The sequence below is a fragment of the Streptosporangium sp. NPDC051022 genome, from assembly GCF_040683035.1.
Taxonomy (GTDB): domain Bacteria; phylum Actinomycetota; class Actinomycetes; order Streptosporangiales; family Streptosporangiaceae; genus Streptosporangium.
The window spans coordinates 45,922-102,266 of the sequence record NZ_JBFBCF010000030.1 but is presented as its reverse complement, the minus strand read 5'-3'; the positions used below and the strand labels follow the sequence as shown (position 1 = coordinate 102,266).

Sequence of the window (56,345 nt, the reverse complement as noted above, 5' to 3'; positions counted from 1 at the left end):
AAGGAGTACCCGGGGCTCCCACCAGCGACGTTCCGCTTCACCAGGTTGCCTCGTGGTCTACGCAGTCGCATCGTGCCGTGCCGGACAATAGTTCCCCGCCGCGGAGTGGAGATCAGCAGGCCCTCGGTCTCGAGTTGCCGTATGGCGGCCGCTATAGATCCTCGGGCTGCTTGGTAGTGCGCAGCCAAGTCAGCCATGCGAGGGATGGTCTCGCCGGGCTTCCACTCACCGCTTTGGAGACGGCGCCGTAGGTCATCGGCGATCTTCCCATATCGGGCTGCTCCGACCATGATCCCTCCCTTCTTCAAATGATTTGTTTGAACATATTGACAGCTGGGGATCTCGTGGGCAACATTCGATTTGTTCAAACAAACCTAACGCGACACGGGTTCTGTAAGTACTCCGTGTCCGGTTTGGGTTAGAGGCGGCGATGGCCTGTCCACCCATCGCCGCAGAGAAAGGTCCACGTCAAACGTGCGGCCCCGGTGTGTCCAGCACCGGGGCCACGGTGAGTCGCCCGTGAGAGGAAACCGACTCATGTCCATCATCGCTGATCTCCCCATGTCTCAGGAACGGCTGCTGACCTCGAAGGAGGTCGCAGGCCTGTTCCGGGTCGACCCCAAGACGGTCGTCCGCTGGGCGAACCAGGGTGCGCTGGCCGCCATCCGCACCCCCGGCGGCAGGCTGTACCGCTACCCCGAGTCCGTCGTGCTCGCCGCGCTGCGCGACGGCCTGACCTTCACCATCGGCCAGGACCAGGACGTCGAGGCGGTGGCCTGATGGCGTCCACCTACTACGACCCCCGCGCCCAGCGCGCCGTCGCCCAGGCCGAGGCCGAGCAGGCCCGCGCGGCCGCCGAGGCCACCCGCGCCGAGACCATGCTCCGGTTGGAAGCCGCTCGCGCTGAGCAGGCCAACCGGCAGGCCGAACAGGCTCGCCTCGACCAGCAGGCCCGCGAATACAGCCGTACCGCCCGCCGGCAGGAGCGGCACCAGCAGCGCGCTGAGTCCCGTACCGCCCGCCGTGCCGCAGTGCGTCGCGGCGCTGGAGCTCTGGCCGCCGCCGTCGTCACCCGGGCCCCGGTCATCGTGGGCGCCGTGGCGATGGGGGCGCCGATCGCGATCGCCTGGCGCGGTCAGTTCGAGTTCGCGCAGACCGTGATGCACCTGGGTGTCATGGCCCCGGCCCTGCCGATCGCCCTGGAGGGCGGGGTTTGGTACGTGGCGTTCCTGGTGCACCGGGCCATCGCCGAGAAGCTGCCGATCGGCCGCTACCGGGCGGCGACCTGGGGCCTGGCGGGAATCGCCGCCGGGATGAATCTCTGGCACGGCCTGCAGGCCAACGAGGACGGCCTGCAGGTCGGCGTGATCCTGGCGCTGGCCTCCCTGCTGGGGATCGCGCTGTGGGAGCTGACCGCGTCGCTGACCCAGCAGACCACCAGCAAGCGGTCGGCGGCGGAGATCCGCCGGGCGGCCTGGCGGCGTTTGCGTTACCCGCGCCTGTCGTGGGCGGCCGCCTCGATCCGCGCCTCGCGCGGCGAGGGGTGCTCGATCGAGCAGGCGTGGACGGCCGCGTGGATCGACCGCTACGGCGTCGGCCCGGCCGCCTCCCGCCGGGACCGCAAGCTCGCCCGCTCGATCGTGAAGTACGAGAAGAAGGCCGACCGGGCCGCCGCCAAGGACGGCCGCCTGGTCATCGTCGACGGGTCGATCGTCCGCCCCGGCACCGCCCCGGCCGAGTCGATCGAGGCAGGCGAGGAGGCCATGGCAAGGCTGCGCGCGTTCGCCGAGCGTCGCAGCGACGTCGCCAAGTCGATCGCGTTCCCGGCGCAGCGCCCGCAGATCGAGGCCCGTACGGAGCCCGTGCGCCCGTCCCGTACGGAGACCGTACGGCCTGCCCGTACGGAGACCGAGAACCCCCGTACGTCCGGCTGTACGGAGTCCGTACGGCCGCCCCGTACGGAGCCGGTCGAGCGGGAGGCCGCCGTGGCGGAGATCCGCCAGGAGATCCAGGCCGCCGCCGAGCGTGGCGAGGTTTGGGCCCCTGACTACCAGGTCCTCGAGGAGCGCTACGACCGTCGCCGGTCGTGGTGCGAGAAGGCCGTACGGGAGGCCCGTACGGGCGTGCGTACGGGCGGCGACGAGGGCGGCCGTACGGACGCGGAGGAGTCCCGTACGCAGCCCTCGCCCGCCCGTACGGACGACCTCACCAGCGACGCCAACGGCAGCGACACGACCCGTACGGAGGAGGAAGCGGCATGAGCGCCACCATCAACCAGGGCCTGACCCTGTGGCTTGCGGACCGTCCTGAGACCCCGCTGGCGGCCGTCCTGTCGTACTCCGCGGCCGACCCCTACGCCGTCCGGCTGGCCTTCATCCAGGGCAGCCGGGAGACGACCGTGTACGGCTTCGCCCGCTCGCTGCTGGCCGACGGCCTGTACGACCCGGCCGGTGAGGGCGACGTGCTGGTGGGCCCGCACACCGACTACGAGCCCTACCTGGTGCTGACCCTGCGCCCCGCCGAGGGCTACCCGTTCGCCTGCTACGTCGTCCGCGAGGCCATCGAGGCCTTCGTGGAGAAGTCCTACCGGCTGGTGCCGATGGGCCGCGAGCACCTCGACATCGACGCCGCGATCGCCCGGATCCTGGGAGAGGTGACCTCGTGACCAGCATCGACACCACCGAGGCGACCTACGCCCCCACCGGCCGCGACGAGCTGGTGCTGCTGCAGTCCGCGCACACCGCGCTGCTGGCCGCCGCCCGCGCGACCGTGGCCGCCGAGCGACGCGGCGAGGCCGACCCGGTCGCCCACCTGCGGTACCTGCTGGCCGAGACCGGGCAGCTTCCCTCCGCCGGGGCGCTCCCGGCGCGGCTGCTGGCCGGCACCCCCAGCCCCACCGCCCCGGAGCCGCAGACGCCGGTGTATGAGCGGACCTTCCCGGGGCGCCCGGAGACGATCGCCCAGGTCCGCCGGTTCGTGGCCGAGGTCCTGACCGGGTGCCCGCGCGCTGAGGACGCGGTGCTGTGCGCCTCGGAGCTGGCCATCAACGCCCTGATGCACACAGCCTCCGGATACGAGGGCGGGCAGTTCACGGTGCGGCTGCGGGTGTGCGGGCAGGTGCGCGTGCACCTGGAGGTCACCGACCAGGGCGCACATCAACCCAGCGTGACCGCACACGGGCCGCACACCCCCGCACATCCACACAGCGTGACCGCACACGGGTCCGCACACGCCCCGCACGTCCCCGCCCAGCGCGACGCCGCCCTGTCCCGCCCGGCCGACGAAGGCGGCCTGGGGCTGGGCATCGTGCGCGCCCTGGTCGGCGGCCAGCCCGGCGACGCGGGCCTGTCGTGGGACCGCACCCCCGACGGCGGCGTCACCGCCGCCACCCTGACCTGGCAGGCGCCCTCCCTCGAGGCGGCCGGCTGATGAACGCTCTGGTGACCTGGCTGGCAATGGCGTTCGCGCCGGGCTGGCCCGAGAGGTTCGCCCACGCCGTGGCGGTGGCGCTACTGGTCGCCGCCGCGGTGGTGATCGCCTTCGTCCTGGCCGAAGAGAGCAGCCTGCGCGGCCGGGCCCGCGCGGTGCTGCGCAGCTGGACGCGGGCGGCCGCGGCGACCACCACCGTCGAGACCCTGCCCGGCGGGACCGTCGTGGCCCGTAGCAGCACCGAGCAGACCGCCCGCTACCTGCTGGACGCCGTGATCAACGAGGAGGAACTGTGAGCCGCACCGACAGTCTGGACACCCAGATGGTCGCCTTCGAAAACGCCGAGATCATCGCCGGCCACGAGGCGTTCGAGAACTACCTGCTCAACACCCAGACCATGGCCCGCACGCTGGCGCTGATGCTGGCCCAGGACGGCGAGCTGGTGGCGACCTGGCTGCGCCACCGCAAGCCCCGCAAGGGCCCGCGGATCCCGCTGCTGGAGCGGGTGGGCATGTCCCGCCGCACCCGCGCCCACTCCCGCAACGCCGCCGACGCGCTGCTGGAGGCCGTCAGCGCGCTGCAGAAGATGGCCGCCGTCCACGCCGAGTACGTCCGGATGGAAAAGACCTCCGCCCCCGAAGACCGCAAGAAGTAACCCGCACCCACCAGGAGGTGGCCGATGACCAAGCAGATCGACCTGGTGGAGGCCGCGACGGCCTTCATCGACAGCGACGTCACCAAGTCACACCAGACCTACCGCGACTACCAGGAAAACGCCCGCGCGATGCTGTGCGCCCTGTCGCTGACCATGAGCGAGGACGCCCGCCACGCCGCGGCCTGGCTGCGTCACCGCACCGCGCCCGACGGGCGGCGGGTGGGCTGGCTGAACCGGGTCTGGCTGGCGGCCCGGCTGCGTGGTCACGGCAACACCGCGGCTGAGGCCCTGCTGGAGGGCGCCAAGGCCGTGGTGCGGATGGCCGCGGTCCACCAGGAGTACATGCTCGCCGAGTCCCAGACCAGCAAAAACAGTGCGAACGGCAAGCGGCAGGGCCGCTACGAGACCAAGGACGGTGCGTGATGGCACGCCGCAAGAGCAAGAACACGACTCCCACGAACCCGTCGGCGGAGCTCGTGCCGGTGGAGAGCCGCACCAGCGGCGGCTGGCTGCTGGTGCACGGCCTGCCGCTGGTCACCCCGGGCATCGGCGCCGTGGTGTTCGCTGTCCTGATCGTCTTGGCCCATGCCAAGTGGGGTGGTGATCCGGTGTGGACGCCGCTGCTGGCCATCCTGTTTTTGGCCATCGGCGGCCTGGTCACCGTCTTCGGGTGGGTCTCGGCCGGCCCCCGGGTGCTGCTGCGCACCCTGATGGTTGTCACCGGTTCCCTGGCCACCGGCGCCCTGGTGCTCGGCCTGATCGTCGGGATGGGCGCGATCTGGCCCGCCTACACCCTGTGCAGCCTGGTGGTGTGGGTGCTGTGGATCATCTGGCGAGGCACCAAGTACGCCGGAGCCACCCCCACGCCCGAGGGGGCGGGCAGCCCGTTGATGGAGGCCATCAAGCAGGCCAAGGTCCAGTTCGCCAACACCACCGTCGACGAGCGCGGCGTGGTGCGCACCCAGGTCGAGACCCTGCCCGGCGGCACCTTGGAAGGCGCCCGCGCGCTGACCCCGCTGATCTCTGCGGCCGGGCGGGCCGTGCCGGGCGGCACTCACCTGGCCGCAGACCTGGACGAGGACGGCCGCGGCGTGCTGGAGATCGCCACCCGCGACAACCTCAAGCACGGCGTGGCCTGGCCCGGAGTGGCCGGGCTGGGGTCGCTGCCCACCGAGCCGTTCGCGATCGGCGAGTACCAGACCGGGCCCTGCCTGGTGCAGATCGTCGGCGACGTCAGCAAGGACCGCCGCGCCCCCGACATCAAGCACCTGAAGATCGGCGGAGTGACCGGGTCCGGTAAGTCCACCGGCGCCCGCATCTTCCTGGCCTCCCAGATGGCCAAGCGCCGCCTGAACATCATCGGCATCGACCTGTCGAAGGGGTTGCAGACTTTCGGCCCGTTCGTGCACGGCATGACCTGGGTCATCACCGACGAGAGCGAGGCCCGCCGGTTCCTGCAGCGCCTCAAGCACGTCATCAAGGGCCGCACCAACCACCTGACCGCCGAGCGCCTGATGCGCTGGTCACCGAAGTCCAGCCTGAACCTGCTGGAGATCTGGGTGGAGGAGTCCAAGGAGTTTCGCCAGTTCGCCAGCGTGTACGCCGACGTGGTCGCCGACGCCCGCTCGGCCGGGATCTTCTTCGTCTCCTCCACCCAGCGGTGGAACTACCGCACCGCCTCCACCGACGTGCGCGCCAACCACGGCGCGGCGATCATGTTCGGCGTCGAGGAGTACGAGGACGCCGAGCAGATCCTGCCCAACGACGCCCTGGCCGCGCTCGGCAAGAACCTGCAGTACTGGGGCAGCAACCGGCCCGGCTACTGCTACGTGACCGGCCTGGGCATCCCGGTCAACCGGTGGAGCGCGATGGCGCGCATCTACGACCCCACCGACGAGCAGCTGCTGGCCGCCGTCGAGGTCGGCACCCCCTACCGCGACGGGATGGACGAGGTCACCGCCCGCCTGTTCGGCGAGCTGTTCGCCAACCGCACCCGCTACCCGCAGGCCATCTGGGGGTCCGGCAACGCCCACAACGGCCACAGCACCGCCGCAGCGGCCGCTCCCACCATCCCGACCCAGCCCACCCCCAGCGACGCCCACAGCGCCCCGCACGGGCAGGTGGCGCCGCCTGCCGCCCCCCGACGCCCCAGCACCCCCGCCATCACCGATGACGAACAGGAGATGACCGACATGGCCGACAACGAGATCGCCGCCGAGCGCGCCGAGATGCACCAGACGCTCGCCGAGGGCCGCCGCCGCTACCTGGGCGAGGACGCCCGCCCGACCGACCTGGCCGACGTCGACCCCGAAGACGCCATCAGCGGCGTCATCGTCGACCCCAACGCCGACACCGGCGAGGAGGGCGACGACGCGGTCGAGGAGGCCCAGGCGTCGCGCCCGACGCCGGAGGAGGCCCAGCGCATGTGGGATGAGGCGCTGGACGGCTGGTACCGGGAGGGCCGCGCCATGGTCAGCACCGCCGACCTGTCGGAGCTGCTCGAGACCGTTAAGCGTGATCGCCGCTTCCTGTACCGCCAGCGTGACCGGTGGCTGGAGGCGGGCTGCATCGCCGAGCGCCCCGACGCCGGCGGCTGGGACCTGGTCGCCTCCCCCATGGAAGGCGCCACCCGCTGACCGGCGGGCCCCGGCCACCGGGGCCCGCCCCGCCCGGCGCGCCCGCAGCAGGCGCGTGAGGGCGCCCGGCCCGCTTCGGCAACGTCACCGAACGCAACCGGCCCGGGTGCGGTGTGCGGGCGCCGCTTTCTCTATAGGGAAAACGAGGGTGTGCGTAAGGCCTGCACATGGTCTGCACACCTTACGCACACCCGATCGCACAGGCCCCGCACACCCCCGCACATCAACGGAAAGTAACCGCGCACGCCGCGCGCATCCCTCCGCACACCCCCACACAACCGCGAAACGTAAACGCACAGTCACCGCCAGCTAGCGCACATCGGGCGCACCGCCCCCGCACCACCCCGACTCGTCCCGTTCGCTCGACTTCTCCGAGGTGAAGACATGGCTCGAAAGACCGCCCGGCGGCGCCAAGCAGCCCTGCGTCGCACCGTTCGCCGGACCTCCCGCCCCTCGCGCACCGGCCCGGTGCTGCTGCTGGCCGGCGGCGTCGCGGCAACGGCGTGGATGTGGCTGGCCCGCCACACCGGCCGCGCCGTGCGGGCGCTGGGCACCGGCCCGGCCGACCTGGACGCGGCCCACCAGCGCGACGGCCTGGGCCTGCTGGCCGCCACGGCGGCGGTGGTCACCGCGCTGGCCGGATGGCACGTGGTCGACGGCGTCGCCATGCATCTGGTCGACCTGGCCGCCCGCGCGCTGGTCGGCTCGCTCGTCACCGTGGCGCCGGTCGCGCTGGCTCTGCTGTCCTGGCGGCTGCTGCGTGCCTGCGACAGCGAGATTGCCCTGGTGCGGCTGATGCTGGGTGCGCTGGCCGTCACCGCCGCGGCGGCGGGCGTCATCCACGTTCTGCACGGCCCCGGCCCCGGTGCCGACGCCCTGGCGGCCGGAGGCGTGCTCGGCTACGCCGTGGCTTCCCCGCTGGCGCTGCTGCTGCCCGCCCCGCTGGTGATCGCGCTGCTGGCCGTCCTAGCCGCTTACGGGCTGCTGGTGGCCACCCAGACCCCGGTCCGGCAGATCGGCTCCCGTGCCAGGAGTCTGCGCCACGGTGTTGCTCGCCGCGACCGCGCGCCGCACAGCGACAACCCCCGCTACGCCACCCGTTCGGCCGACGAAGACGACGATGTGGCCGACGTCGAGGCGGCGGCCGTCGACCACGCCGAGATCGACCAGGATGACGCGCAGCAGGTCCCCCGCCACCGCGGCGCCGTGCCGCCTCGCCCGCAGCCGATCGACCCCGACCTGATCGGCGAGCGCGGCCCCTACGACACCCCCATCCTCGACGCCCAGCAGGGCGCGCCCACCGGTTCCCCCGACACCACCGGCCCCGTCGAGGTCGCTGTCGAGGCCGCCGCGTCCGGGGCGCTGCCCGGCCTGGACCTGCTGCGCGCCGGTACCGCGGCCCGGCCCTTCACCAAGGCCAACGAGGCCGTGGTGGCCGCGCTGACCGAGGTACTGGCCGACTTCAAGGTCAACGCCGAGGTCGCCGGATTCACCCGCGGCCCCACGGTCACCCGCTATGAGATCAAGGTCGCCCCCGGGGTGAAGGTCGAGAAAGTCACCGGCCTGACCAAGAACATCGCCTACGCCGTCAAGTCCGCCGACGTCCGCATCCTGTCGCCGATCCCCGGCAAGTCCGCGATCGGCGTGGAGATCCCCAACACCGACAAGGACCTCGTCTCCCTCGGCGACATCCTGCGCAGCCAGGCCGCCCAGGCCGAGCACCACCCCCTGGTCGTCGGCCTGGGCAAGGACGTCGAAGGCCGGGTGATCCTGGCCAACCTCGCCAAGATGCCGCACCTGCTGATTGCCGGAGCCACCGGGTCCGGCAAGTCGGTGTGCGTCAACGGCCTGATCTCCTCCATCCTGATGCGCGCCACCCCCGAGCAGGTCCGCCTGGTGCTCATCGACCCCAAGCGGGTCGAGCTGGCCATCTACGAGGGCATCCCGCACCTGATCACGCCGATCATCACCAACGCCAAGAAGGCCGCCGACGCGCTGGCCTGGGTGGTCGGCGAGATGGACCGCCGCTACGACACCCTGGCCGCCAGCGGGTTCCGCCACGTCGACGACTACAACCGCGCCGTGCGGGCGGGCAAGGTGAGCGCCCCGCGGGGCGCGGAGCCGCTGCAGCCCTACCCCTACCTGCTGGTCATCGTCGACGAGCTCGCCGACCTGATGATGGTCGCCGCCCGCGACGTCGAAGAGTCCATCGTGCGCATCACCCAGCTCGCCCGCGCCGCCGGCATCCACCTGGTCCTGGCCACCCAGCGCCCCAGCGTGGACGTGGTCACCGGCCTGATCAAGGCCAACGTGCCCTCCCGCCTGGCGTTCGCCACCTCCTCCCTGGCCGACTCCCGGGTCATCCTCGACGCCCCCGGCGCCGAAAAACTCGTCGGCCAGGGCGACGCGCTGTTCGCTCCGATGGGCTCCAGCAGGCCGACCCGACTGCAGAACGCGTTCGTCTCCGAAAAGGAGATCGCCGCGATCGTCCGGCACTGCCGCCAGCACGCCACCGACGAGCAAGCCACCCCCACTGTCACGGCCCCGGCCGGCGCCGTTCCCACCGGCGACGACCTCGAGCTGCTGGTGGCCGCGGCCGAACTCGTCGTGACCACCAAGTTCGGCTCGACCTCGATGCTGCAGCGCAAACTGCGCGTCGGCTTCGCCAAGGCGGGCCAGCTCATGGACCAACTGCACGAGCGCGGCGTGGTCGGCCCGGCCGACGGCTCCAAGGCCCGCGAGGTCCACATCAGCCCCGCCGAACTGGACGAGCTGCTGGACGAACTGCGCCAGGGCGCAGTCACCAGCGGCTAGTCAGCCCGTTTCTCTCTGAGCCCACCTACACCAACCAAGGAGTCCCTGATGGCCACCAAGCCCACCCCCACCACGAAGGTCGGCCCGCTCGCCGCGGGCGACCTGCAGATCAGCGCCATGACCGGCCACGGCAAGAGCGCGGCCGCGGCCATCGTCCTGGCCGAGGCGCGGCATCGACCCCACCGCCTCCTGCAGCCGGTGACCCACCCCGTTCACGGCTTTCGCATCATCCACGACCTGAAAGGCACCGACATGACCATCAAGCGCTTGTCCCGCCCCTTCCTGATCACGCTGCTCGCGGCCGCCGTGCTGTCCATGGCGTCGGCCTGCCCGGCCAACACCACGGCGGCCTGCGCTGCGGTCACGGTCGTCTCGCAGGACACCCCGCCCGAGCCGATCACCGACGGCAGTTACCGCGACGGTGCCGAGGAGGCGCCGCCCGAGCCCATCGAGGACGGCTCTTACCGCGACGGCGCCGGTCACAAGCACGGCCAGAAGGACCGCGACAACAACGAGCGGGTCAAGGACAGGACCAAGAGCCGCTGCTGACCTACCGGGACGGGCGCGCACCAGCGTGGTCACTCCGCCAAGACCGGCCACGTCGGGCGCGCCCGCTCACCCCGCTCATCCATCCAGATCAGGAGGCACCCCCATCATGACCCACCCCAAGCACACTCCCAAGACCCCGGGCGCGCTGACCGTCTTCGACCCGGCCGCCGTGCGCATCTCCTACGCCCCGCCCGCCGACGACAGCACCCCCGACAGCGCCGACGACGTCGCCGAGACGGAAGCCACCGCCGCGGCCGCCAAGAGCACGGACCTGCCGGGCCTGGCCGCGCTGGCCGAGGCGCTGCGCACCGCCGCGCACCTGCCCGGCGTGGTCGTTGTCGTCGATTCTGCGATCGGCGACAACGCCGCAGCCGGTGGCCATGACCGCTGCAGCAGGACCCCTGTGCTGGAGCTCGGCGCCGACCTGCTGGGTGAGCCCCGCCGCCAGGTGCTGGAGGGCACGCTCGCCCACGAGGTCGCCCACCTGGCGCTCGGGCACCCCACCCGCTCCTGGGCGACCATCTGGCGCAACGCCGCCCGCGCCGCGGTCGCCGGCGCGTTGCTGACCGCGGCCGCCGGATGGCTGCAGACCGCCGTGGTCCTGGCCGCGCTGACGGTCGCCCTGTGCCTGATCACGGTCCGGGTGCGGCGGCTGGAGGAGTACGACGCCGACCACTACGCGGTCACCCTGCTGGACCGGCTCGGTCAGCCCGGCCTGCAGATCCTTACCACGATGCTCGTCGACGCCGCCCGTGATGAGCCCGCCTGGTACTCGTGGGGCGGGTGGGTCGCCGGTGAGCACCCCACCGCCGCCGCCCGGCTGCGCGCCGTCGGCCGCGGCATGCCCGCTGCTCGCCACATCCTCAATCCCCTGCGCGTCCTGTTCGGCCTCGCGCGCTGAGGCTGCGGGTGCCCGCCCGGCCCCGGTGGCCGGGCGGATGCCCGGAGCAGAGCGCTCCCCGACCCGAAGGAGACACCCATGGTCGAGACCCTGGAACAGGCGGTCGCTGACATCGGATCCGCCCTCGCCGGTGGCGACTTGTCGGCCGCCCGTCGCCACTTCGACCGGGCCGCCCACGGCAGCCCGGAAGCCGTAGGGAGCTTGGTTCTCCGGCTCGCGGCAACCGTTGAGATCCCGACAGGGACCGTCCTGTGCGGCGCCGGGATCGACGTGTGGGGCAACCCGTACCGCAGCGGCCACGCCTGGCGGTGCGGGGCCTGCCCGTGGACCGGCAGCAACTACGCCACCGCCTGCGCCGCCCGCAGCGCCGCCGACAAACACGCCCAAGAGCACCCGGGGATCACGGTGCTCACCGCCTGCACCGTCCCCACCGGCGCTCACCGGAGCGGCTGAAACCTCAGACGGGCGCGCACCAGCACGGCTCTCCGACCAAGAAGCCCCGCGCCGGGCGCGCCCGCTCACCCCACCCAACCCAGCACCACCGGATCAGAGAGGCACCACCCATCATGCACAACACCACCAACGGCACCAGCCCGGCCCCGGCCGCCGCGACCAAGATCTGCGACGGCTACAGCGTCGGCGTCCTGGTGCGCGATGACAAAGACCGCTACCTGCTCATCCAGCGCGGCACCGCCCCCGCCGGATGGGCGCCGGTGGCCGGTCACGTCGACAACCACGGCACCTCCGAGGACACCGCCCGCCAGGAGGTCTACGAGGAGGTTGGCCTGACCGTGCACGGCCCGCTGGAGCAGGTCACCGGCGGCTGGCGGCCCAACCGGTGCCGTCGCGTTCTGCCCGCCGACCGCCAGGCCGGGCACTACTGGTTCGTCTACCAGGTCGAGGCCGACGCCGTGAGCGGCACGCTCACCCCCAGCGCCCGGGAGACCCGGGGCGCGGCCTGGCTGGGTGTCGGCGAGCTGCAGCACCTCGCCGACCGCGCGGTGGCCTACGCCCACGGCGCGGTGAGCGACGCCGAGTGGGCCGCCGACCCCGGCCTGGAGCCGGTCTGGGCCGAGTGGCTGGTCGAGGCCGGGATCGTCACCGTCTCCGGCGACGACCTGGCCCGCCTCGACGAGCTGGCGGCCCGCTCTCCCGTCGCCCCCGCCGCACCGCAGACCTTCCCCGCCCACGCCCTCCCGGTCCCCGTCGGCGAGCAGGTCCGGGCTCACCTGACCCGGCTGGACGAGCGCGGCGCCGCCGACTTGATCGCCGCGACTGAGGCCGCCCGCGCCGAGATCGCCCGCACCGACACCAAGTCCGGGATCCTGCTGGCCTTCACCGGGACCGCCTTCTCCGTCCTGGCGGCCCTGGTCGCCCTCGCGTCCGGGCTGGCCGTCCCGGCCCGCGTCGGCCTGGCGCTCGCCGTGGTGCTGCTGGCGGTCTCCTCCGCCGTCGTCTTGACCGTGGTCCGCCCGGCCCTGTCCCGCCGCGGGCAGGGGACCGGCGTCCTGGCGCACGCCGAGGCCGACAGCCCCGAGGAACTGCTGGAGACCCTCGCCGACGACCCGGAAACGCGGCAGGCGGCCGACGTGATCTGTCTGGCGCAGATCGCCCGCAGCAAGCACGGCCGCCTGCGGTGCGCGGTCGACCTGATACTCGCCGCCCTGGCCGTCGTGGTCGTCAGCCTGCCCCTGGGCCTGTAGTCCGGCCGAGCGGCACCAAGGAGCCGAAATGACCACCGAGACGAACGCCGCGGCATTTCGCCGCCGGGCCCTGCTCGCGCTGGACCTGACCGTCGCCGGCGACACCGACGGCGCCCGGGAGGCCGTGCGGGACCTGCGCACCCACCACGGCCCCGGCCATCTGACTGAGGCCCTACTGGTGTGGGTCGACGCCCTGCTCGGCCGCACCCCGCCCGCCTACCACGAGGCGCTGCAGGCCACCCCCAGCCACGACCACAACGGCGACAGCGACCCGGTCACCCGGTGGGCTCAGGCGCTGATCACCGCCGTCGCCACCGGAGACAAGGAGGCCTTCGTCGCGCTGCGGCTGGCCATCCCCCGTCACGCAGCCCGAATCGAAGCCCACCAGATGGGCCTGCTCACCGCGATCGCCACCCACCTGCGCAAGGCCGAGACGAGGAGCTCGTGATGGCCACCCGATCCAGCACCGCCCGCCGAAGCACCCGTACCACGCCCCGCCGCAACACGGCGGGCAACGAGTCAGGACTCACCCTGACCCTCAGCGACCGCGGGATCCTCACGGCCCCCATCACCCCGCCCACCTTCGACCAGGTCCTCATCGCGACGCAGCTATGCGAACGCTACGGCCGCGACGAGGCCGAGATCGACACGTTCCTGACCATGCTCGGGCTGGCCTGAGTCATGCCCGCCAGCACCCTGCCGCCGTCCTCGCCCGCGTTCGTGGGCGGGGACGGCGTCCTGCCGCCGGTCGACGGGACCCCACAGGCCCGCCTGGGCGGTCCCGCCCCTCGATGGATCCCTGCTGACCAGCGCAAACCGAAAGTAATCATGGCGGCGCGACGTAAGCTCAGCGACCTGCTACACACCGGCCTCATGCCCGCAGCCCCCCGCCCGGCGCCCGGTGTGGTGTCTCAGTACTCACTTTTTCCCCAACCGTGGCACGCTTTGTCAGATATGGTCCTGACAAGACAGGGCTTTAGTCAGTCAAGAAGCATGTCGAGGAACGGGGGCGCGGCTGGGACAGGTTGGCGGGGGCCTGTCGGGGTGTGGGCCCTGAGGGGTGGTCTGGGTGTCTGGGTGTGCAGATGCGCCCACGTAGCGCGACACGCCCAGGCACAGCAGGGCGTGAGCGTCCCCACGAACCCCGTGATCGTGGAAGGATGCGGGACTGACTCAGTCTTAAACATCGCAGGGAGACAGCCCAGGCAAAAAGAAAACGCCCCGCAGAGCGAGGCGCTTCTAGATCCCAAAACTTCACATGACACACCTGGACGTTCAGCTCCTGTGCTTTGGCCGGCGAGTGAGCTGAGCGGCTTCGGCGTGTCTGCCTTTATTCACGTCTGGAGACGACCATAGCAGGCCAGGCGTTGAGCTCACTACGCCCTGAGCGCGACACGCCGGGCTTTGAGGTCAACCACACCGATCAATGCGCCGCCCACGGGGTGGCGCGCGTCCTCGGGTGTGCCGAGTGTGTCGCGTTCAAGCGCGCCGCGGTCGACGCCGCGGTGACGGCCGCCTTCTGGCTGGCCGGAGGCGCGGCCCCGGCCGAGGGCCAGCGCTCCTGGCTGCGCGCCGTCGAGGCCCACCCGGACGCCGCCGTCCTGCGCGGGGACGGCTGGCGCAACCTGCACGCCGTGGCGCGGGTGGTGATGTGGCGGGCCTCTCGCTGCGAGATCACCCGGGCCTGGACGTCGATCCCGACCCGCACCCTGATCATGCGCCGTACCGGCCTGCGCGAGACTGCCGCCAAGGGGTGGGTGCGCTGGCTGCGCGAGCGCGGGTTCCTGGGCACGGTGACCGCCGGGTCGACTCCGCAGTACCGGCCGGGCATCCACGACGACGGCGCCGGCAACCTCGGCGCCGAGTACATCCTGATGATCCCCGGCACGCTGCGCCGCTCAGCGCGCCGCAGCGGCCCGCAGAACCCCGCCCCGGCGATCACTACCGGGCCGGCCGCACCGGCCGCCACAGCCGCACCACCGGCCCCCGCAGCCCCCTCCGACGACCATCCCGTCTCCCCCGTCTCGCCGGCCTCGATCCCTGGCCCCGCCCCGGCCCTGCACGCCGTCCCCGGCCCCGTTTCCGGGGACGAAAAACGACCCCCCTCTGTGGTTCTCCAGGAGAGAACCACAGAAGATCTTGATCCCCGTAACACGAGCGCACGACGCGCGCGCGAAGAGGCTGACAAGGCCAACGATTCCAAGATCAACATGGCTGGGAGCGACACGGTCTGGACGTGGTCGCTGTCCGTAACGCCGGGAACCAGAGTCGAGATGCTGAAAGCAGCCCAGGCCTTGCGTTCCCGCAGCGCGACCCTGCGGCGGATCTCCGCCCGGCACCTGCGCTCGGTGCTGCGCGAGTGGTGGGTGGCGGGCTGGACACCCGATGACGTGCTGCACGGCCTGGACCACCGGCCCGACGGCCAGCCCTGGACGCTGACCAGCGACCCGGCCTACGTGCCCGGCTGGATCCGCCACCGCCTGACCTGCTGGCGCACCCCCGACGGCACCCCCGCGACCTCATACTCCCAAGGCCGCGCCCAGCGCCGCGCCGCCGCGGCCGCCGCCCTCACCGAGACCCGCGAGCGCCGCGCCGCCGCCCTGACCCAGCGGGCCGACGCCACCACCGCGGCGGCCGCCGCCCGCGCTCAGCTCACCGCCGCCAGCCCGAAGGCCGACGAGGCGATGCGCCGCCAGCGCGCCCAACAGGCCGACCAGGCCCGCCGCGCCGCGAAGACCGCGACCACCACGACCGCCCCGGTCGAGGAGGCCCCGCTGACGCCGATGACCGAACCCGAAGAGGCCTTCGCCCGCGAGGTTCTGGCCCGCCACGACCTGCCCGCCACCACCTGGGCCACCGAACCCGAGCCCGAGCTCAACCAGGGGTCCGACGACACGGCCACGCTCGCCGCCGAGCGGGCCTGGCTGGTACAGATGATGGCCGGCCGCACCCAGGAGAACCGCCGATGAACCCCACCATCGAGAACCCTGGTTTCGTCGCCCGAGCTCACGCGGCGGCTGCCGCAGGCACCCGCACCAGCCAGGCTCCCCGGTCTCCTCGACGATCGTCCCGGCCATCGAGGAGACCCAGGCCGGGCACGGGGGAACGACACGGCCCTCCGCTCCCGAGGCTGCCCCCAGCCCCAATGTGTGGGTGATCACGGCCGATCCCACGCGACGCACCGGTGACAACTACCCCACGTCCACTCATGAACCGATCTTCTCGTATGCGCTGACCGCGGGTAACGCCCGCGGTCGCCGAGCAGATGACCAAGGAAGGCGAGCATGACCGGAAGGGATTCTGTGTCCGACGACGACCTGCGTGACGCCCTTGTCCAGATCGAAGAGGCCACGGGGATCGGTCGCCCCATCGGGGGCGCCAAGCTCCCTGACGCGATCCGCTTCTTCCGCGTGCTGACGTTGCTGCGCGACGCCGTGTGCCCGCGGCTCACCGACCTGGCCGCTGCCGCGGACGGCAGGAGCGGTGACCTCGTCGTCGTCCTGGCCGACCTCATCGTGGCGACCGTCGGCAAGGTGCCCGTGCCCGCCGCGACCGTGGCCAGGGCCATCGTCGGGATCGGCGCCGACCGGTTCTGCGCGAACCCGGCGGCCCTCGTGGAGACTCCACCGGAATGACCGGCCCGGATGACTGGGCTCCGTTCGTCGCCGCGATCACGGAGCACCAGCAGCGCTCCGAGCGCGGCGGCGCGTTCCTGCGCACCGCCGCGGAGGTCGAGCAGGGGTTCGCCGATCGCGCGGCCTTCCACCGGGCGCTGCACGCCAACGACGTCACCGCGGAGGAACTGGCCGCGCTCTGCGGGGCGACGGCGGAGGAGACGGCGCGGCTGCGCGCGGATCTGGAGCCCGGCACGATCCGCTTCACCCCGGCGGAGCCCGCGTCCTGCGTCATCCACTTGTCCAGGTCGTTCACGCGAGTGAGCAAGCTCATGGGACTCGATGGGACGCACAAGTTCCTGTTCGCCACGGACTACCGTTACCGGCCGCACGCCTCGGTGCAGCAGTGGGCAGACAGCCGCTACCTGGTCCTGATGGGCCGCTATGTGGTGCAGGACATGTGGGCGCTGTCACTCGTCCTGGCGCAGCTCGTCGTGGTGGCGGGCCGCGCGTTTCCGGGCCTGGAGGAGCCGTGGACGCACCCGGACTTCCCGCGGGTCCTGCTCGACACGGCCCACACGAACCCCTACCTGCACCAGCAGATCGCGTACGGCATGTGCGCCATGGTCGAGGGCGAGCGGTTCAGGATGGCCATCGGGGTCCACGATGACGAGACGCTGGCCCCGGTGATGTTCGAGATCGCCCGGGGCGCCATGGACTTCCTGGTCGGCCACGAGCTGTCGCACGTCTACCGTGGTCACCTGCACGCGGCTGGCCGTCCCGCCGACGAGTCCCCGTGGTTCGCGGGCGAGGCCTTCGACCGGGTGCGGGAGTCTCCGGGCGGCGCCGCCGTGGTCGAGACCTACCTGCGTGACTACTGGCCGGCGCACAGCCTGGAGCTGGAAGCGGACAGGTTCGCGATGATGTCCGCCGCCGACGCCGGCGCGTCCGTCGCGCGGGACCTGCGGCTGGTGGGCATCGAGTTCGCGGTGAGCCTGCTGTCCTTCCTGGACCGGGCCAGCTACCTGACCGAGTACGGCGACGACCCCGCGGAGGCGGTCGGCCTGCGGGAGTACAGCCGGGTGCCAGGGCTCGTGGACGTGCTGCTGCCGATGGAGACGCATCCCTGGGGCAAGACCCGGGCCACCGCGGTGACATCAGAGGTGCAGCTCGTCTACCGGAGCCTCGTCGACCCCGCGGAACTACGACGCAAGGCGCTGCTGATGCAGGCGGTGGGCAATGTCCTCGGCTCGATGAGCGGGCGGGCGCTCAACGCGATCCAGTGGATCAACAGCCGGCCCGGTGAGAGCCTGGCCGTCATCCTGCCTGACGACAAGCTGCTCACCCACTACTGGCCGCCGGAGGCCACCACCGACGACGACAGGCTGGAACGGCTGGAGTCGAGCGCGTCCCTCTTCTACTCCGACCTCACCGGCGCCGATCCTCGCGCCGACGCGCAGACTGTCGCGACGGCCTGCCGGGTCGCCTTCGCCCGGATGCGGGAGGAGCAGGGCATCCTGCCCGAGGCCATCCTGCGGATCATGTCCTGGTACGCGCCGGGCGGCATCCCGCTCGACCTCTTCCGCCAGGGGGACATGTTCCCCGCCGACGTGCTGGACGCCGCGCTGGCCACGCTGGAGGAGCACTCGCTGATCGCTCTGGACGGCTCAGCCGTACGCGTCGATCCCCTCGTCCAGGCGGTCGGTCGCGACGTGGACGAGGTCGAGGAGGAAGAGGTCTTCCCGGCCGGAGAGACGCTGGACGTCGCGGTGGTGCTCCTGTCGTCGGCCGTCCCCGAGTGGCACGATCCGGCGGGCCAGCCGGTCTGGCGCGAGCTCCTGCCGCACATCGACGCCGTCGCGGGCCATCTCGCCGACGTGGAGCGGGAACCGCCGCTGGTGCTCTGGAACGACACGGCGCAGTACCTGCTTGACCAGGGGATGGTGGAGCGCGGGCTCGGCTACGCGCTGCGGGCGCTGTCGGACGGGCAGCGGCTCAACGGGCCTGACCACCCCGACACGCTGGCGCTGCGGCACAGCCTAGGCCTCGCCTACACCGCAGCGGGTGACCACGCCGAGGCGATCTCCGTGCTTGAGCGGACCGTCGCCGACCAGGAGCGGCTGCTCGGCGCCCGCCATCCGGTGACCCTCACCAGCCGCAACAGCCTGGCCTCCGCCCATCTCGCCGCCGGGGACTTCGCGCGGGCGATCGCCCTGCTCGAACGGACGGTGACCGACCGTCGCCGGGCGCTCGGCCGTGATCACCCGCACACGCTGGCGTCCCAGAACGACCTGGCCATGGCGTATTCCGGGGCTGGAGAGCTCTCCCGGGCGATCCAGCTGCTCAGGAGGGTCGTCGCGCGCAGCGAGCGCGTGAGCGGGGTTGATCATCCGGATGTGGTGATCGCGCGCGGGAACCTCGCGTACGCCTATTACGCCGCCGGGCGCGTCGCCGAGGCGATCCCGCTGCTGGAACGGTCGGTCGCCGACCACGAGCGGGTGTTCGGGCCCGACCACCCCGACACGCTGACGACGCACACGGTCCTCACCGACGCGGTTGAGGGAGCGGCCCGGCCTGGAGGCGCGCCCGCGGGGGACCCGTGAGAAATTCATGGGTCCCCCGCATGATGAGCGCGCTCCCACCGGTCGGCGAGCGCGGGGACGACCGTGCGCGTGAGGCTCTACGGTCGATCATCCGAACAGGCGCGCATCGGCGACGAGAGGCCGTCACCTGGGGTGACCTGCAATGATCACTCCACTTTGGGGCTGGGGGCACGCTCGGGAGGAGGACGCCGACACCGACGTGTGCCTGGTCCGCGTCGACGGCCAGTGGAGCCTGCACGGCCCGGACGGCGACCTTGAGGTCGCAGTTCGGAGTGTTCGGCGGCATCGTGGCCCGCGACCAGGCCTCAGTCCAGGCGGCCGCCGCTGCGGCGGTGCAGGCACTCACGGGCCGGGCGGCGACCGGGTGGGACCGCGACGCCTGAAGCCGCTCGATCTAGGGCGAATCGACCTGGTACGCCTGCTTAGTCAGCCAGCTATCGGTCGGCTGAATCTTCGAGAGCGAGTAGCCCGTTTTGATCTGACTTGCACCGGTTTACCTAACCGGCCTTCGCTGTTAGGCATGCCTCGTTTACAGCATTTGTCTTAAGGAGGCCTCTGTGAGATCCCTTGGGAAACTGGGTGTCATGGCCGCAGCCGGTGCGGCGGCCATGCTGCTGGGAACGGCAACCGCCCATGCCCAGCCGTTCGCCTCATCCGCTACGCAATCTGACTACTCCTGCAGCACCGTCACCACCACAACCCACGCATGGACGGTGACCTGCACCGTCTATAGCGGAAGGTTCCTCCCCATCATTCAGTGCTCCAACGGAATATACGGTGGCGGCTCGGTGATTTATGCCCGGCCGGAGCCCTGGACCCTCTACCTCAACTGCTGGAGCGGCACACTGTACAGCTGGTATCTCTCAGGGCCTCTTTCAGGGTGACAGCCGCACATCTATCTTTTCCGGCCTGCACTCACAAAGTACTGACTTCCTTCACCTCTTAACTGATCTACGACGTAAAGGAACCCGGGCTGCACACCAGCAGCCCGGGTTTCGTTGTTCACCACGGCGCCGCAGCCGCCACGACGCAACCGGCTGCCGAGGAACGGCGGAGCCCGAAAACGGGGGTAACGCTTTGTCGTCTGGTGTGCGATGTGTGCTTCTTTACGTCGTATATCCGTTTGGTGAGGCGGTGTCAGACCTGAGGGTCCCGGGGGCGGGAGGGGCAATCGGCCGCAGCATCAGCAGCATGATGGCCAGCACGACACATCGAAGGACCGGCTCCGCCCAGGAGGCGTCGCTCCCCCACTGGACGACAGCGGAGATGGCGATCACAGCCCAGGCTCCGACGATCAGCCTGTGGGCGCGATGACCGCGCCGCCATGACTCTCCGGCCGCCAGCGCCAGGACGGCGGGGGCGCCGGTCAGCCAGAGCGTCACCAGCCACGCCCAAAAGCCCGACTGCCCGAGTCCTTTCGGGGCGGTGGCCCACGTCAGCAGATCGGAGAACGGCAGGCCCACTACCAGCACCGCTCCCAGGACAATCACGGCCGTTTGGGCCGCCAGCCGAAACCGCCGAGCCCCGCGCGACTCGATCGGTGACGCCTCGTTCATCGGGGACCCCTTCACGGGCGAGAGCCGGTCATGGTCACGTCCGTGACGGTACGCTCCTCGGCTCCGTCCCGCAGCCGGGAGCAGAGGAGGTAGGTGTTCCTGCCCCCGGCCCCGGGGCACCCAGGTGGCCGACGCTTGCCGCCGGTCAAGTCCTGCGCTTCCTCGCTGCGCTCGGTGCGCTTCGGTCTGTCGGTAAGAGTGCTGCAATGAAGTACATTCCGGAGCCGTCGTCCCAGGTCACGCAGGGTTTGTGTGTCGGGCGGTCAGAGCTCGGTTTCGGCTGGGGGCAGCGAGGCAGGAGGCCGTGGCCGCATTGGCGTACACGCTGTCATCAGGACTTTGACCTGTGACGATCACGGTGGGAAACCGGACAGAGTTCAGGTTTCTGTCCGGTCAGCCGCCCGGCGCGGTGTCTTTCTGCCGTATTCCGGCGGCTCCCCCAGGAGGCCCAGCCCGGGCCGTGAGCACCTCGGCGCGGCCGCCCGTCAAGCCGCCCCCTGGGGCCCTGGTTGTGACGGCTTGAAGCGGCCCCACCCGCCGACCATGCTCACGAATCGGCCATTTCCCCAGGTTGCTCCCACATCGGTAAAGGCTCCGTGCCGCCCCTCACCGCGGGCCGCCCTCGTGCCTAGCGTGAACAGATGAGTCTCACCCAGGGGTTGAAATCGCCGCGTACACCGCTGCGACGGTTCCTGGACCGGGAACTGTCAGCGGGCAGCCACCCGCTGCGTGCCAACTATCGGGCCCGGCTTCCGATCCGTCCACCGATCCTGCCCGGCGAGGGAGTCGGCTACGAGGCCGGCACCGTGGGCACCGCCATCGACCAGCGACTACGGCTCGCCTTCACTTGCGCCGAGCCGGTCGACGCCGCCACCGCAGACGGGATCGAAAACTCCCGCATCACCGCCCGATTCCTGAGATGTCAGCCCTGGCAGGCGATCGCCGAAGTCGGCCGGCAGCTCGCCGAACAACTCACCACCACCGTCGCCGAACTACAGCTCGACGACCGCGACCAGCCGATGATGCGCGCCGACGACGACGAAGAACGCCTTGCGCGGATGCTGCTGGCCGCGGCCTGGTACGCCCTCAACTACCGCAACCCCTTCGCCTTCCCCGACACCCCGCTGTACAAGAGCGCGCTTGCCGACCCCGGCACGTTCACCCTGAAGACGCTGCTGGCCGTGCCGCACCGCCATCTGGTCGACGATCTGCTCGCCCAGATGCACGCCGCCAGCAATGGGACCCTGGCCCGGCTCCGGGAGCGGACATCGGCCGAGCGGTGCCGCCCGGGGCCGACCTTCGACGGCAGCGTTCACGTCGCGGCCGACGCCGACCTGATCGCCGACGGCATCCTCGTCGAGTTCAAGAGCACCCGCCGGGTGCACGCCTTCGATCTGGTCACCATCCAGCAGCTGCTCGGCTACACCCTGATGGACTACACCGACACCCACCACATCGACCAGGTCGGCATCTACCTCAGCCGCGTCGCGACGCTCATCACCTGGCCGCTGGAGGACTACCTCGCCCTGCTCGGTGTCCGGCGCCGCGACCTGGTCGAGCTGCGCGCCGCGTTCGCCACTCTGCTGGCCTACCAGGGGTGCCGCGCTGACGACGATCCCCTGCCCCACCAGCTCGCCGGAACCGAGCACCTCCTAGCCGACCTCGCCGCGACCGTCCCCCCTAGCTGCTGCCTGGTCTGCGCCCAGCCTCTGATCGCGACGAACTTCACCACCAACGGGATCCGGCGCTACTGCTCTGCGTGGTGTAACCAGCGTGCCCCGACGCTGCGCCGCCACGGCTGGCTGGACTCCCCCGACTGACCAGGGGAAGGGAAGTCGCATCACCGCAGGGCGCGGGGCGCTGTCTGAGGCCCAGAGGCCCAGGGGTCCACCCCGCCACCCCGGGGTGGCTCCGGACCGCTGTGTCATAGCCGCTGCCGCCCGCTACGGGTTTCCGGGTCCGTGAACCTTCCGCAAACGGGATCAGCGCCCATCCGCCGTGTTTGATGACCGTGGTGCGCGCGATCGGTACCGCCGCCCGTCAGGGGAACCTGTGCGGCGGCCTCTCGGTGCGGCAAAACCTTCTACATGTCGTCGGTGCTCGAAGGGCTCAAAACCCGCTCCAGGAACTTTTCACGGGCGTCCTTGCCGAGTTTGCCGTCCAGGGCCAAAGCCTTGCGCAGCGACCGCTCGCTGACCTGACGAGGGATGTTCAGTTCCCGCTCGGCATCACCGATGATCTCCCCGATGGCTCGGGCGGCGCTGGCGGGCTCGTGGCGAATCAGCCAGTCCAGCATCCGGGCCACACCCGGCATGATGCCGTAAAAGGCGTAGGACCGCTCGGGGGCGCGGTCGAGGCCGGCCTCCAGCTGCTGTCCCCGGGCGAACTCGCGCAGTACAGCGCAGCAGAGGGTGTCGGCCAAAGCCCCGATCGGGACCATCGCCCGCACGTCGGATGCGACCCGCCAGCCGAGGTCCTCAGCGAGTTCGTGGACGGCGGCCTGGGTGCGCCAGCGCAGCGCCCAGCGCTTACGTCGCTCGGGGTGATCCCACAGGACCGAGGTGAAGGTGCGAGTGAAGCGGTCCCAGAGCTCGGCCACCCCCACCGGGACAGGCGCCGATCCGCCATGTACGGTCGAGATCGCCTCCTGCACGCTTTCAGGGGAGCGGCGGCGCTGCTCGGCCCACTCTTCGGCGACCGGCCGCGCCCACATGCTGCGGCCGCCGACGGTGGCCTGGGGCAGAGGGACATCGCCTTCGCTGCGGGAGATGTAGGCACGCAGGGTCGAGTCGGCCACCCCGCCGATCGTGGCCATCTCGGCCATTCCAACCAGTTGGTCACCGGTCAGCTCGGAGGCGGTGAGGCTGGCCACGCACCGCGACAAAGGCCGCTCCCCAGTGCGGCGGGCCGCCCACAGGGCCAGGTCGTCGAGCCAGCGGCCTTGCAACGGCGCGTCGGCGTCAACGTCGATGATCTGCAGTATCTGTCCCTTGCCGGGATCGGCGGCCGAAGCGAGCAGGTCGGAGACGTAGACGGTGGCGGACGCCGGGACCGGCCGACGGACGTATGTCTCGCTGGCGCGGTCCCAGACCTGGCCGGGCCGATACCAGGCGGTGCCGTCCCACCAGTAGCCGCCGGCGCGAAACAGCAGCGCCGGGTTGAACGTCAGCACGGTATGCACGCTGGCCCCGTCGGTGTTGCGGTAGAGCACCACTGAGCGGCCGTGCTCGGGGTGCCAGCGTACGCACCAGGCCAGGTCCCGGCGGATGGGGTCGGTGGTGTAGGCGACCCATCCGCCGTCGGGGCAGGGGTCTTCGCGGCCCCACATGCCTTCGTCTTTGCCGCGGCCGACCGCCTCCACGGCTTCGGCGTCGTCGACGGGGATGTGGGAGTCGTTGACGAACGGCAGGTCCGGAATCGGGTGGTCGGTGCGAAAGCCGTTCGCGACCGCACGGTAGAAGTACAGCGCCATGTTGTCCCCTAGAAGGTGAAGCTGCTGTAGGTATTTACAGCATACGATGCACCTCTTCGTTCTGAGCCTGGAACGCGAAGAAAGCGGCCGGCAACGGCCCGGCCATGCAGGGCGATGGGACCCGAAGCACCCATGAGGCGCCCCGCGACGCGGTCCCCGGCCCTGCCCCGGCCACGCCGTCTGCAGAGGCGAAGCGTGACAGGGAGGCCAAGACACGCTGGGGCGATGCGGGTTCTGGGCAATCGTCCAAAGGCGATGTGCCGTAGTGGTCGACTCTGGACGGGCCAGCTGTACGGCGACGCCGGGCCACACCTCGAACCATCAAGGAGTTCCCATGTCGGACGCCCTCCGTGTCCACGTCCGTAAGATTCTGCAGGCCTACGCCACCGACCAAGAGGCCGAGCTCATCGCGATCCGGGACATCGAAGCAGCGGGCGGCCAGATCATCAACGGTGGTCAGCTCTACGGGGATGAGTGGGAGATCCTCGACTGGCGTACCGGTACTCGCCTCGCGCACGGCTTCGGCGGCCTGCAGGGCTACGACGAGGCGTGCGCACGCCTGGATCCCCATAACCGCTGGCGGCACATCGACCCGATCTCCGAGGGCCTCGAGCCAGTCGAACCGTCGGCAACCGACGGCGTGCCGCCCAGCCTGGCCAGCGCGCTGCAGGACTGGCTCGGAAGCATGCACACCCCGGACGAGGAGATCGCCGAGGTGGCCGGGTGGGACGTCGCGCAGGTCGCGCGATGCTTCGGGCGCGGCGACCGCTGAGGCCGGCCACCGGCCTCAGCGTGGAACATCCGGCCGCGCCGAGGTCGGCCTGGCATCTGGCCAACTCCGTCCCCCATGGAGTTCAGCGAAGAAGAACCCCGCGACCGGCGGAAAAGAAGGGAACTCCGTGCGGGGTGGAGTTCGCGCGGCCCCGCCCGGCACGAGGGGCCGGGCAGAGGCGACGGTGCCGGTCTTGAGGGTTAGGCGCAGTTGATGTAGTCGGCCCTGGAGGAGTTGTAGGAGCAGGAGTCGACCAGCGTCCCGGAGGGGTTACGCAGGTAGGCGGTGTCCTTGGCCTGGTTCCAGATGTAGGCCAGGGTTCCCCCGCTCCTGCCCCAATAGACGGTGGTGGCGCCGTCGCGGCCCTTGCCGGTCCGCAAGGTGACCGTCTTACCACCGCCTAGGGTGAACGTGCCGAAGGTGTAGACGTGATCGGCCCGGCGTGTCTCGTCGCGGACGGTCCAGCCCGTGAGGCTGACCGCCTTGCGGGTGGTGTTCGTGAGCCGGACGTACTCACCGTTCAGGCTGCTGTTGGCGCCGGAGTCGGGCGACCCGGGAGAGTCGTACCAGATGCGCGTGATCTGGATCGCGGGCACCGCGGCGGCCTGGACAGGCGCGGTGAGGACGAGCACGGTGGCGGACAGCACAGCGGCCAGGGGCAGGGGCAGGAAACGCACCAACTTCTCCGAACGCAGGAAGGACGGGACGTCTGAAGGACGGCCCGCCAGGCCGCCGGGTTGACGACCAGGCAAGGCGGAGCCCCGTGAACAGCGGGCGGTTCAGCGCACGGTCACGGCCTGTGGCACGAGCGCGGACGGTTCGCCCAGCCATACCTGCTGGCGGCCGTCGGCGGTGACGGTCAGCCCGAACTCCTCATGCCCCGGCCGTCCCTGCTCGCTCCACCAACGGTGGGCGGCCTCGACCTCGTCCCACAGGCTGCGCGGTCCGCCCTGGTAGACCTGCGAGGCCCAGCGGGTGGTGTCGCCGTAGAAGTAGACCGCGGCCCACGACCGGTCCGCCAGGCCGTACAGCCACAGGACCGGCGTTCCGTCCTTGTCGCGGCCGTAGCTGTGCGCGCAGTCGGGCACCAGCAGGCCCATGACGAACGGCACCGGCGAGTACAGATCGCCCGGCAGGATCGACGACGCCGCGACGGCGGTCTCCGATTCACGCGTGTCGGCCGGCCAGCCACCCCCCGAAAGGTAGTCCTTGGCGCTCCAGGCCGGGCGCTGGGAGCGCAGCTGCATGAAGCGGACCAGCCCGGTGAAGCGCCCGCTCGCGCTGCCGTCGCCATCGACGACCAGGCGCACGATGGCGTCCTGGCCGCTGTAGCGGGTGCCCCACGGCATCACCAGCACGCCGCCCGGCCGCATCTGGTCGATCCACGCCTGCGGTACCTGCCGGACCCCGGCGGTCACCAGGACCCGGTCATACGGTGCCCGCTCGGGCCAGCCGAGCAGGCCGTCGCCGGTGACGACCTCCGGGTGCCAGCCGGCCGCGGCCAGGGCCTTGCGCGCGGCGTCGGCCACCGCGGCGTCGACCTCGACGGAGACGACGTTCGCCTCGCCCAGGCGGGCCGACAGCAGCGCGGCACACCAGCCGGTGCCGGTGCCCACCTCCAGGACACGCGCCCCGTCGACCACCGACAGATCGGCGAACATGGCGAACACCGCACCGGGCATCGAGCTGGAGCTGCTCGGCCGGTCCCCAGGCTCGGTCCCGGCGTGGCGGCCGTCGTCCCACTGGGTGACGATGGACACGTCCCGCGCGGCCCAGCGCTCCCACTCCTGCGGGTCATCGCCCTTGACGACGGCCGGATGCCGGCCGTCGACCGCGGGCCACATCACCTCGGGCAGGAACAGTGCCCGGGGAACCGCGTCGTACGCCTGTACCCAGTCCGGCGCCATGGCGCCGGAGGCCAGCAAGGCATCGCGGAGTTGCTGCCGTTCCCGCTCCGCGCGGCTCACTTCGTCGGGGGCTTCTCGTGCTTGCCGTCATCGGGGCGGCCGTCGGACTGATGTTTGTCCGGGGTGGGGATCTCGTAAGGCTGCGGGGCCGGCCTCGGCTTGCCTTCGTGCTCTCCCATACGCGTCTTCCTTCCCTGCCGGGCCCCGGGACGCGGGGCGGTCGCCGGTAAGCGTAACGTCGCACCCGGTGACCGCAGGGAGACATTTCCCCGCCCCTTCAGCCGGTGCCCTTGCCCCGAGGGGCGGTCAGTCCTCGTCGCGCCGCTCCTCCAGCAGCCGGGGCAGCACTCCCAGCGTGACACCGCCTGCGGCGCCGCCGCCGAGCAGGGCGCTGGGCCAGGAAGCGCCCGCGGCCAGCGTCAGGGCACAAGCGATCGCCGCGATGAACGCGGTGACGGTGAGCACGACAAGCCCGGTGAGGGAAAACATCGATGGTTCACTCCTGCGGTGGCACCGGCGGGCTGCCGGTGGCGGTCTGGTCGTCGGCCCAGAACGCGATCAGCTCGGTGTCGGTGAGCTGATCGGCGGGCCGGTTGGGCGGGATACGGCCGCTGATCAGGGCCCACGTGGTGACCAGCAGCACCAGCAGCTGGTCCTCATCGCAGGTCCAGGGCGACGGGGGCGGGCCGGGCCGTCGGTGGCCGGTGACGCGCAAGAAGGCGTGCGGGGCAGCGGCGCACGGCATGGCGGGTCGCCTCCATCGTTGGCGGGGTTGGGGGGATGGGGTCCAGCCTGCGGCAGCGGCGTGCAGCGGGGCCAGCGCTCCAAACATCTCCGGACGAGTCCGGAGCACCTGGCCCGCTATCGGGACGAAACCGTCTTTTGTGCCTCTGCTTTCGCGGGTCTTCACCCTCGAGGCTTCGTGGCTGTCCCGGGGTTTTCGATCTCGTCCGGTTTCATCCGGACCCTTCCGGAGTCCTCCGGGGCGCTCCGGGGTCGTTCGGGCCGGTCCGAGGTCTCCCCTGCAGGTCAACCGCCGATTGGTCCCGGACGAGGCGGGATATGCGATCTCCCCCAGCTTGACCGTCTGGTGATGCCAAGATGACAGCCATCACTATCGGTTGATCAACGATCACTGTCTTTTCCGGCTAGGGGCGATGGCTGAACAACATCGCGTTGCGGCGCTGTGCGCCTTCGTCGGACAGCTGAAGGAGCTGTACGATCTGGCTGGCTCGCCCACGCTTGCTCATCTGCGCAAACTGTCGCGCACCGCTGGCTGTGACCCCGGAGCGCTCAGGGAGCTGGCCGAAAGCACCACCCACGACGTCCTGACCGGCAACCGCAAGAAGGTGCCGGAATGGCCGTGGGTGATCTCGTTCGTGACCGCGTGCACGCTGGCCGCCGAGCAGACCCGCCTGGACGTCAGCGCCATGGGCGACACCCAGGCCTGGTATCAGCGCTGGCGAGCCGCTAAGGAGGCGCGCCCTGATCCTCCGGGCCCTCCGGCCGCTCCCCGGACGAGCGAACCGGCCCCGCTACCCGCCGCGGGGGCCGCCCCGAAGCCTTCGGTTACGGGCGACGACGATAACGTGGCGGCCGGGCCGCTTGCCGGTGTGCCGTCAATTCCGCGGCCGGGAGCTGAGCCGCCACCTGCGCTGCCGTTCGCGTCGCCGGTCGCCACGGCAGCGGCCCGGAGGCCTGCCGCTGATCTGGCCGGCAGGGCGGCGGTTCCCGAATCGGCTGCCGCCTGTGAGCCGCCGCTGCCTGATGAGACCCAGTACCTGCTGCGGGTCTACGGCAGGACCGGGGCCCGGCTGCTGCGCCACAGCGATCCGGGTGATGGCCAGGACTGCATGCGGCTGGCGGTCGTCGCGCTGCTGCGGGGCTGGCCTCAGGAGGGGCGTCAGTGGCTGCGCCGGGCCGGGGACGCCGGGCACGCCGAAGCGGTCTCGGTGTTCAACCATCCCGAGCAGACGCGGGCGGCCGCCGAGCTCGCCTGCGGGTACGGCCGCCACTACCAGCGGGCCGGGCCGGCCAAGCTCAGCGTCGCGATGTTCTTCTACCGGCTGGCCGGGGACGCCGGGCACGCCGAGGCGGCCTACCGGCTGGCGGAAATCCACCAGGACAAGGGAGAGGACTGGGCGGCGGACAACTGGTTCAACCGCGCCGCCATCCTCGACCCCCCGAAGGCGACCGCATGGTTCGACGATGTCTTCCGGCAGCTCCTCCAGCCTCCCCGGAACACCGGCGGCGCCTTGGCGATCGGCCCGATCGAGCTGACGGAGGTTCCCGAGACAGCGGAGCCGCCCCCGGCCGATTGAACCGGAGGGCGCTGGTGAGATGTTCGAACAGGCGCCCGGGCGGCTGATGCGGAGGCTCGTGACGGCCGTGGGCGACGGTGTGAGGGTGCGGCGTACGACGGAGGGGTACGCGGCAGGGGGACGGGCGATCTGGGGCTGGCGCGTGCCGGCGACCATGGTCCCGTCCTCCCCTCGGGTGAGCCCGGCGCCCCCACCAGCAGCCGCACCCACCGACAAAGTGTCTATCAGTGATCGCCTTGTTACTTCAGGTGAATCGGTAATTCACGCCGGAAGCCTGGACGCCGACGCAGGTCAGCTCCAGCGGCGGCAGAAAACGACGCGTCCGCGGTCCGAGCCGGGAGACCGTCGAGATGGCGAAATCAGAGCCGGTGGAAGACGGTGGGCGTCCCGCCGGGTGCCTTGGCGCGCGGGTAGACGTCGTACTCGGCGTAGACGCCCCCGCCGGGCAGTTCGCCTGCGCGGTTGCTGTTCGCAAGGTACTTCCGGGCAGCGGGGGATCGTGGCGCCGCGCGGCGCCACGATCCCCGGCGTGGCGAGTGTCGGTGCTGACTCAGTACACCGTTCCGTTGGCGCGCTGGCCGGGCGACCGCGGCAGCGAACTGATCGTGTCGTGCTTGACCCACACGCCGGTCGCCGAGCCGTCAGGGCTCCGGTTGATCGAGACGCCGTCGGAGCTCGCCTGGCTCGAGGTGTAGCTCATCGACTGGATCGTCGTACCGGCCGCGTTCTGGAGGATCACCTGGTCGCCGCTGTTGGCCAGGTTGAGGTCACCGGTGCTCGCCGCCACGGCCACGATGCCACCGGGGATGCTGGAGGCTCCCCCGAACACGGTGATCGCCTTGCCGGGCTGCAGCGTCGTGCCGGCCGCGAAGGTGTGTCGCACGGCCGTGGAATCCCGGACCGTCCAGCCCGCGATGGAGATCGCGGCGCCACCGATGTTCACGATCTCGACGGCCTCGCCGGCGGTGCTGCTCCCCGGCTCGTTGGCGAGGACCTCGTTGAGGATGACGTTGGCCGGACCGCCGCCGCCTGCGGTGACCGTGACGTTCTGGGTCGCCGTGTGCGTGGCGCCGCCGTTGTCGGTCACGGTAAGGCTCACCGGGTAGCTACCCGCCGCGGCGTAGGTGACCGAGGGGTTCGTAGCGGTCGAGGCCTGGCCGTCGCCGAAGGTCCAGCTGCGGCCCGTGATCGTGCCGTCAGCGTCGGTGCTGCCGTCGCTGAAGGCGCACGTGAGGTTGGTGCAGGAATGCGTGAACGCGGCCGTGGGCGGCTGGTTGGTGCCGCCTCCGCCGCCGAGGGTGAAGTTGTACCGGGCCAGCACCGGGTAGTGATCGCTGGTCGTGGTCGCGTAGTTCGGAACGTACATCTGGGGCTGGAACGCGGTCGCCGAGCCCGCGACGTACTTCGCGTTGACCTCGTTGGTGTTGAGCTGGTGGTCGATGAAGTCCGGGTAGCCCGTGGTCGACGCGACTCCGGCCAGGGACAGTGCCCGCGTCGGGAAGCTGTAACGCGCCGTGTCGTTCACGAAGTTGGCGTACGGCGATGCTTTCTCGGCCGTGATGGACGTATCGACGTCGTCGTTCCAGTCGCCGATCACGAAGACGTCCTGCGTCGGGTACGTCGAGTCGAGGTACGACTTGAGGGCCTGGGACGCGGGGTTGCGCAGGTTCCACGCATCCTGGGTGGAGCCGGCCTTCGCGTGCAGGACGATGAAGACGAGGTCACGGGTCGCGCCGTCGAAGGTGCCGCGCAGTGTGAACTCGACCGGCGGGCGGCCCGCGAAGTTGCTGTTCTGGCTCGTCAGGATGACCTTCGCGCTCACCAGGCTGGCCATGCTGCTGCGCCAGACGAGCGCGACCTTCTGCTCGGCGTTGCTGAAGTCCGAGTAGTACTGCGGCCCGTTCGTCACGATCGGGTTGTTCGCCAGGACCCCGGTGAAGCCGGGCATACCAGAGACGAGGGTGTTGAACGCGGATGTGCTGACGACCTCGGACAGGCCCCAGACATCCATGTCGGCACCGGCCATGACATCGCGAACGTTGGCCTGCTGGAGCGCCTCGTCGGTCGGGCCTAAGCCCGTGTCACCGAACCACTCGACGTTCCAGTTGCCGACGTCGAGCTGAGTGGCGGAACCCTGCGACGGCACGGTGGCGGCGTGCGCCGCCGGGGCGAAACCGATCGGCAACGCCACGAAGACGACGATCGCCCCCAAGAGCGCGCGGAGACTGGTCATGAACCTGGTCATGAACAAGGAACCCTTCGAGTCGGCGTGCTGGACTGGGTCCCGTCTTCCTCCCGGAGCGCGAGCCCTGATGAGTGTCCGCCCCGGCCCATAGGCGCCCGAAAGCGACTGCCGAATTCGAAAGGATGCCTAGGTGAACAGTGGGAGTGAACCTTCTCAGGAGTCAGACCAGGCAAGAATCGATCTTGCGTTTCCCCGCTCTGTCTCGTCCGGAAGGACCCCGGTGACTCCCCTCGACCCTTCACCCGGCACCCTCGCCCCGAGCCCGGCCCTCCTGCCCGCCGTGGCGGGCGATGTGGGGTGCCGTGTTGGGTCGGGCCGGGGAAACCCACCGGGAGTAATCACGGCAGGGCGCCCCGGCCCGACCCAACACGGCACCCCATCTTCGAAGCCGCGGTGATTGGACTACGGTGCGGCGCGTCGAGAGACGACAAGGTGCCCTGCGGCGGCCGTGATGAACGCCGACACCGCGGCTTCGAACTCCGCTTCGCGGAGCTTGAGCTCGGCCTGGTCGACCGCGCCGCGCAGCGCGTCCATGTGTGCGAACGCGGCGTCGGCGAGCGGCTCGGGCTGACCTGACACCAGTCGCAGCCGAAAGCGCGCAGTCTCGGCCAGGGCACCCAGGCGGTCAGCCTCGGAGAGCACATGATTGAGTTCGGCAGGATCCGACTGCTGAAGCCACACCGCGACGACAGCGCGCTTGAGCTCAGTCACTGCGGCGGCGAACTCGCTGTAGGCGGCCAGACGTTCCTGGCGCAGTCGCTCCTCGCGTGCGACCGCCTCAGCCCGCACGGCGGTTCGCTGCTGGAACAGGTAAGTGCTGAAGGACCCCAGCAGGGTCCCGAGGACGGCGATCAGGCTCCCAAGGACAGCGCTCACCCGCAAGAGTGGACCATATCCGGCGCCCGAGCCCAAGCCAGAGGCAGGCGGATCATCGTCTTCGGGGGCGGCACCCCGACCTATGACTTCACCGACGGCACGGGCTGCAGCGCTCGGGCACATGCACCGCCGTCCTGGAGGGCAGCAGCGCCGACAGCTCCTCGACGAGGTCGAGCGCCCCTAGTGCCGGGCGAGGTCCGCCGCGGTCCGGCAGGCATGGTGGAGCACGAGCAGCGCGTTGTCGGGAAGCAGCCGCCGGAGCAGTTCCCCGGTCGCAGTCGGCTCCAGACCCTCGCCGTTCAGCGCGTCCCAGATCCATCGGCCCGGTCTGCGGCGGTAGAGGTCAACGGCCTGCCGCGCATCTCCGCGGCGCAGGTACTCCCGCACGGCCGACGCGCGGTCGACGGCGGGCGGTCGCGGCCGACGGCAGGCCGATCCCCGTCGAAGCGCGCCGACTCGACGGCGGCGCCGCCGAACACCGCCCCGTCGAGAACGGCCCGGTGAGGTCGGCCTCCCGCAGGTCGGCCCTGCGGAAGTCCGCTCCCGGCAGCTCGTCCCGGAGGGTGACTGTCCGGAAAACGATCGTTTCTCGAACAAGATCACAAACCCCGCTCCGGGGGGTCCGAACCCGCTCCGGGAGTGTCGGAAAAACATGTTGAAAAGTCAGAGTGTCCAACAAGGAGATGATGACCCTTTTCCATACACTGATCGGGTGCCCTCACACCTCGCCCCCACCGGCGACCCCCTCGACCCCGACGACCTCCTGGCCCCCGCGTCGGCCACCGGCGCCCTAATCGGCTACGCCCGCGTCTCCACCACCGGCCAACTCCTCGACCGGCAACTCGCCGCGCTGACCGACGCCGGATGCCTGCGCATCTTCGCCGACAAGAAGTCCGGCAAGAACATCGAACGCGAGGAACTGACCAAGGCGCTGGACTACCTGCGGCCCGGAGACGTCCTGGTGGTGCCCGCCCTGGACCGGCTCGGCCGCTCCCTGCAAGACCTCATCTCCATCGTCGTCGGCCTGCGCAAGCAAGGGGTCGGCTTCCGCAGCCTGCACGAGGCGATCGACACCACCACCCCCGGCGGCAGGCTCGTCTTCCACGTCTTCGCCGCCCTGGCCGAGTTCATCCGCGAGCTCATCGTGGAGGGCACCAACGAGGGCCTGGCCGCCGCCCGCGCCCGCGGCCAACGCCTCGGCCGCCCCCCGGCGATGACACCCGAGCAGATCCGCCACGCCCGCGACCTGCTGAGCCGCCCGGACAACACGGTCTCCTCCATCGCCCGCCTACTGGGGGTGTCCCGCTCCACCCTCTACAAGCACGTCCCCGAGCTCGCCAGCGGCCGCGTGGCCGTCGACCAGCCGCCGACGAGGCACGGGGAGTTGGAGGCGGGCCCGCGATGATTCCCACTCCATACCGGGCCAAGGGCGGCGCCGCGCTTCTGGGTGCCTGCCGGCCGGGTGAACATGGCCCCTTCGGCCTCTACGACCACCAGGAGAACGCTCTGATGCAGGAGGCCCGGCGGTCGGCTGACCCCGTTGTGGCTGCTACGCGTGCCCGCCAGCTGAAGACCGAGCTGGCCGCACTGGCCGACCACGCAGGCGCATGGCTCGCCGACTTCCGAAGTGATTGACAGATTGCCGACCAGATAGCTTTGCGCATCACAGGCAAGGTTCATGGGTGGCTTTTATTGGTCAGGGATCAGTTCGTCCAAGTGCTCCAGGTCAGGCCCAAGCAGAGGAGGAATCAGGCCTTGCTGTCGCATCTGACGACGCTGGCCAGCCAAGATTTTTTCCAGTTCCCTAGCTCTCTCGCACTCGGCGTCGCAATAGCGACGGTTCATCTCCTGCCTGTCCAGGAGAGATCTCAAAACAATGGAAGCCTCAGTCAGAATGGCGAGCTGTTTATCTGAGGGAGGCGTTTCGCCTTTGATACCCTCTTGGATCAAGTCGCGCTTGCGCTGGGCATCCTGTACTTGTTTGTGGTCTTCTGCGGCGGTGTATCGGGCGCGGCTAGCATTCGTAACCGCCCTGCTGTGCTGGTTTATTAGCCAGTCATGCTCGCGGTAGGCCCGCGCTGGCGTCGCACCATGCTCCCAGGATTCGACGTCTTCAGGAGGGAGTTGAAGTTCGCCGGCTTCGCAGGCCAGTTTGGGAGGGAAGGGTTTCTCGCTGGTGAACCAGCGGGCGGCCTGCCAGACCTCTGCGGTGTAGTCCGGCAGGATCTCCACACTTTCCTGGCGGCCGAGAGGAAACAGCAGTAATAGCGGCGGGACCCGCAGAACTTTGGCAAGGATGAGGAGTTCCACAACGCTGATGGTGGAGCGGTGGCCAAGTTCAAGGTTGGACAGCACACTGCGTTTGATCTGCATCCCATACTCGGCTGCGATCTGATCGGAAAGTTGCTGGACGCTGAGCCCTTGCCGCTGCCGATAGCGTCGGATCTCACCAGCGATGACACCGACAAGCTGGGCGGCCCACGCCTCGAACTCTTCCTGTGACGGCACCTCTACCCCTCCCAAGCGCATTGACATCTCAGGTGTCAAATATAGCTCCACTTGACATCTTATAGTCCAGCGTGAACCCTTGGTCTACGCCTGCAAAGGGATCAGGCAGAGCGACTCGAGCCGCTGGTAGTTCCTGGAAAGGGAGACCTTGATACGCACGTCGTTCGTCCAGGAGTACATCGCGGTACGTGCCCGCTGTGCTGACTGCTCTGCGGTCTGCAGCCGGTCGAGACCCAGAGCTGTCCGTCAGGTGCCGTAGAACAGAGATACCGCTTCTCTGCCGCCATGCGGCAGCCGAACGACGGTCGGTCGTCCTGCAGGGGATCGACCGGACTGGCCCCAACGGTTGACTCCCCCAGGGACGAGGTTGGTCCCTTTCCGGGAACTGGGGCCCGTAGAGGGGAGAGATCTCCTTGGCTGCCAACCGGCGACGCCGTCGAAACAAGCCCGACCCCGGCGACTGGGGGCCGCTCGTGATCCGAGCGTTCCTGATCGTCGTGGACTGGTGGATCAACGGCAACGGGCCCAGGTAGGCGTTTCGCCTCCCAGGCCCGCTGTGTAATGCAGGGGCTCCGGTTCTTCCTTGGACGGTGGACCGGGGCCTCATTGCACGGCGTTAAGTACCCGCACAGCAAGGGTAACCGGACAGCCGGACTCTTCCGCAGCCAACCGCGTCCTTCCGCGCCAGGCCGCACGTCCTCCCTCGCCGTCTGCTGGAGTGCCCCGCTCCACCCTCTACAAGCACGTCCCCGAACTCGGGCCCGGAGGCCGCCAGCTGCCCGCCGCCTCCGGCGACCGGATTTCCTCGTGAGCCTGACCGGCCGCAGCGGCCGCGAGGTCAGGCAAGCCGGTCGACACGCACGACCGCTCCCGGCCACATCTCGATACGTCATCGCCCGCGATGCGATTCTGAATCAGGGACTTCTGCCTGCATTCACCTTCACATGCGAAAACACGCCAAACGGGAGAACCGGCGATGACGGTTATCGGAACGTGGAATGTGGAAAATCTATTCAAACCGGGAAACGGGTTCGGTCCGACCACCCAAGCCGCCTATGAGGCCAAGCTCAAGGGGCTCGTCGCGACGATCACCGCCGCGGGCGTCGACGTCCTGGCCCTGGAGGAGGTCGGCGATCCCGACGCGCTCGCCGAACTGGCCCATCACCTGGGAAACGGCTGGCAGCACGTCACCTCCGGCATCTTCGATGCCAGGCATCCCATCCGGGTGGGCTTCTTGTCCCGGCTCCCGCTGCAGGTCCTCACCGACCGCGCCACCTTCCCCGCGCAGCTGAGCCCGATCCAGGCCGGTGATGACGGCACAACCGCCCACCAGATGGGCCGCGGCGCCCTGGCCGTGCGTGTCACCGAACCCGACGGCCGCACCATCGACCTGATCGCCGCGCACCTGAAGAGCAAGCTGCTGTCCTTCCCGCCGGGGCCGAACGGGCGGTCCCGGTTCCAGCCCCACGATGAGGGGGAGCGGGCTCGCGTGGCCGCCTACGCCCTCTACCGGCGGGCCGCCGAGGCCGTCACCGTGCGCGCCCTGGCCGACGAACTGCTGGACGGCCAGGGACCGGCACGCCAGGTCGTGGTGCTGGGCGACTTCAACGACGAGCCGGAGGCCGCCACCACCCAGATCCTGCTCGGCCCGCCCGGCTCCGAGCTCGGCACCCCCGGCGCTGAGCAGCCCGATCAGGGCGACAAGGCCCGGTTGTGGAACCTGGCCCCCCGTATCCCGGACGGTGAGCGCTTCTCCCGGGTGTTCCAGCGCCGCCGCGAACTCATCGACCACCTGCTGGTCTCCCACGCCCTCCTCGCGCGCGCCCAGGACGTCCACACGCTGCGCCCGCTCAACGGCGCCGGCCCGGACGACGAACTGCCCTCGGTGACCGAGGTCCCCACCGCCCGCCGCGATGACCCGGCCTCCGACCACGCCATGGTCTTCACCCGGCTCAGCAGCTGACATCGTGAGCTCTGCGGGGTTGGTTTACGCGGAGCGGGACTCCTGCGTGATCGCTTGCTGGAAATGCCGTGGATGTGTTCTTTCGGCGGTGGGTTCCTGACGAATAGGTGGGGGAACTGTTTCAGCGAGTGGTCCCGCTGGCCCCTGCTCGGCCGCAAAAGGCGAGCGATCGGCAGGGGAGACGGCCGGGTTGGCGCCGTACGGCACGGCGATCTCGATGTTTGCCTTTCAAGCTTGAAAACACGGATCCGTCAGTTCTCGCCGGTCTATGCCCATCGCTGGCGAGCGTTGCACGCCTGGGAAACGATGATCGGTATGACGGTCGATGACGCATCTGCGGCGCGGCGCCTGGCCGGGCAGGTACACCAGGTGGGGCGCGCGTCGGGGCGGCAACCCTGGCGCGAGGTACTGCAATGGATCACCGGAGGGCGGCTCGGCCGGCGCCGGGGCTGGCCGGTCGTGCCGGTGCTGGGCACGCCGTGGCAGGACACCGTCTCGCCCGAGCGGACCGGCTGGCGCTGCCGAGCCGCCTACCTCGACGGCGAATCGGCGTTCGCCGTCGACTATCGGATTTGCCGTCGCTGCCGTCTGGCCTGGGTCGAGCACCCCTACACGCCGCCGCCCTACCAGCGGTGCGGCCTGGCCCGTGCCGGACTGGCCGCGCTGCGCACCGAGAACCCAGGCTTGTCCTGGCACACCCTTGGCGGACACTTCCGCGACTCCCGCCCGTTCTGGGCCGCCGTCGGCGCCGACGTGCCCGGCGGCTACCAGCAGCGTCCCCTGTGCGCCCACGTCGACGCGGGGTAAGTGACCCGGCGGCGCCCGCCGGTCGGCGCCGGGGCGTGCCGGTTGTCGTCGGCCCGGGTTTCTGGCTCCTGATAAGGGACCTTCTCAAGACCAAGATGGATCTTGCATACCCTGCTGAAGGAGCTGGCAGCTGGTCTCGGCGCTTTCCCCGGCGTCCCCGCCCCGCTGCTGACTTGCGAGCCTGGAAGCAGTGCGGAGCCGACGACCATCTCAGGGACGGCGCCGTCCGCGTCGCAGCCCGTACAGCGTCAGTGACAGCCTCGTCACCGCCAAGGCGGCATCGATCGGCGGCCATACGGCCGGGGCCAGCCACACCAGCACCGCGGCCGCGACCGACGCGACGACCCTCGCCAGCGCGGGTGCCACCCGAATACGGGTAGAAGGGCCATCAACTTTCTCTGAACCGCTCACCCGCTGCGAGCCGGGATATGGCGGTCACGTACTGCATCGCGTTGGGGATCGCGCCCGTGACCGTCAGTTCCGCCGGCGGGTGCGACCTCCTCCGCTCCCTGATGCCGAGCGCGGCCGCCTCGCTCGCCCACCCCGACCTGACCCACTCTGTGTAGGGAACGAATGTCGCCGCCCCTCGGCGTGCGGGCCGCCTGCGGGCGTTCCCGCTGTTGATGGGGCTGACCGCCGTTCGGTCGCCGTAGTCGGCCACCAGCCCGACCGTATCCAGGGTGAGGACGACCTGGGGCTGCGACCTGTACGCTGCCCGCTGCCGGTTGAGCCGGGCCGGGTCGAGCCAGAAGAACACCCGGACGTTCACCAAGGCGTACCAGTCGGCCGGGTCCAGGCCGACCAGGCAGGACTGCAAGGCGGTCGCCGGCATCGGTCGCTGGTCGCGGATCTCAACCCCGTCCGGCAGCAGCGTGGGCCCTGGGCGCTGCGAGCGCTCCAGCCGTTCGCGGTCGGCCCCGCTCAGCCCGGCGCGGGCGATCAGCTCGGCTGCCGGTAGGAGGCCGTGCTTTTCAATCGACGGCCAGTTCGCCGCCTCGGCCAGGTGGTACACATGCTGAGGCAGGTTCACGCGCGAGCCTCGTCTCGGTTGCTGGGGGCGGTGCTGAGCATGTTAGCCGGGGGTTCAGCGGATAACGCGATTGAGCCAGTCCACGACGAGAACGGCCGTCTGCTCCCAGCCCGGCTCGTAGACCAGCGCGTAGTGGCCGGAGTACGGGCCGGACGATGGACAGCCCCCCGCCTGCGATCCGCGCGCGGACCTGAAAGGGAGACGTCCGGCTTGCTGGCATGGTGGGCCACGCGCGAGACGGCGGCCGCTCGATCGAGAGACCCCGGCGCCACCCCAGGGAGGAAACAGATGAGCAAGGAACCGTTGAGTGAAGACGAGCAGGACGCCATCGTCACGGAGTTGGCGGTGAATGTCGAGACCCTGTCGGAAGAGGAGTTCGAGCACCTCTATCGCCAGCTCGACATCGATCACCGGATTCAGGTGAACGACAACGTCCGCGAGTTCGCCAACAACGCGGTCGGAGACGAGCACTGGGACTCCGACAACTGAGCAGAGGGGAGGGCCGGGCCCCGGCCCGGCCGCGACCCACCCGGGAGTGGTGGCACGCCATAACAGCGTCAGATGGACTAGCACTTCTCAGCACGCTGGCCCGGGTCCGGCGAAACGTTGATCGGCTGTACGACGATGGCGACAATCTGGTGACCTGCTGACGGCACTCGACGGCAGCGAGCTCAGGACAACACCCAGCGCTCCAAGGGACGGACTCTTCGGCGAACTGGGAAACGGCTCCTGTCAGCCGGTGTCGGCGGGTGTCGTCCCGGGCCAGTTGGATCTCACACAATGCTATTTATGTTGCGTGAGGCCCCGGTCCGCCCGGCCGAGGAGAACCGGAGCCTCGATGCGGAAACGACGGGCCTGGGAGGCGGGATTGCCTACCTGGGCCCGTGTCCGTTGGTCAACCAGTCAACGGCGATCAGGACCACTCGAACAGCGAGTGCCGCCCCTTCCCCGAAGACCAGCTTCTTGCGGCGTCGCCGGTGCGTAGCCATGAGAAATACCTCCCTCCTGGGCCCCTGTGACCAAGGAAACGACCGTGGGGCCTGCTTCCGGTCGATCCCTGCAGGAGACCAACCGCTGAGCGGCGATGTTCGGCGACGCGGAGTCGGGGAGGCGGTTCAGTGCTGCATCTTCTTGCGGTGCACGCGAATGCTGGCGGGGGCACCGAGGTAGTTGCAGCCCGCTTCGGGGCAGGCTTCCCAGTAGCCGCTCTCCACCGCGGCCTCGCGGACGCCGTTTTCGGGGCCGAAGCCGTGGTGGGCGATGAGTCGGGCGACGGAGTTGTCGTACCGGGCCGCCAGGAGGGCGGCTTCTGCGATCTTGTCGTGTCCCTGGGAGAAAAAGGAGCCGAGACCAACCTCGGTTCCACATCCACACCAGCACGTACCTGTCGGCATCAGGCGAGGTTCACTCTTAGGCATACCTTCAAGGTAGACCTTCTAGAAAGAGAGTCAAGAAGGAGTTCCTAGAAAACTTTCCAAGCGATTCTCGATCATGAGATTCTGGGTTGCGATAACGTTCCTTATCGCAACCCAGAATCCATGATCCACTCTCCCCCGCGGAGGACCGGTGCTCGTCCCCCTCACCCCCGAACCGGCCCCCGGTCCGGATCTGCTTACCGGAACCGTGCTGCCCGCCCGGCCCTCCGGCGGGTACGGCGCGCCCGTCGTCCCGGACGACCGTCCCGGGGGCGACGTCGACCGGGCGCTGTCGGAGGCCGCGCGCGCCCGGGTGGCCGACGGGTTCGCCACCGCCACCGGCCGCGCCTACGCCCGCGACTGGAGCGCGTTCACCGCCTGGTGCGCGACGCACGGGCGCACGCCGCTGCCGGCCACCGCCGAGACGCTGGCCGAGTACGTCACCCACCTGGCCGCCACCCCGACCCGCAAGGGCACCCTGCCCGCGCCGTCGACCGTGGAGCGGGCGCTGGCGTGCATCCAGTCCCGCCACAAGCTCGCCGGCCTCACCGCCGACGCCCGCCCGGCCCGGCTGGCCCTGCGCGCCTACCGCCGCCAGCGGGCCGACGCCGGGCAGCGGACCCGCAAGGCGCCCCCGGCCGAACTCGAAGTCCTGCGCCGGATGCTGGATGCCACCGCGCCCGACACCCTGGCGGGCCTGCGCGACCGGGCCGCCCTGGTGCTCGGGTTCGCGCTGATGGGCCGCCGCAGCGAGCTGGCCGCGCTCGACATCGGCGACGTCACGCTGACCGCGGACGGGCTGGAGGTGTTCATCGGCCGATCCAAGACCGACCAGGACGCGATCGGGGAGACCGTGCCGCTGCCGTACGGCTCGCACTCCGAGACCTGTCCGGTGCGGGTGGTGCAGGCCTGGATCGCCGCCTTGACCGAACGCGGCGTCACGAACGGGCCGCTGCTGCGCGGCGTCGACCGGCACGGCCGCCTCACCGGAACCGACGGCGCGGCGGGCAAGGCGGTGGTGCGGATGAGCGGACACGGCCTGAACCTGCTGGTGCGCCGCGCCGCCGTACGGGCCGGAGTGCCCGGCGCCGAGGCGTTCAGCGCGCACTCGCTGCGCGCCGGCGGCGCCACCGCCGCGGCCAAGGCCGGAGCGCCGGTCTCGGCGATCGCCCGGCACGGCCGCTGGTCGGAGAAGTCCCCGGTGGTACACGGCTACATCCGCACCGCCGACAAATGGCGCGACAACCCCATGCGCGGAGTCGGCCTGTGACCCCGGAACCGGAGACGCCGGAGGTGTATGCGGCGCTCGCCGTGATCGCCGCGGCGGCGCGCTCCGCCTACGCCGACGGCTCGAACCTGCGGGTCCGGTCGTCGGGAGTTGTCCGCTGATGTTGCCGTCAAATTTCTGTGGGGCCCGCTGAATACCCGGCGGGTCCCACAGAAATTTCTTGCCAGAATGGAGAATTGTGTCGCGTCGACTTTGAATTCCAGGCGGAAATTCGGGAGGGTTGTCGAGACAAATCGCGATCGAATCCGCGCTTGCCTGAACTATTCTGAGTCGATCACTGTAAATCAGGTGGCGACAAGATCCCCTATGTCTGATCGCAAAAATCAGGCAGAGATCATTATTCCTTCGAAATCATCGAAATCCCTTCTACCGCAAGGGAGAAGATGTGGGAAAGCACTCTCCGAACATCCGGGTCCCGATCGATCCGCTCCAGTGATTCGAATCTCGCTGGAGCGATATCGATCGTGGCAATTCCACCAGCATCTCCGCTATCCGCACTTGAGAACAGTGCGAGACATCGGTACGCCCGAATAGCCCCTCCCCACTCCTCGCGCATCAGTGATTGGATGACGACGATTTCTTCCTTGACCTGTCTACGGAGTGCGTCTATCGAGGTCCACCGAGTTGCCCAGCCTCGGCTCTCCGCTTCTAGCTGGATCTCGAGAAGCGTATCGAAACTGATCTGACATACGCGGAAGTCAGGATCAGTCGAATGAATCATAGGCATCAGAGTACTAATTCCCGCCATAGAGGTCGATACGGATTAGCGTGTCTGGATCGATACGTCCGTCCTTGACCCTCCTTAGGAGTTCGTCCAACCGGTGATGGCCTCCAAGGATCTTCCCCTCACGCGAGACGAAAATTCCGTCGCCCTCTGCGGCCTTGTTGATCCCGTCTAGGAGTTCCTCGTTGCTCAGTTCCTCGTGATACCACTGCGAGGCTGGATCCCGACTTGTCTGTCCCTGAGTGTACTTGCCAGCAAGATCACCAGCCCTCTCGTTATGTGACGACCACCTCGGGCATGGCCCAGAATTGTGAACGAGTACCGGCGTCGCGCCTGCCAGCACATAGTACGTGTGGATGTCGGCGACGGTGAGGTTGTGGACCTGCTGCTGCGAGGTAGACCACCGCTTTACTGCTGAAATCTGGATATGGGCGTCAGTGGAGGCGCGCAGCCACATTCCAGCGTCGAGTTGACCGGCGTTCACCCAGTCGGGGCCGTACTGCACCCAGAACGGGTGCTGATCAGTCGAGACCAAGGAGGATGTCTCGCCACCCTCGGTGCTCGTTGTGATCTTTACGAGTTGCTTCTCGCCTTTGCTGCTGATCAGGGCGGTGACGGGCTTGGCCTCGGTCTTGCCGGTTTCAGGGTCGGTGGCGAGGACCTTGTCTCCGACTCTGACGTCTTCGATGGGCTTGCTGGTGCCGTTCGCCATGAGGACTTCCGTGCCGGGGACGAAACTGCTGCACGGAACCCTGACTTTTCCTTTCGGGCCCCTCAGCGTCCCTATGGCGTCCTGGGGCGAGTGCATGTTGCCGTTGAGCATGGCGTCGAGCGGGTCGACCCCGAATTGTTTGAATCGCTTGTCTAGCTCTTTTGCTGCTTCACAATATTCTTTGGATGCTGCGGGGCCGCAGTTCAGGCTTTCCTGTGAGAGTGGTGCCGGCTTCTTCTTGGGGGTCGGGGGGATGCTTCTTCTGGCGTTATGTCCCTGCTCCCATTTCTGGGCCTTGTATTCTCTGTCGTGCTTCTGGGTGATCTTCGCTTCGGTCTGGTCGTACTTGTGGGCGGCCTTAAGGGCTTTCGCCTTCTTCTTCTTGTTCTTCTCGGCGTGTGCCCTCGTCCATTTCATGGCGCTCTTGGTGGGGCAGTCGCCGGGGCGGCAGGCGGCTTGGCCGTCGGGGTCGGACAGGCCGATGGGGTTGTTGCCCGCGTAGCTGTAGGGGTTGGCGAACTGGGGGTTGCGCAGGTCCAGCAGCGGGTCGGTGGAGATGAACTTGGCGATGGACGGGTCGTAGTAGCGGGCCGACAGGTAGGTCAGGCCGGTGGAGTCGTCTTCGACCTTGCCGAGGAAGCCGCGGTCGGTGAAGGGCAGGTCGTCGGTGCCGCGGCGTTTGCCGAAGGGCAGGTAGCGTTCCCGGCTGACCTGGCCGGTGGTGTCGTTGACGGCGATCTGGTTGCTGCCGTGCAGGCCGGACAGCATCCAGGTCACCCCGGCGGAGGTGCGCAGCGCGACGGTGGAGCCGTCGGCCGTGCTGTAGTAGCGCTTGCCGGCGACCGCTCCACTGGCCAGTTTGAGTTCGGCCGAGCCCAGGTAGAGGGTGCTGCTGCCGTCGGGATCGCGGCGGATCAGGCGTTCGCCCGAGGCGTCGTAGACCATGGAGGTCTGCGCGCCGCCCACGACGGCCTTGGTCAGCCGGCCGATCTCGTCCCAGTCGAAGGTGGCCGACGTGCCGCCGACGGTGCGGCCGGTCAACTGTCCGGCGTTGTCGTAGCTGTAGGTGTCAGTGCCGCCGGGGCGGGTGATGGAGGTGACCGCGTTCGGCCGGACCGTCCCGGTGGGGTAGGTGTAGGTGGCGGTCTGGCCGTTGTCGGTCAGCGAGGTGATGTTGCCGACCGTGTCGTAGGCGTAGGTCTGGTTGTAGGGGTCGATGCCCTGGCCGTCGGCGGCCGAGGAGCAGGAGGAGCCGGTGGTGGTCCACGCGGCGCTCAGGCGGCGGCGGGAGTCGTAGGTGTAGCACTCCGACTGGCCGACGGTGCCGCTCGGGATCGCCGAGGCGGCGTCCAGAATGCGGGAGATCTCTCCGGCGGTGTCGTAGAAGAACTCGTCGTTCTGCGCGGTGGTCGGGGTGGCGGTGTCGGCCTTGGCCAGGGTGGTGACCCGCTTGACGAAACCGGTGGCCCCGTCCCAGGTCAGGCTGCGCTTCACCTGGCCGGCCGCGCCGTGCAGGCGCTCGTTCAGGCGGGCGGTTGAGGTGTAGGTGGTGTCCTTGACGTAGGTGAAGCCGCCGCCGTAGTCGGAGGTGAGCGTCTTGGGCAGGCCGAGGTCGGTGTAGCCGAAGGTGAGCTTCTCGGCGGCCAGGCCGCCCGCGGCGGGCAGGTTCTGCTCGGTCAGGTTGCCCGCGGCGTTGTAGGCGAAGGTGGAGATGTAGTCTCCGGCCAGCGCGCCTTCGGAGGCCGGGATGGTGACCTTGGAGCCGGTGAGCCGATAGTCGGCGTCGTAGCCGGTGGCCGCCTGGGTGTAGGCCTGCCCGCCGGTGTAACGGGTGGAGGCGACCGGCTGGCCCTTGGCCAGGGTGTCATAGGTCCATTCGGCGAGCTTGGTGCCGGTGGTGACCTCGCCGGCCCACTGGGCGGTACGGCGACCAAGGTCGTCGTAGGTGTAGGAGGTCTTCTGGTTCTTGCCGTCGATGTTCCAGAGCAGGTTGCCCGCGGTGTCGTAGCCGGAGGAGGAGTTGCCCGCGTCGGGGTCGACGGCGGCGGTGCGGCGGCCCAGCCAGTCGACGGTGAAGGTCCGAGCCTTGCCCTTGGCGTCGGTGATGGTGGTGAGGTTGCTGTTCAGGTCGTAGACGTAGGAGGTGTCGTTGTGGACGGTGGCGTCCGCCCACTCCTCGACCTTGGTGGTCCGGTCGAAGACGTCCTGCACATTGACGGTCTTGGCGCCGATCGGTGGGGTCGTCTCGACACGGTCGGCGCCCGGATAGGCGGTGCTGGTACGGCGCAGCTCGGTGGCCAGGTTGTAGTCGACGTCCGCGATCGGCCGCTCCAGCCCGTCATAGACGGTCTTGGACCACTGCGGCAGGTCGGTGAGCGCCGGGTTCAGCAGCCCGGACCCGGCCGTCGAGGTGTTGTGCACCGGGTCGGAGACCGCCGCGGCCAGGCCGCGCGCATCGTAGGTGCTGACCGTCACCACCCGCCCGCCGGCCGGGGAGGCGGTCTGAGCCTCACGGGTGCGGCCGAAGCCGTCCTCGAAGGTGTGGGTGGTCAGCCACTTGGCTCCGGTGCCGGTTCCCGACAGCAGCCGGTTGACGGTCGTCTTGGCCGGTGCGGTACCGGTGAGCACGTAGGCGACGGTCGCGGTGGGAGTGCCGCCGCTGCGAGGCTGAGCCGGTCCCCAGAACTGGGTGCCGCGCCCCAGCGCGTCGTAGTCGATCTCCGTCTTCTTGTTGTTGGCATCGGTGATCGACAGCGTCTGGCCGTGCAGGTGGGAGACCTTGCTGGTCGCCGCGTGGCCCAGCGGGTTGGTGACGGTGACGCCGGTGTGCGGCCAGCCCACGGCCGGGCTGTAAGACGTGGTCGTGGTCTTGTTGCGCGGGTCGGTCGTGGTCAGCGTGCGGCCGTAGTCGTCGTAAGTCGCCTTCACCACTGAAGTCGTCGTCGCGTCGATGTACGAGCGGGCCTCGGTGACGTTGCCGTCGCTCGGCTTGTTGGTGGCCGGATCCGAGCCGCCGTCGTACAGCGCGACCGTCTTGCCGATCAGCGTTCCGGTCGTGCAGTCGTCCCCGGACCGCTTCTCCGTCACCGACGGGAAATCGATCAGCCACTGGCCGGGGTCGGTGTTACGGGCGTAGGTGATCGAGGTACAGGAGTTGTCGGTGGCCACGCCGTCCTGGCCGTAGTCGTTGATCTTGTTCGGCAGGCCGTCGGCGTTGTAGGCGGTCTTCTCGTCGGTGTAGCGCCAGGTGCCGCCGGTCACCAGCTCCCGGCCGCGCTCCCGGGTGGTCAGTACCTTGGCCGGGTCGTAAACCCCGGGCCCGGTACCGGCCGGGACCACCGAATACTCGTACCGGGTCGAGGAGACTTCACTGAAGGCCCGCGGGCTGAGGGAGGTCAGCTTCCAGTCCTGCTCCTGCAGTACCCTGCCCTGCAACGCCAGGACGTCGGTGACCGTGGTGCCCTCGAAGTTCGTCACCGTGCCGCCCATGCCGCGCAGGAACGTCGAAGAGGTGACGGTGAAGTCGTCGGGGTTCGTGCCCGTCCCCTGGGTGGTGCGCACGGTGGCGTAGCCGCGCCAGTCGGTCGACGGCGGCGACAAGCCGGGTTCGGCGTACTCCACCGGCGGGGCCCAGCCGGGTCCGCCCAGGTACTCGTAGCTGTTGACCATGTCCGGGGAGGCGGCGACGGTGTCCTTCTCGGTGACCTTGGTGACCAGCTGCTTGTAGTAGACCGTCCAGAACTCGTTGCCGGTGATGCTCTTGTCGACCTTGTAGCAGTCGCCGACGTGGTCGTTGAAGTAGTTGGTCCCGTCACGCCCCTTGCCGCCCGAACACGGATCGGCCTGACCGTAGACGACCTCGACCCGGCCACCCAGCCCGTTGACGATCGCCCCGATCCGGGGCACCATTCGCCACGACAGCAGGTTCGTCCAGTCGGACATGTCGTCATACGACATCTTCCCGGCCAGTAGCGTCGCGTCGAAGTCGGTCGCGGGCAACGTGACGCTGCCTCCGGCCAGGCCGGTGTGCTGGACGGTGTCCAGCCACAGCACCGGGTCGTACGGCGCGCCGAAATCGGTACGCGTGTAGATCCACGTGTGCGTCAGGTCCAGCCTGCTCACTGAATCCCAGCCGGTCCCGGCCGCGTTCAGCGACTCGCTCAGCACCGAGGTCAGCTTCCGGGTGGAGTAGAACGCCAGCGCGCCGTTGGCGCAGCCCACCTGAACGTCGCACTTCAGATCGGTCGGCACGTCCGTCGTGCCCCGGTCGGCGGTGGTGAAGACGGTGCGGGCGGTCGGCACGCTCCCGGCCACCTGGGTGTTGTGGCCCCACTCGACCTTGGCCAGGAACCCGCCCCGGTCGTAGGGCAGCACCTGGTAGAGCTCGTGGTAGCAACTGGGCAGGCAGAAGTAGTTGGTTTCCCGGTTGTAGGTGTAGTCGACGACGTTCTCGTCGGAGTCGATCTCCTGGTCCAGGTTCCACCGCCACACCCCGTTGCAGGTCGGCGGCACGGCGTCGTTGTAGTAGCGGTCGAAGCACGGCTCACCGGAGTCGTTGCCGACGTAGGGCACCTGCCACTGGGCGTCCTTGCGGTAACCGAACCGCGACACCTCTCCGGTGTCGGAGGTGATCTTCCAGTAGGCCTGGCCGTCCGCGCCGCCGCTCAGCTGCTCGATCTTCCAGCCGAAGTCCGGCACCGTCTTCCAGGACCCGGAGACACGGTCCTTGACGATCTGCGCTGAGCGGCCGCCGACGTTCAGCACCAGCTCCGACTGTGTCCTGTCGGTGGTGGAGGCGTCACCGTCGTTGTCGTCCGGCGACTCCCAGCACAGCGCCTTGCCGTAGCTGCCGGTCTCCTCGGCCTTCCAGACCAGGTTGGCCTCCGAGTCGTAGAAGTTGTCCACGACGCACCGGCGGAAGCGGCGCTCGATGAAACCCGCGTTCAGCTCCCAGCCCGCGCCGACCACACTGGACTGGTTGTTGGTCCAGTCGCCCTGGCCGTCCAGGGAGGAGGCGTCGTACTGCAGCGACAGATCCGGGCCGTCACCGGCGGGAGAAGGCGCCTCGGGCAGCGGGTAGTCGTAGCTGAACGACCCGCCAGAGGCGCCCGCCTGCCAGGTGCCCGACGGCTTGAGATCGGTCGCGCCGAAGTTGCCGTCCGGACCGGTCATCCCACCCGCCAGCAGGTACACCGACCCCTCGGCGAGCCGCTGGGCCGCGACCGCGTCAGCCACCGCCTGCGCCGCGGCCTTTCTGTCGCCCTTGGGTGTCGCCGGAACCTTCGCGGGCGGTGCTCTGCCGATTTCTACGTCGGCGACCAGCACGCCGGCCTTGAGATCATTTCTGGCCTTGACCACCTGCGGGCGTACCACGCAGGTGCGCGGGCGCGGTTCCTGGAACGCGCACACCGGCAGGCGCAGGACCTGCAGGCGGCTGGCGAGGTTACCGCCGGACGCGTCCCTGAACCCCTCGTAGGAGAACTCCGCCCGCACCTTCCCCGGCTGGGCGCCGCCGTCGGCCCGCTCGATCCGGGCCGCCACCCCGATGCCGCCCAGCTTCCGCACCACGTCGGGTGCCAGTGTCTCCACCTTGACCTTGCCGACGTCGGCACCGGAGCCGGTCGCCCCCACCCGGACCGGAAGCTCCCCGGCCCTGGCCAGTCCGGCCCCCACCTCCACCTCGGCGCTGCCTGGTTTCGACCACTGTGGAGGTTTCAGCCTCACCGCCGGTGAAGTGTCCTCCGCACCCTTGCCGACCTTGGGCTTCGGTACGGCGCGGCCCTTCACCAGAGGTTCCGGATCCGATTCCGGTATGGCCGCCACCGCCTGTTGTACCAATCCGTCCGGGACTCCCGTCCCGGAGATGAAGAGCGCCGCTGAAAGCCCCGTCACCAGTGCCGTCAGCCAAAGCCGCGTGCGCCGAACCCGCATTTCGACCCCTTTCGCAGACATGCTGACGCGGACCCCGGAACAGGGTCTTCACGCGCCAGAGAGCGGACAAAGGACGATCACCGTGGATGGTGATCGAGAGGGTGAGAACGGTCAACGCGTTAAAGGTGATCTGGCGATGGCGCAGCGTGACAACACGTTATGGCAACGCGTTTTTCCTCGCCCTGTCCATCCTGGTCAATGGCGACTTTCTCTAAAACGGCCCAATATGGGCGCTGTGGCATGAAATTGATAATGTGATGTACATCACAACCAGTCCGGAAAATGGAATATCCACTGCCTTAATTGTGAGGTCGTAAGAATGTCGGCCGCTGGACACGTGATTCGGGAGACGCTGCGGTCGGTCGGTCGGTCCCTCTGCGGCCGCGCCCGCCAGCTGAATTCCCCGCCCATGATCTTCGTGCTCTGGGCTACATGCACGCCGCCAAGACACCCGCTCCGCCGAGCAGTCTGCGGTCCGGCATCGGCGCCGACATCGACCGCCTCATCATCTCCCTGCTTGCCAAGAGCCCTACCCCGGCGTCCCGCTACCGCCTCCCATATCGCCGCAGGTCTGCGCAGCGCCCTCTCCCACGTACGTCTCCGCAAACGCATCGCCCGCTCTATCACCAACCTCGGCTCTCAGGCTGAGGTGTTGCGGGAAGTCGCGGAGGTGGTGGCCGGGTTGGCGAGGCCGCGGATATCACTTTCCAGCACCGACGGGGACGATTCCACTGAGCTGCTCGCGCAATGCGAGGTAGTTGTACACGCGGCGGCGGCCGAACGCCATGAGGACGCAGTCCCGAACAAGAGCGGATGAGGACTTTCCGTGCCGTCCGGCAACTGCAGCACGGGCAACGATGGTCACGCCTCAACGACTGATGGCGACCTACGATCAGGGTCCCGCCGACCGGAGAGTCATCGAGATAGGCCCCCGCGCTGACCTGGGAAATCGGGCGAAGACGGTAGGTCGGTTTTCCTGTAAAGGTCCGGTCTGTGAAAACGACAGCAGCCGACACCGGACGACACGCCGCCCCCCAGGATGCCCCTCGGCGCGGGGGACGGCCGACCAAGCTCACTCCTCAGGTGCAGGCCGGTCTCGTGGCGGCCCTGCAGGCCGGGCATAGCATCGCCTCGGCGGCCGCGCTGGCCGGGATCAGCGAGCGCAGCGTGCACGCCTGGCGCGCCCGGGGCGAAGACGACGACGCCCCGGAGGAGTTTCTGCAGTTCGCGCAGGCCCTTACGCACGCGCGCGCGAAGGCCTGCGAGATCCTGCTCACCGCCGCGTTCCGGGACGCGATCGGCGGCATCGAGATCAGCCACACCATCCGCCCGGACGGCACCGAGACGGTGCGCATCACCCCGCCCAACGGCCGCCTGGCGTTGGAGCTGCTGTCGCGGATGAGCCCGGAGTGGCGGCCGGTCAAGGCGGTGGCCCTGGAGGTCTCCGGCCCGCAGGGCGGGGTAGTGAAGGGTGGCCTGGACGAGGCCGCGCTCGAGCGCCTGGCGGCCCGGGTCAGCAAAGCCGCCCGCCGGGCCAGGGCTGAGCAGGCTGCCCGTGATGCCGGGGCGAACCGCTCGTGACGAACTGTGCGAGAGGTCATGGTTGGGCCTGGCCGCCGTCGTGGTGCTGCTCGGTGTGCCGGAGCCGCTCGGCCAGTACCCGCGCCAGCACCTGTTCGGTCGGCGACAGGGCCGATGTCTCCAGGGCTGACAGGCCGGTGCCGGCCAGCGGCGGCACGGTGATCTGCCGCAGCCGCATCTGCCCGCGAACGTCTTGCAACTCGTCCTCGATGCCCAGCGCCTGTTGTTCGCGGGTGACTGCCTGGCGCAGTTGGGCTTGGGCCTGGACCTCCACGGCGGTGGCCCTGCGGCGGGCGGTGCGGCGGTGGCTGTCGCTGAAGGTCTCATCGTCGGCTGTGGCGCGGAAACGGGCGACGATCTGCCAACGCTCGGCGGCTTGGTCGCGTAGCCGGGCCGCGGTGGCCACCGCAGTGCGCCAGCGCTGGACCAACTCGGTGTGCTGGCGCCACAACTGGACCGGTGCCGCCCCGGCGGCCCACCGCGCCCCGGCGCCCTGCGGGTCACGCCTGGTGTCCCCGCCATCGTGCTTGCCGAGTTCGTCATCGACGTCGTCGCCGGGGTCGACGTCGAACTCGTCGTGGTCGTGCTGGTCGTCGGCGGCGGGCAAAGGCCGGCGGCCCTCGATCCACTCCACCGCGTCCCACGTAGGAACCGTACGGCCGGGCAGGACCTCGACCTCGACGTTCGCGCCGACGGGCAGCATCAGCGCCAGCGGCGGCACCTCCAGAGCACTGGCGATTACCAGCACCTCGGCCAGGCTCACCCCTTGGCGAAGGCCCTTTTCCAGCTTGGCGATTACCGAGCGGTCCAGCGGCAGGCCCAGCTGCCCGCACCGGTCCGCCAGTGCCTGGGCGCTCATTTTCTGCTGGTTACGCGCTCTTCTGATGCGTTCTCCGACGTCACGCGCGGTGCGTGTCGACCAATCCGCGAGTTGTTCCATGGTGGAACAGTTTAGCGACATACTGCGACTTGACAAGCAATACGACGATGCTTTAGAGCTGATCCTTAACTGTGCGACTATGACCGAAAACGGGGGTACGGGCGACCGTGACCGATCAATTCATGCTGACACGGCGGGCGGTGGCGGTCCGGCTCGGGGTGTGCGTGCGCACCCTGGAACGCTGGGAGAAGCAGGGCAGCGGCCCGCAGGCGCTGCGCCTGGGCCCGCGTCTGGTGCGCTACCCCGCCGCCGAGGTCGACGCCTGGCTCGCGCGGGCTCCCAAGGTTCAGGCGGCCCGATGAACGGCCCGGCCAACGAGGCGGCCGACGCCGCGCCGGGCAGCGCGGCCGATGAGGAGCGGGCCAAGTGGTTCCCGCTGATGCTGGTGGCCGCCGAGCTGGTCGACGCGATCGTCGACCAGGCCGCCCGCGACCGGGAGAACTACGAGGCCGGATACCGCGCCGCGGCCCGGGACTTCTTCGACCACGGATATGAGGTCGGCTACGGCCACGCCCAGGAGGAGATGGCCGAGCAGTGGTCGCGCGTTCACCGCACCGTCCAGGAGCACGCCCGCACTCCCACCCACGCCGAACTCCAGGCCGCCCGGCGAGCAGGCGTACCGGAGCGGCCCGCCCTCGCCGCGGCCGCCGACCGCGGTGCCGACCCGGCCGAGGAGTCCGAGGAGTCATCGCCGGACAGCGGCCAGCAGGCCCGCGTCATCGAGCTGAGGCGGGGGGTCGCCTGATGTCCATGGTCGACAAGGTCCGCGCGGCCGGGGTACGTGCGGGCATCGCCGAAGCCATCCAGGCCACCAACAGCCTCGACGACGCCGGGGTGCCGCGTGCTGCCGTCCCCGGCCCGCGACAGCTTCCCCCCATCCTGTCGGAGCCGGGGACGAGCGCGGCGGACGGGGCATCCGCGGTCCGGCACCGGGGCCAGCTGCGCATGGCCGAACGGTTCGTCGCCGAGCACGCCCAGCACCTGCGGTTCGTGCACGGCATCGGCTGGCACCGCTGGGACGGCTCTCGCTGGCAGGCCGACGAGGATCGCGCCGACATGCGGGCTGCCGTGCAGACGGTCAAGGCCGCCCTGCGGGCCGTGCCGCTGCTGCACGGCCCAGAGCGCGACGACCTGTACAAGGACGTGCGCCGCTCCGAGTCGGCCGCCGGGCTGGAAGGCCTGCTGAAGATCGCCTCCGCGCTGGAGCCGATCTCGACCCCCAGCAGCGCGCTGGACGCCGACCCCTACCTGTTCAACACCCCCACCACCACGATCGACCTGCGCGACGGCACCGTGCGCCCCAACGACCGCGCCGACCTGATCACCAAGGTCTCCGGCGGCGCCATCACCGGCCGCACCGACCCCGAATGGGAGGCCTTCATCGCCCGCATCCTGCCCGACGACGACGTGCGCGCCTTCGTGCGGCGGGTGTTCGGCTACGCCATGCTCGGCAAGGTCACCGAGCATGTCATGCCGATCTTCACCGGCACCGGCGCCAACGGCAAGGGCACCCTGCGGGATGCGGTCATGGCCGCCTTCGGCGACTACGCCATCGAGGTCGACCCGGCGATCCTGATGGAGTCCAAACACGAGCGCCACGGCGCGTTCAAGATGCGGCTGCGCGGCGCCCGCCTGGTCTTCTGCTCCGAGACCGACAAGGGCCGCCGCTTCGCCGAAGCGACCATGAAACGGCTGGTCGGCGGCGACCCTATCGAGGCCAACCTCATGCACAAGAACCCGATCACCTTCGACCCGTCCCACACCCTGGTCATGCTGACCAACCACCTGCCCGCCGTCTCCGGCGACGACCCGGCCGTCTGGCGGCGCCTGCTGGTGGTCCCCTTCGACGTGGTGATCGGCGAACGCGAGCGCGACAGCGGCCTGCCCGCCCGGCTCAAGGCCGCCGCCCCGGCCGTCATCTCCTGGGTCCACCAGGGGTGGCTGGACTACCAGGACAAGGGCCTGGCCCCGCCGCAGGCGGTGCGGGTACGCACCCAGGAGTACCAGCGCGCCAGCGACGTCCTGGGCCGCTTCCTGGCCGAGCGGACCCTGGCCACCGCCTCCGCCACGGTGGGGGCGCGGGTGCTGTTCGCGGCCTGGACCTCCTGGTGCCAGCACAGCGGCGAAGAGCCCGGCACCGAGGTGGCGTTCGCCGACTCCATGGCCAAGCGGGGCTGGAGCCGCAAGCGCACCGGGGCGGGGCAGGCCTACCAGGGGATCATGCTCGCCCCCGGCGAGGGCGAAAGCCGCTGACCTGCGGTTGTGTAGGGTCGTGCAGGGTTTCCCGGAAACCTTCTATGTCTCCTCGCGGAGAGAGTTCCGGAAAACCCTGCACGACCCTACACACCCCCTCGATGATCTTGGTTTTGACCGTGTGCGACGCGCGGACCGCTCCCCTCTCTGCGACCCTCTGCGTGCGCGTCTGAGTGCGTCTGTGAGCGTCGATCACCGCGTGATGCGAACGTGTTCGATCGTGCGTTTCGAGACGCTCAGGCATGCACACGGGCCCTCGATGATCGTGGTCCTGCGCCGACGGCCACGACGACCGTGAGGTCGTTCGGCACTGCCTGATCGACCGCCATGGCACCGCCCGGCAGTCGGCCACTGGATGCGGCCCATACCGGTACATGTACCCACCGGCCGGTCAGGCCGGTGATTGATCAAGCAAGGGTGGAGTTCCAGCTTTCCCCCGAAGCAGGTTGTCCACGTCAGGAAATCCTGACACCCTGAACGTCAGGAAATCCTGACGAGCGAGGGGGTCGGCGATGGGCTGGCACATGGACGGGCCCAGCGGTGAGGGCCACGAAGGATGGGACGCCACGGTCTTCCCCGGCGAGCGGATCTCGGTCGGCTCCGGCGGTGGCGGCGCACTGGTCCGCAGGCCGGACGGCACCCTGGAGGAGGGCGTCGACGGCCGGACGGCGATCGGCTGGCGGGGCGCGTGCGAGTGCGGCTGGCGCGGCCCGCTGTGGGTCAGGGTGCACTCCCCGCAAGAGCAGAACACCACCGACCGCAGGATCTGGTGGGACGACATCAACCGGTACGGCGACACCCCGGCCGACGTCGAGGAGGCGATCCTGGCCGAGTGGCGGGGCCACCTGGAGCCGCCCGCCCTGGCCGACGTTCGCGCCGCCGCCCGGGCCGCTGACGCCGCGACGGCCCGGCTGACCGCGGCCGTCCGCGCCGCTCGCGCCGAGCGGCGCAGCTGGGCCGACATCGGGTCGGCGGTGGGCATCACCCGGCAGAGCGCGCACGAGCGGTGGGCGCGGGTCGCCCAGGCCGACCCCGCGCAGTTGATCTGCGCTGAGCCGTACCCCCTGGCCCCGGGACGGCGGTGCATCCTTCCCCTGGGCCACCCCGACGGCCACCAGAGCGCGACCGGGATCGACTGGCCCGCCGAAACGGTGGCGCGGACCAGGGCCGTGCCGTGGGAGCGGGTCGCCGACGACAAGGGCCGCCGGGCCTGGACCGCCGGGCAGCTGCGCGCGGCCCTGGCCGACCTGGACGACGACGCCCCGGTCATCGTGCACGTGGCCACCGACGAGGCCGACGTCGCCGACGACCAGATCATCACCAGCGCCGGACACGGCCAGATCGGATGGGGCGACGGGCACGGCAAGGACCCCGATCCCATCTTCGCCCTGGAAGCCCACTGGCCCGCGACGACCACTCTGCACATCAAACCGCGGCGCTGACGGCTGTCCGCCGGTTCCTCAGCCCAGACCCCAGCGGGCGCGGTCGAGATTCCGGCTCGACCGCGCCCCGACCCCCCATCCGTCCCATGCACAGATCCGACAGGAGATCACCCCATGATGGAGGAACGCCCCTCGGACTCCTACACCCTCGCCGACCTCGACTTCCTCACGCTGCGGGCGATCGCCGACCGCCGCGCGGAGATCATCGAGACCCTGGTGGGCGGCGGCAGGCTGGACCCGAGAGAGATCGCCGAGCTGACACTGGCCAAGGCGAGCGATGACGCCGACACATTGCGCGCGCTGGCGGCCAGCCCGTACATCGACGTGCGGCGGAAGGTGGCCGGCAACGTCGCCACCCCGGCCGACACGCTGCGGGCCCTGGCGCTGGCCGACGACGACATCACCGTGGAGCAGGCCGCGCGCAACCCCACCCTGGCCGCGGCCGATCTGGAGTTCGTCAACCAGGTCGGATCCGAGTGGGCCCAGGCGTGGCTGCTGCGCCACCCCGACATCCCGCAGCATCTCGTGGATCAGGCGGCCGAGGACCACAGTGTCGCGGTCCGCGTGGGAGCCGCGCTCCACCCGAGGTCGACCGCCGGGGCGCTCGCGCGGCTGGCCGTCGACCCCGACTCCACGGTGCGGGCGGCGGTCGCCCGTCACCCATACCTACCCGCCGTGGCGTTCACGCTGCTGGCCGCCGACGACAGCATGTGGGTACGCGCGGCCGTCGCCGAAAACCCCGTCGTCCCGGCGGAGTGCCTGGCCCGGCTCGCCGCCGATGAGGAGCTGTGGGTGCGCAGGGCCGCCGCGAAGGCCGCCGCATGACCCGATGTACCGATGCATCTTCGGGGGTCTACCGAGCCCGGAGGGGAACGTCAGCCGATGGCGTCCTGGTACTGGCTGAGATAGGCCGTGACGGATGCTTCGGGGATGCGGAACCCGCGTCCGACCCGCAGCGCCGCCAGGTCCCCGGCGTGCACGAGCCGGTAAATGGTCATCTTCGACACCCGCAGGATCAGCGCGACCTCGGCCACGGTCAGGTACCGAGGCGCTCCTTGGCTGTGCTCGCTCACCAGCAGATCCATGTCCTTTTCGCGGATCGCCGGGCGGGTGCGGGCAAGCTGGACGATCGCCTTGGACGCCGCCAGCGCCTCGAAGATGGGGGACGTCTCGCCCTCACCTGGTGGAGGGCAGGCGCGGGCGATCAAGACCGCCGCCAGGTGCGCGTGTCTTAGCTTGTCCACTCTGCTGCCCATCTCGAGGCCGTCACGTACACCATGGGCACCGCCCCCATCGCTTGGCGGTGTACCAGAGCGTTCCCATCGCGAGCTTTTCGGCCCGCTGTGTTGCCTGGGACGCCGACAGCTTCTCCATCTCTTTGGTATCGAGGAACTCCGCCACCGTACGTTCCCAGTGGTCTCCCGCGGTATCCCACTGGCCTGAGTGGACCTCGCGGACGAAGATCTCGAAGAACCGCGTCTCGTCCTTGTCGCCGTCGTGCAGCCTCGCCAGGGCTCTCACCGGCGCCCTCCGCGCGGACGGCGTTGCGGGCGGGCCCGCTGGCGTAACTCTTCGGCCACATCCACCTCCGAGCGTGTACGACGAGCGTCGATCTGACGGGTCAGCAGGTAGCCGGCCGTTCCTCCCACGAACGCGGGAATCATCAGCCAGCCCACAAGCGAGACCGCCCAGCTCACC

Annotated in this window: 56 protein-coding genes (1 of these 56 running past the window's edge); 35 read left to right on the top strand and 21 right to left on the bottom strand. The window is 69.7% G+C overall.

Going from position 1 to position 56,345, the window contains the following annotated elements; all coding sequences use genetic code 11:
• Positions 1-290, bottom strand: the 5' portion of a protein-coding gene (locus tag AB0N02_RS36305) for a GntR family transcriptional regulator (protein WP_363956181.1). It extends 541 nt beyond the left edge of the window; only the first 290 of its 831 coding nucleotides appear in the window; the start codon lies at positions 288-290; its stop codon lies beyond the left edge, outside the window.
• Between the two features lie 247 nt (positions 291-537).
• Between AB0N02_RS36305 and AB0N02_RS36300 the strand changes: the two genes are divergently transcribed.
• From AB0N02_RS36300 to AB0N02_RS36210, 19 genes are all read left to right on the top strand, one after another.
• Positions 538-780, top strand: coding sequence for a helix-turn-helix domain-containing protein (locus AB0N02_RS36300; RefSeq protein ID WP_363956178.1), 243 nt, complete (start codon positions 538-540; stop codon positions 778-780).
• Complete coding sequence (locus AB0N02_RS36295) at positions 780-2,261, top strand: DUF2637 domain-containing protein (RefSeq protein ID WP_363956175.1); 1,482 nt, start codon at positions 780-782, stop codon at positions 2,259-2,261. The genes AB0N02_RS36300 and AB0N02_RS36295 overlap by 1 nt, the downstream gene beginning before the upstream one ends.
• Positions 2,258-2,665, top strand: a complete 408-nt coding sequence (locus tag AB0N02_RS36290) for an SsgA family sporulation/cell division regulator (protein WP_363956173.1) — start codon at positions 2,258-2,260, stop codon at positions 2,663-2,665. Before AB0N02_RS36295 ends, AB0N02_RS36290 begins: the two co-directional genes overlap by 4 nt.
• Positions 2,662-3,429 carry an ATP-binding protein gene (locus AB0N02_RS36285; RefSeq protein WP_363956170.1) on the top strand — a complete coding sequence of 256 codons (768 nt, stop codon included), beginning with the start codon at positions 2,662-2,664 and terminating at the stop codon, positions 3,427-3,429. The genes AB0N02_RS36290 and AB0N02_RS36285 overlap by 4 nt, the downstream gene beginning before the upstream one ends.
• Positions 3,429-3,725: a hypothetical protein gene (locus AB0N02_RS36280; RefSeq protein WP_363956167.1), complete on the top strand. Its 297-nt coding sequence runs from the start codon at positions 3,429-3,431 to the stop codon at positions 3,723-3,725. The genes AB0N02_RS36285 and AB0N02_RS36280 overlap by 1 nt, the downstream gene beginning before the upstream one ends.
• Complete coding sequence (locus AB0N02_RS36275; protein WP_363956164.1) at positions 3,722-4,084, top strand: hypothetical protein; 363 nt, start codon at positions 3,722-3,724, stop codon at positions 4,082-4,084. The genes AB0N02_RS36280 and AB0N02_RS36275 overlap by 4 nt, the downstream gene beginning before the upstream one ends.
• Positions 4,085-4,108: 24 nt before the next feature.
• Positions 4,109-4,507 (top strand): hypothetical protein, encoded by a 399-nt coding sequence (locus AB0N02_RS36270; RefSeq protein ID WP_363956161.1) that lies wholly within the window; start codon positions 4,109-4,111, stop codon positions 4,505-4,507.
• Entirely contained in the window at positions 4,507-6,720 is a 2,214-nt protein-coding gene (locus AB0N02_RS36265) for a hypothetical protein (RefSeq protein ID WP_363956158.1), read from the top strand. The genes AB0N02_RS36270 and AB0N02_RS36265 overlap by 1 nt, the downstream gene beginning before the upstream one ends.
• A 384-nt stretch (positions 6,721-7,104) precedes the next feature.
• Positions 7,105-9,534 carry a DNA translocase FtsK gene (locus tag AB0N02_RS36260; RefSeq protein WP_363956155.1) on the top strand — a complete coding sequence of 810 codons (2,430 nt, stop codon included), beginning with the start codon at positions 7,105-7,107 and terminating at the stop codon, positions 9,532-9,534.
• Positions 9,535-9,582: 48 nt separating this feature from the next.
• Entirely contained in the window at positions 9,583-10,083 is a 501-nt protein-coding gene (locus AB0N02_RS36255; RefSeq protein WP_363956152.1) for a hypothetical protein, read from the top strand.
• A gap of 106 nt (positions 10,084-10,189) precedes the next feature.
• Positions 10,190-10,984: a M48 family metalloprotease gene (locus AB0N02_RS36250; protein WP_363956150.1), complete on the top strand. Its 795-nt coding sequence runs from the start codon at positions 10,190-10,192 to the stop codon at positions 10,982-10,984.
• Between the two features lie 78 nt (positions 10,985-11,062).
• A complete protein-coding gene (locus AB0N02_RS36245) occupies positions 11,063-11,437 on the top strand; it encodes a hypothetical protein (RefSeq protein WP_363956147.1) in 375 nt (124 codons plus the stop codon).
• Between the two features lie 113 nt (positions 11,438-11,550).
• Entirely contained in the window at positions 11,551-12,687 is a 1,137-nt protein-coding gene (locus tag AB0N02_RS36240) for an NUDIX domain-containing protein (protein WP_363956144.1), read from the top strand.
• 28 nt (positions 12,688-12,715) lie between these two features.
• Positions 12,716-13,135: a hypothetical protein gene (locus tag AB0N02_RS36235; RefSeq protein ID WP_363956142.1), complete on the top strand. Its 420-nt coding sequence runs from the start codon at positions 12,716-12,718 to the stop codon at positions 13,133-13,135.
• Complete coding sequence (locus tag AB0N02_RS36230) at positions 13,135-13,365, top strand: hypothetical protein (RefSeq protein ID WP_363956139.1); 231 nt, start codon at positions 13,135-13,137, stop codon at positions 13,363-13,365. The genes AB0N02_RS36235 and AB0N02_RS36230 overlap by 1 nt, the downstream gene beginning before the upstream one ends.
• 689 nt (positions 13,366-14,054) lie before the next feature.
• On the top strand, positions 14,055-15,656 hold the full coding sequence (locus tag AB0N02_RS36225; protein WP_363956136.1) for a hypothetical protein: 1,602 nt from the start codon (positions 14,055-14,057) through the stop codon (positions 15,654-15,656).
• 315 nt (positions 15,657-15,971) lie between these two features.
• Positions 15,972-16,322: a hypothetical protein gene (locus AB0N02_RS36220; protein ID WP_363956133.1), complete on the top strand. Its 351-nt coding sequence runs from the start codon at positions 15,972-15,974 to the stop codon at positions 16,320-16,322.
• A complete protein-coding gene (locus AB0N02_RS36215; RefSeq protein WP_363956130.1) occupies positions 16,319-18,904 on the top strand; it encodes a tetratricopeptide repeat protein in 2,586 nt (861 codons plus the stop codon). Before AB0N02_RS36220 ends, AB0N02_RS36215 begins: the two co-directional genes overlap by 4 nt.
• A gap of 254 nt (positions 18,905-19,158) precedes the next feature.
• Positions 19,159-19,287, top strand: a complete 129-nt coding sequence (locus AB0N02_RS36210) for a hypothetical protein (protein ID WP_363956127.1) — start codon at positions 19,159-19,161, stop codon at positions 19,285-19,287.
• 723 nt (positions 19,288-20,010) lie between these two features.
• On the opposite strand, the gene AB0N02_RS36205 is transcribed toward AB0N02_RS36210, so the two are convergent.
• Entirely contained in the window at positions 20,011-20,376 is a 366-nt protein-coding gene (locus AB0N02_RS36205) for a hypothetical protein (protein WP_363956124.1), read from the bottom strand.
• Between the two features lie 725 nt (positions 20,377-21,101).
• On the opposite strand from AB0N02_RS36205, the gene AB0N02_RS36200 reads away from it, so the two are divergent.
• Complete coding sequence (locus AB0N02_RS36200; protein ID WP_363956122.1) at positions 21,102-22,280, top strand: hypothetical protein; 1,179 nt, start codon at positions 21,102-21,104, stop codon at positions 22,278-22,280.
• Positions 22,281-22,543: 263 nt separating this feature from the next.
• Here the strand turns inward: AB0N02_RS36200 and AB0N02_RS36195 are convergent, their stop codons facing one another.
• Positions 22,544-23,932, bottom strand: a complete 1,389-nt coding sequence (locus AB0N02_RS36195) for a hypothetical protein (protein WP_363956119.1) — start codon at positions 23,930-23,932, stop codon at positions 22,544-22,546.
• A 334-nt stretch (positions 23,933-24,266) separates the two neighbouring features.
• Here AB0N02_RS36195 and AB0N02_RS36190 point away from each other — a divergent pair, with 334 nt between their 5' ends.
• Positions 24,267-24,704, top strand: a complete 438-nt coding sequence (locus tag AB0N02_RS36190; RefSeq protein WP_363956116.1) for a hypothetical protein — start codon at positions 24,267-24,269, stop codon at positions 24,702-24,704.
• Positions 24,705-24,904: 200 nt separating this feature from the next.
• Here AB0N02_RS36190 and AB0N02_RS36185 read toward each other — a convergent pair whose 3' ends face one another.
• The 5 genes from AB0N02_RS36185 to AB0N02_RS36165 form a co-directional block, all read right to left on the bottom strand.
• Positions 24,905-25,381 (bottom strand): lamin tail domain-containing protein, encoded by a 477-nt coding sequence (locus AB0N02_RS36185; RefSeq protein WP_363956113.1) that lies wholly within the window; start codon positions 25,379-25,381, stop codon positions 24,905-24,907.
• Positions 25,382-25,483: 102 nt separating this feature from the next.
• Positions 25,484-26,671 (bottom strand): methyltransferase domain-containing protein, encoded by a 1,188-nt coding sequence (locus AB0N02_RS36180; RefSeq protein WP_363956110.1) that lies wholly within the window; start codon positions 26,669-26,671, stop codon positions 25,484-25,486.
• Positions 26,668-26,790 carry a hypothetical protein gene (locus tag AB0N02_RS36175; RefSeq protein WP_363956107.1) on the bottom strand — a complete coding sequence of 41 codons (123 nt, stop codon included), beginning with the start codon at positions 26,788-26,790 and terminating at the stop codon, positions 26,668-26,670. Before AB0N02_RS36175 ends, AB0N02_RS36180 begins: the two co-directional genes overlap by 4 nt.
• Positions 26,791-26,917: 127 nt before the next feature.
• Entirely contained in the window at positions 26,918-27,100 is a 183-nt protein-coding gene (locus tag AB0N02_RS36170; protein WP_363956104.1) for a hypothetical protein, read from the bottom strand.
• A 7-nt stretch (positions 27,101-27,107) separates the two neighbouring features.
• A complete protein-coding gene (locus tag AB0N02_RS36165) occupies positions 27,108-27,356 on the bottom strand; it encodes a hypothetical protein (RefSeq protein WP_363956101.1) in 249 nt (82 codons plus the stop codon).
• 412 nt (positions 27,357-27,768) lie between these two features.
• Between AB0N02_RS36165 and AB0N02_RS36160 the strand changes: the two genes are divergently transcribed.
• A complete protein-coding gene (locus tag AB0N02_RS36160; RefSeq protein ID WP_363956098.1) occupies positions 27,769-28,932 on the top strand; it encodes a hypothetical protein in 1,164 nt (387 codons plus the stop codon).
• A 550-nt stretch (positions 28,933-29,482) separates the two neighbouring features.
• Here AB0N02_RS36160 and AB0N02_RS36155 read toward each other — a convergent pair.
• The 3 genes from AB0N02_RS36155 to AB0N02_RS36145 all read right to left on the bottom strand — a co-directional run bounded on the left by AB0N02_RS36155 (position 29,483) and on the right by AB0N02_RS36145 (position 32,440).
• Positions 29,483-31,165 carry a lamin tail domain-containing protein gene (locus tag AB0N02_RS36155; RefSeq protein ID WP_363956095.1) on the bottom strand — a complete coding sequence of 561 codons (1,683 nt, stop codon included), beginning with the start codon at positions 31,163-31,165 and terminating at the stop codon, positions 29,483-29,485.
• 414 nt (positions 31,166-31,579) lie between these two features.
• Positions 31,580-32,053, bottom strand: a complete 474-nt coding sequence (locus tag AB0N02_RS36150; RefSeq protein ID WP_363956092.1) for a hypothetical protein — start codon at positions 32,051-32,053, stop codon at positions 31,580-31,582.
• A 180-nt stretch (positions 32,054-32,233) separates the two neighbouring features.
• Entirely contained in the window at positions 32,234-32,440 is a 207-nt protein-coding gene (locus tag AB0N02_RS36145; protein ID WP_363956089.1) for a hypothetical protein, read from the bottom strand.
• A gap of 376 nt (positions 32,441-32,816) precedes the next feature.
• Here AB0N02_RS36145 and AB0N02_RS36140 point away from each other — a divergent pair, with 376 nt between their 5' ends.
• Together AB0N02_RS36140 and AB0N02_RS36135 are read left to right on the top strand one after the other, a co-directional pair.
• The gene (locus tag AB0N02_RS36140) at positions 32,817-33,458 is read left to right on the top strand and encodes a recombinase family protein (protein WP_363956231.1); all 642 of its coding nucleotides are present in this window, start codon (positions 32,817-32,819) and stop codon (positions 33,456-33,458) included.
• Positions 33,455-33,688, top strand: coding sequence for a hypothetical protein (locus tag AB0N02_RS36135; RefSeq protein WP_363956086.1), 234 nt, complete (start codon positions 33,455-33,457; stop codon positions 33,686-33,688). The genes AB0N02_RS36140 and AB0N02_RS36135 overlap by 4 nt, the downstream gene beginning before the upstream one ends.
• Positions 33,689-33,742: 54 nt before the next feature.
• Here the strand turns inward: AB0N02_RS36135 and AB0N02_RS36130 are convergent, their stop codons facing one another.
• Complete coding sequence (locus AB0N02_RS36130; protein WP_363956083.1) at positions 33,743-34,561, bottom strand: helix-turn-helix transcriptional regulator; 819 nt, start codon at positions 34,559-34,561, stop codon at positions 33,743-33,745.
• 976 nt (positions 34,562-35,537) lie between these two features.
• Here AB0N02_RS36130 and AB0N02_RS36125 point away from each other — a divergent pair.
• Positions 35,538-36,524, top strand: coding sequence for an endonuclease/exonuclease/phosphatase family protein (locus AB0N02_RS36125; protein WP_363956080.1), 987 nt, complete (start codon positions 35,538-35,540; stop codon positions 36,522-36,524).
• 315 nt (positions 36,525-36,839) lie between these two features.
• Positions 36,840-37,331, top strand: a complete 492-nt coding sequence (locus tag AB0N02_RS36120) for a hypothetical protein (RefSeq protein ID WP_363956077.1) — start codon at positions 36,840-36,842, stop codon at positions 37,329-37,331.
• A gap of 210 nt (positions 37,332-37,541) precedes the next feature.
• On the opposite strand, the gene AB0N02_RS36115 is transcribed toward AB0N02_RS36120, so the two are convergent.
• Together AB0N02_RS36115 and AB0N02_RS36110 are read right to left on the bottom strand one after the other, a co-directional pair.
• On the bottom strand, positions 37,542-37,697 hold the full coding sequence (locus AB0N02_RS36115; RefSeq protein ID WP_363956074.1) for a hypothetical protein: 156 nt from the start codon (positions 37,695-37,697) through the stop codon (positions 37,542-37,544).
• Positions 37,698-37,719: 22 nt separating this feature from the next.
• On the bottom strand, positions 37,720-38,361 hold the full coding sequence (locus tag AB0N02_RS36110) for a hypothetical protein (protein ID WP_363956071.1): 642 nt from the start codon (positions 38,359-38,361) through the stop codon (positions 37,720-37,722).
• Positions 38,362-38,649: 288 nt separating this feature from the next.
• On the opposite strand from AB0N02_RS36110, the gene AB0N02_RS36105 reads away from it, so the two are divergent.
• Complete coding sequence (locus AB0N02_RS36105) at positions 38,650-38,850, top strand: hypothetical protein (protein WP_363956068.1); 201 nt, start codon at positions 38,650-38,652, stop codon at positions 38,848-38,850.
• Between the two features lie 626 nt (positions 38,851-39,476).
• Here the strand turns inward: AB0N02_RS36105 and AB0N02_RS36100 are convergent.
• The gene (locus AB0N02_RS36100) at positions 39,477-39,755 is read right to left on the bottom strand and encodes a hypothetical protein (protein ID WP_363956065.1); all 279 of its coding nucleotides are present in this window, start codon (positions 39,753-39,755) and stop codon (positions 39,477-39,479) included.
• A 172-nt stretch (positions 39,756-39,927) separates the two neighbouring features.
• Between AB0N02_RS36100 and AB0N02_RS36095 the strand changes: the two genes are divergently transcribed.
• On the top strand, positions 39,928-41,046 hold the full coding sequence (locus AB0N02_RS36095; protein WP_363956062.1) for a tyrosine-type recombinase/integrase: 1,119 nt from the start codon (positions 39,928-39,930) through the stop codon (positions 41,044-41,046).
• Entirely contained in the window at positions 41,043-41,165 is a 123-nt protein-coding gene (locus AB0N02_RS36090) for a hypothetical protein (RefSeq protein WP_363956059.1), read from the top strand. The genes AB0N02_RS36095 and AB0N02_RS36090 overlap by 4 nt, the downstream gene beginning before the upstream one ends.
• Before the next feature lie 236 nt (positions 41,166-41,401).
• Here AB0N02_RS36090 and AB0N02_RS36085 read toward each other — a convergent pair whose 3' ends face one another.
• Both AB0N02_RS36085 and AB0N02_RS36080 read right to left on the bottom strand, forming a co-directional pair.
• Positions 41,402-41,785, bottom strand: a complete 384-nt coding sequence (locus tag AB0N02_RS36085) for a hypothetical protein (RefSeq protein WP_363956056.1) — start codon at positions 41,783-41,785, stop codon at positions 41,402-41,404.
• 13 nt (positions 41,786-41,798) lie between these two features.
• Positions 41,799-48,224: a polymorphic toxin-type HINT domain-containing protein gene (locus tag AB0N02_RS36080; protein WP_363956053.1), complete on the bottom strand. Its 6,426-nt coding sequence runs from the start codon at positions 48,222-48,224 to the stop codon at positions 41,799-41,801.
• 1,200 nt (positions 48,225-49,424) lie between these two features.
• Between AB0N02_RS36080 and AB0N02_RS36075 the strand changes: the two genes are divergently transcribed.
• Positions 49,425-50,012, top strand: a complete 588-nt coding sequence (locus AB0N02_RS36075) for a hypothetical protein (RefSeq protein ID WP_363956050.1) — start codon at positions 49,425-49,427, stop codon at positions 50,010-50,012.
• A 16-nt stretch (positions 50,013-50,028) separates the two neighbouring features.
• Here the strand turns inward: AB0N02_RS36075 and AB0N02_RS36070 are convergent, their stop codons facing one another.
• Complete coding sequence (locus AB0N02_RS36070; RefSeq protein ID WP_363956047.1) at positions 50,029-50,952, bottom strand: helix-turn-helix transcriptional regulator; 924 nt, start codon at positions 50,950-50,952, stop codon at positions 50,029-50,031.
• Positions 50,953-51,074: 122 nt separating this feature from the next.
• Between AB0N02_RS36070 and AB0N02_RS36065 the strand changes: the two genes are divergently transcribed.
• From AB0N02_RS36065 to AB0N02_RS36045, 5 genes are all read left to right on the top strand, one after another.
• Positions 51,075-51,254, top strand: coding sequence for a helix-turn-helix domain-containing protein (locus AB0N02_RS36065; protein WP_363956044.1), 180 nt, complete (start codon positions 51,075-51,077; stop codon positions 51,252-51,254).
• Positions 51,251-51,697 carry a hypothetical protein gene (locus AB0N02_RS36060; protein WP_363956041.1) on the top strand — a complete coding sequence of 149 codons (447 nt, stop codon included), beginning with the start codon at positions 51,251-51,253 and terminating at the stop codon, positions 51,695-51,697. Before AB0N02_RS36065 ends, AB0N02_RS36060 begins: the two co-directional genes overlap by 4 nt.
• A complete protein-coding gene (locus AB0N02_RS36055) occupies positions 51,697-53,205 on the top strand; it encodes a phage/plasmid primase, P4 family (RefSeq protein ID WP_363956038.1) in 1,509 nt (502 codons plus the stop codon). Before AB0N02_RS36060 ends, AB0N02_RS36055 begins: the two co-directional genes overlap by 1 nt.
• 512 nt (positions 53,206-53,717) lie before the next feature.
• Positions 53,718-54,647, top strand: a complete 930-nt coding sequence (locus AB0N02_RS36050) for a DUF6225 family protein (RefSeq protein WP_363956036.1) — start codon at positions 53,718-53,720, stop codon at positions 54,645-54,647.
• 114 nt (positions 54,648-54,761) lie between these two features.
• Complete coding sequence (locus tag AB0N02_RS36045; RefSeq protein ID WP_363956033.1) at positions 54,762-55,472, top strand: hypothetical protein; 711 nt, start codon at positions 54,762-54,764, stop codon at positions 55,470-55,472.
• Positions 55,473-55,522: 50 nt separating this feature from the next.
• Here AB0N02_RS36045 and AB0N02_RS36040 read toward each other — a convergent pair whose 3' ends face one another.
• The 3 genes from AB0N02_RS36040 to AB0N02_RS36030 all read right to left on the bottom strand — a co-directional run.
• On the bottom strand, positions 55,523-55,732 hold the full coding sequence (locus AB0N02_RS36040; RefSeq protein WP_363956228.1) for a helix-turn-helix domain-containing protein: 210 nt from the start codon (positions 55,730-55,732) through the stop codon (positions 55,523-55,525).
• Between the two features lie 181 nt (positions 55,733-55,913).
• Complete coding sequence (locus AB0N02_RS36035; protein ID WP_363956030.1) at positions 55,914-56,168, bottom strand: DUF6313 family protein; 255 nt, start codon at positions 56,166-56,168, stop codon at positions 55,914-55,916.
• The coding region (locus tag AB0N02_RS36030; RefSeq protein WP_363956027.1) for a DUF6313 family protein at positions 56,165-56,345 on the bottom strand (181 nt) is incomplete at its 5' end. The genes AB0N02_RS36035 and AB0N02_RS36030, both read right to left, overlap by 4 nt.

What these genes read in the sequence shown, in the direction of transcription:
- AB0N02_RS36300 (WP_363956178.1), top strand. Translation starts at nt 538, where the DNA reads ATGTCCATCATCGCTGATCTCCCCATGTCTCAGGAACGGCTGCTGACC.
- AB0N02_RS36070 (WP_363956047.1), bottom strand. Translation starts at nt 50,952, where the DNA reads ATGGAACAACTCGCGGATTGGTCGACACGCACCGCGCGTGACGTCGGA.
- AB0N02_RS36135 (WP_363956086.1), top strand. Translation starts at nt 33,455, where the DNA reads ATGATTCCCACTCCATACCGGGCCAAGGGCGGCGCCGCGCTTCTGGGT.
- AB0N02_RS36125 (WP_363956080.1), top strand. Translation starts at nt 35,538, where the DNA reads ATGACGGTTATCGGAACGTGGAATGTGGAAAATCTATTCAAACCGGGA.
- AB0N02_RS36230 (WP_363956139.1), top strand. Translation starts at nt 13,135, where the DNA reads ATGGCCACCCGATCCAGCACCGCCCGCCGAAGCACCCGTACCACGCCC.
- AB0N02_RS36055 (WP_363956038.1), top strand. Translation starts at nt 51,697, where the DNA reads ATGTCCATGGTCGACAAGGTCCGCGCGGCCGGGGTACGTGCGGGCATC.
- AB0N02_RS36155 (WP_363956095.1), bottom strand. Translation starts at nt 31,165, where the DNA reads ATGACCAGTCTCCGCGCGCTCTTGGGGGCGATCGTCGTCTTCGTGGCG.
- AB0N02_RS36290 (WP_363956173.1), top strand. Translation starts at nt 2,258, where the DNA reads ATGAGCGCCACCATCAACCAGGGCCTGACCCTGTGGCTTGCGGACCGT.
- AB0N02_RS36240 (WP_363956144.1), top strand. Translation starts at nt 11,551, where the DNA reads ATGCACAACACCACCAACGGCACCAGCCCGGCCCCGGCCGCCGCGACC.
- AB0N02_RS36255 (WP_363956152.1), top strand. Translation starts at nt 9,583, where the DNA reads ATGGCCACCAAGCCCACCCCCACCACGAAGGTCGGCCCGCTCGCCGCG.
- AB0N02_RS36170 (WP_363956104.1), bottom strand. Translation starts at nt 27,100, where the DNA reads ATGTTTTCCCTCACCGGGCTTGTCGTGCTCACCGTCACCGCGTTCATC.
- AB0N02_RS36270 (WP_363956161.1), top strand. Translation starts at nt 4,109, where the DNA reads ATGACCAAGCAGATCGACCTGGTGGAGGCCGCGACGGCCTTCATCGAC.
- AB0N02_RS36200 (WP_363956122.1), top strand. Translation starts at nt 21,102, where the DNA reads ATGAGTCTCACCCAGGGGTTGAAATCGCCGCGTACACCGCTGCGACGG.
- AB0N02_RS36190 (WP_363956116.1), top strand. Translation starts at nt 24,267, where the DNA reads ATGTCGGACGCCCTCCGTGTCCACGTCCGTAAGATTCTGCAGGCCTAC.
- AB0N02_RS36105 (WP_363956068.1), top strand. Translation starts at nt 38,650, where the DNA reads ATGAGCAAGGAACCGTTGAGTGAAGACGAGCAGGACGCCATCGTCACG.
- AB0N02_RS36175 (WP_363956107.1), bottom strand. Translation starts at nt 26,790, where the DNA reads ATGGGAGAGCACGAAGGCAAGCCGAGGCCGGCCCCGCAGCCTTACGAG.
- AB0N02_RS36040 (WP_363956228.1), bottom strand. Translation starts at nt 55,732, where the DNA reads ATGGATCTGCTGGTGAGCGAGCACAGCCAAGGAGCGCCTCGGTACCTG.
- AB0N02_RS36120 (WP_363956077.1), top strand. Translation starts at nt 36,840, where the DNA reads ATGACGGTCGATGACGCATCTGCGGCGCGGCGCCTGGCCGGGCAGGTA.
- AB0N02_RS36220 (WP_363956133.1), top strand. Translation starts at nt 15,972, where the DNA reads ATGACCGGAAGGGATTCTGTGTCCGACGACGACCTGCGTGACGCCCTT.
- AB0N02_RS36215 (WP_363956130.1), top strand. Translation starts at nt 16,319, where the DNA reads ATGACCGGCCCGGATGACTGGGCTCCGTTCGTCGCCGCGATCACGGAG.
- AB0N02_RS36265 (WP_363956158.1), top strand. Translation starts at nt 4,507, where the DNA reads ATGGCACGCCGCAAGAGCAAGAACACGACTCCCACGAACCCGTCGGCG.
- AB0N02_RS36195 (WP_363956119.1), bottom strand. Translation starts at nt 23,932, where the DNA reads ATGGCGCTGTACTTCTACCGTGCGGTCGCGAACGGCTTTCGCACCGAC.
- AB0N02_RS36235 (WP_363956142.1), top strand. Translation starts at nt 12,716, where the DNA reads ATGACCACCGAGACGAACGCCGCGGCATTTCGCCGCCGGGCCCTGCTC.
- AB0N02_RS36065 (WP_363956044.1), top strand. Translation starts at nt 51,075, where the DNA reads ATGCTGACACGGCGGGCGGTGGCGGTCCGGCTCGGGGTGTGCGTGCGC.
- AB0N02_RS36280 (WP_363956167.1), top strand. Translation starts at nt 3,429, where the DNA reads ATGAACGCTCTGGTGACCTGGCTGGCAATGGCGTTCGCGCCGGGCTGG.
- AB0N02_RS36295 (WP_363956175.1), top strand. Translation starts at nt 780, where the DNA reads ATGGCGTCCACCTACTACGACCCCCGCGCCCAGCGCGCCGTCGCCCAG.
- AB0N02_RS36060 (WP_363956041.1), top strand. Translation starts at nt 51,251, where the DNA reads ATGAACGGCCCGGCCAACGAGGCGGCCGACGCCGCGCCGGGCAGCGCG.
- AB0N02_RS36250 (WP_363956150.1), top strand. Translation starts at nt 10,190, where the DNA reads ATGACCCACCCCAAGCACACTCCCAAGACCCCGGGCGCGCTGACCGTC.
- AB0N02_RS36050 (WP_363956036.1), top strand. Translation starts at nt 53,718, where the DNA reads ATGGGCTGGCACATGGACGGGCCCAGCGGTGAGGGCCACGAAGGATGG.
- AB0N02_RS36165 (WP_363956101.1), bottom strand. Translation starts at nt 27,356, where the DNA reads ATGCCGTGCGCCGCTGCCCCGCACGCCTTCTTGCGCGTCACCGGCCAC.
- AB0N02_RS36245 (WP_363956147.1), top strand. Translation starts at nt 11,063, where the DNA reads ATGGTCGAGACCCTGGAACAGGCGGTCGCTGACATCGGATCCGCCCTC.
- AB0N02_RS36100 (WP_363956065.1), bottom strand. Translation starts at nt 39,755, where the DNA reads ATGCCGACAGGTACGTGCTGGTGTGGATGTGGAACCGAGGTTGGTCTC.
- AB0N02_RS36260 (WP_363956155.1), top strand. Translation starts at nt 7,105, where the DNA reads ATGGCTCGAAAGACCGCCCGGCGGCGCCAAGCAGCCCTGCGTCGCACC.
- AB0N02_RS36160 (WP_363956098.1), top strand. Translation starts at nt 27,769, where the DNA reads ATGGCTGAACAACATCGCGTTGCGGCGCTGTGCGCCTTCGTCGGACAG.
- AB0N02_RS36045 (WP_363956033.1), top strand. Translation starts at nt 54,762, where the DNA reads ATGATGGAGGAACGCCCCTCGGACTCCTACACCCTCGCCGACCTCGAC.
- AB0N02_RS36085 (WP_363956056.1), bottom strand. Translation starts at nt 41,785, where the DNA reads ATGATTCATTCGACTGATCCTGACTTCCGCGTATGTCAGATCAGTTTC.